The organism is Rothia sp. HMSC072B04, assembly GCF_001813725.1.
GTDB lineage: Bacteria > Actinomycetota > Actinomycetes > Actinomycetales > Micrococcaceae > Rothia > Rothia mucilaginosa.
Map to the genome: position 1 here is coordinate 111,714 of NZ_KV813811.1, position 57,671 is coordinate 169,384.

A 57,671-nucleotide genomic window follows, 5' to 3' on the forward strand; every position below is an offset into this window, starting at 1 on the left:
CTGCGTAGGCGCGGAGGAAATATGCGGCGCACCTACACCTGAGTAGGAACGAGGAGGAACACCGCCCCTCAAGCATTCCAAACCGCTTGGGGAAACTACGGTGCACCGCCCCTCAAGCGCCTCAGCGGGAGAAGCGTTTAGGCGGCAGCCTCGCAGAAAGTCACCGTCACCGAACCGTTACCGCGCTCGCGCATCCACTGCGGCGCGTTCTCAGCCGAAACAATCGCACCCTCGCTCACCGACGGTGCAATGTACGAGCCGCCCGCGCCACCTGCGCCGCCCTGCATCGTGTAGCCGATACCCTGACGCACGCCGGTCGGGCTGTTCAGCCACTTCTGAGTCAGCACAATCGAGGAGACAGACTGTGCCGCACCGGAACCGCCACCACCGTAGCCTGCACCGCCGCCACCGGACACCACGGACTGGTAGCCGTTGAAGTTCTGCGCGTACGCGCCCTCGTCGTTGTAGACGTCCAGGTCCCAGCTGCGGTCCTCGTAGGTACCCTTCTCGTGCACGCTGGCGGGGTTCTCATCCAGCTGGTAGGAGTATGCGCCTGCGCCGTCGCCGCCGTCGCCCGCGAAGCCGCTCGTGCCCGCGTTACCGGCGACGAACTGGCTGAATAGCACCTGGTTGTTGGTGGTTTCAAAGCCGATGATGGGGCCGCTTGCCGGCAGGGTGCCTGCCGCGCCACCTGCACCGCCCACGCCCGCTGCGCCACCGAAACCGGAGTTGTAGGTCAGGACCTTGGAGTGTTCAGCATTGTAGATTTCGTAGCCGGGGGTGCCGTTGGAGCCTGCCGCCGCGGAGGCGCTACCCGCCGCGTCGAACTGCGGGGATGCGTCCGAGCCGAGGGACGCCACACCGGCGTCGATCTGGCCGTTGAAGTTGGAGTACCAGGGGTCTGCGTAGGACACGCCGGAGGTGGTCATGCCCGCGCCGCCACCGCCGCCTGCTACAGCTACGACGACGCCGTCGATGAGCAGTGCGGAGGAGCCGCCGCCGGATGCAGCGTACGCCTGGGTCTTGGAGTTTGCCGGGTCCGCGTACTTGGCGTCGACCTGCGCGGTGATGGTGGCGGGGATGGTGTAGGCGGGTACGGAGCCGCCGTTGCCGTAGCCTTCACCACCGGCGGTGGGGGTGAGGGAGCCGTTACCAATGCCACCTGCCGCGGCGATAATCTGCACGGTGGAGCCGGGGGTGACGGGGATGATGCCGGTGACCTTCGCGCCGGAGCCGGCGGGGGTCATGCGGTTGTTGGTGCCGCCCGCGCCGCCGACCAGTTCAAAGCGGAGCTTGTAGACGTTGTTGGGCACGGCGAAGCTCTGAACGGTCTTGGCGCCTTCGTCGGTACCGGAGATGCTGTACGCCGGGTTGGGTGCCAGGATGCAGTCGTTGGTTGCGGCGACGGATGCCGCGTAGGAGGGGATGGTTGCGGAGGCGGCGACGACGGGTGCCGCCCAGGCTGCACCGGCGACGAGCTTGCGGCGGGTCAGGGATGTAGACATGGTATGCCCTTTATTCAGGTGGGGTGATGTGTTTGCGGTGCGGAAGCGGGAGCCTGCAGGCCTGCGCCCGGACGCCGAGGAAAAGCATACCTTGAACCTCAGCTTTAACATAAATCCCTAGCTCGAGCACAGTATGGGAGCTCTTGGGCATCTCGCGCCGCTCCCCTCCTGCGCTCCTGCAGGGGAACCCGCCACGCCCGGACGCTCCGCTTCTCCTTGCTTCGCTGCGGAGAGCGCCCGGGCGGGCACCCTGATGTCACTTTCGGAAGGTGCGGCGCGGGCACAATTTCAGCTCACCTGTCCGGCGGAGCCAGCAAAAGATTGAGAAGGTGACAGCCCCCTCCCCCTCCAGTTCGTTATACCGGTATCGCGCACCCAAGCCCTGCCCTTACTGAACCGGGGTCGAGTGTTTTACCTACGAGGCGGAGGGATGGTGTCCTCCGTCGTGACATCGGGGACGCGGAGCGGGGGCGAGCGTATTTTCCGGAAGCGCCCTCAGGGTGCCCGAAGCGAAGCGAGGGCGGGTCCCCTGCGACGGCGCGGAGGAAATATACGGAGCACCGCCTCCAGAATAAACACAAGTCAGCTGAGGAGCACCGCCCCTCTAACCAAAACCAAAAAAGTTAAACACAAAAGCCCTTAGCTCGAAAGCTAAGGGCTTTATCTGTGCGCGATACTGGGATCGAACCAGTGACCTCTTCCGTGTCAGGGAAGCGCGCTACCGCTGCGCCAATCGCGCTCACAAAACAGTTGTTTTGTTGCGAGGTGAGGACGGGATTCGAACCCGCGTACACGGCTTTGCAGGCCGCTGCCTAACCACTCGACCACCTCACCGCATACGCTCCACAAGGGAACGCGTTCGAACTCTTGGAGTCCTTACGAGCGGTTGACGAGACTTGAACTCGCGACATCCACCTTGGCAAGGTGGTGCTCTACCAACTGAGCTACAACCGCATATCAGCGTATTCAATTTGAATCATTCCGTTGGAGTTTTTCGCTCCGTCGTGCTGACAGGTAAATACTATACGGGGTTTTTGAGCGTTTGCCAAATCCCTTGTTAGACACCCGGTGTTCCGCGTGTTTCCGGGGTAAAACGGGGTATTTTGTCTCTTTTTTGGGACATGTTGGCAAAATTTATTTTCATGGTGCCGGTCACATTTTTGGGGTTTTGGGGTGGTTACTGTTCCCGTGAGGGCAGCGGCGGGCACACGATGTCCGCGAAACGTCCGCAAAATTTTTCGCAAGGACACGAAAAGGAGGGGCGGGGAACCATGTTCCCCGCCCCTCCCCTATGAAATTCGCATCAGAAATCCGCACCGACAAAAATGCCGGGCTCATGTTTTTCTGGAATCTTTTTATAGTTCTTCGAAGAAGAGGCGCTCGTAGACTTTGCGGGCGTTGCGAGTTTGGCGCAGATAGTCCTCTTCGAGGGCGCGTGCGCTACCGGCGGGGTATCCGCACCAGCGGGCGATTGCTTCCAGGTCGGCGCGTCCCGAGGGTAGGGTGTCGGACTGGCGCACGCCGCGCAGTACGTTGCCGCCGCGGATCTTCGTGGCGAGTAGCCAGGCGCCGCTGAGGATTTCAGCGTCCGCGGCTTCGACCAGCCCCGCCTCAACCGCGGCGTTCAGCGCCTTCAGGGTGGAGGTGGTGCGCAGCCCGGGCACGGCGTGCGCGTGGCGCAGCTGTACGAGCTGGACCAGCCATTCCACGTCGGAGAGTCCGCCGCGGCCGAGCTTGAGCTGGCGGGTGCGGTCGGCGCCGTGAGGCATGCGTTCGTTTTCCACGCGCGCTTTCATGCGGCGAATCTGCTGTACCTGTTCGGGTTCAAAAGCTGCCGGGTAGCGGTACGGGTCGATGAGCTCCACGAAAGCCTCGCCGAGCGCCTCGTCGCCCGCGATGGGGCGGGCGCGGGTGAGCGCCTGGAACTCCCAGGTTTCCGCCCAGCGTTCGTAGTAGGAGCGGTAGGAGTCCAGCGAGCGCACGATAGCGCCCTGCTTGCCTTCGGGGCGCAGGTCGGCGTCCACTTCGAGGGGCCGTTCGGCGCGAATGGCGGGCTTGACGGGCTGTTTGAGGAGCGCCAGGGTGCGGTTGACGATGCGTGCCGCCTGTTCCTGTGCGGCGTCTTCGTCGGCCCCGTCGAGGGGTTCGTGAACGAACATGACGTCCGCGTCGGAGCCGAAGCCGTTCTCGGCGCCGCCGAGGCGGCCCATGCCGATGACGGCGATGCGGGTGAGCAGCTTCTCCCCCGCTGTCGCCTCAGCTTCGGCGGGTTCGGCGCCTTCCGGTGCCGTTTGGAGTTCACGCAGGGCAATCTGCAGCGCCGCACCGATTGTGCACTCGTCGATGGCGGCAAGACCGGCGCAGGTGTCCTCAACGTCGACGATGCCCAGGGTCCAGCCCATGGCGGTGCGCAGGGTTTCGCGGCGGCGCAGGTAGCGCACGGCGCGCATCGCCTCGGCGGCGTCCGCATGGCGTGCCAGCAGGGAGGAAATCTCGGAAGCGAGCGCTTCCTCCCCCAGCGGTTTGAGGTCGGCGACCTTGTCCAGCCAGGCGATGGAGGCGGAGGCATCCTCGAGCAGGTCGGTCATGGGGCGCGAGCTGGAGAGTAGCTGGCTGAGGCGTTCGGCGGCTGCGGGTGAGTCGCGGAGCATGCGCAGGTACCAGCTGGTGCTGCCGAGCGATTCGGAGACGATACGGAATCCGAGCAGGCCGGCGTCCGCGTCCACGCCGCGAGCAAACCAGCCCAGTAGCACGGGCATGAGGTGCCGCTGAATGTCTGCACTGCGGGAAAGTCCCGTGGTGAGTGCCTTGATGTGGCGCATGGCGCCGCGCGGGTCGCGGTAGCCGAGGGCTGCGAGGCGGTCCTGTGCCGCCTGTTCGCTGAGCACCACTTCGTCGCGGCTGAGCGTGGAGACGGCGGCGAGTAGCGGACGGAAGAAGATCCGCTCGTGCAGTGAACGGACGTTCCGTTTAATTTTCTGCCATGCCTTGAGCATCTGCTCGGCGGAGAGCGTGCCGTTGCGTTCCGGGGAGAGGATTGAGCGGGCGAGGGCGCGCTGTTCGGCGTCCTTCTCGGGCATCAGGTGGGTGCGGCGCAGCTGCTGCAGTTGGATGCGGTGCTCGAGCACGCGCAGCTTCTTGTAGTCGCGGCTGAACGCTTCGGCGTCGGTGCGACTAATGTAGCTGACGGCGGTCAGCGCCGCGAGGGAATCCACGGTGGATTTGGTGCGTACGGCGGGGTCGGTTCGACCGTGCACAAGCTGTAGCAGCTGCACGGTGAACTCGATATCGCGCAGGCCACCCGGGCCCAGCTTAATCTGGCGGTCCACCTGGTGCGAGGGAATGTTGTCGGTCACGCGGGCGCGCATCGCCTGCACGGATTCCACGAAGGATTCACGGGCGGCGGACTCCCACACGAAGGGGTCGATTGCGCGGGCGTAGCGGGCGCCCAGCTGCGCCGAACCGGCGATGGGGCGCGCTTTGAGCAGCGCTTGGAACTCCCAGTTTTCCGCCCAGCGCTTGTAGTACTGAACGTAGGATTCGACGGTGCGAACGAGCGGGCCGTCCTTGCCCTCGGGGCGTAGGTTCGCGTCGACCTCCCAGAGGGCGGGTTCGGGTGCGGGGCCCATGATGGCACGGGTGAGGGCGTGCACGAGCTCCGTGCCGATGGTGGAACATTCGTTCTCGGTGAGCTTGAGCGGGGCGCTCTCCCCCTCTGCCCCGGCGTTGGGCACGGCGCCAGCGGCGGCGGGTTCCACGGGCGCAACCACGTACACCACGTCAACATCAGAGATGTAGTTCAGCTCGCGGGCACCGCACTTACCCATGCCGATAATCGCCAAGTCCAGGGCGTCTACGGCTTCACCTCGGCGAGGAGCCGCCAGGCCGGGGCCCAGCCCCTCCGCCACTTCGGTGCGGGCAATGGCGAGCGCACCCTCCAGCGCGGCGGCAGCCAAATCGGCGAGGTGACGACCGATGGTGGGCATCATTTCGACCGGGTCTTCGCAGCACACGTCGAGCAGGGCGATGCGGGCCAGGGCGGCGCGGTAGGCGACGCGCAGGGTCACGTAGCCGTCTTTGCCGGTCTGCTCGGCGGCAGCGCGCGGATGCTCCGCGTGGGGGTCGGCGCCGAGGGCGGTGAGGATGTCGCGGCGGTAGGGGGTGTCCAGCGGTGCGATGGGGGTCAGGAATTCCCCGTCGGTTTCCGGCAGAATCGACGCCGGGTGCTGGGAGCGGATCAGCGCGCTCTCAGCCGGGTACACCTGCGTGTCGAAGAGCGGGTCAATGTGTTCGGGGCGGCGGTAGAGAAAATCGCCAATCGCCTGGGATGCGCCGAGCAGGCGGTACATGCCAAATTCTTTGTCGCCGCGGTTGGCGCGCTCGGCGACCGCCGGGTGCTTCTCGATGAGGCGCACGAGGGCGGGCAGCGCAATATCCGGTGAGGGTGCGAGGCGCAGCCCGGCAAAGAGTGCATCCTGCGAGACGTGCTTCAGTTCGGGGGCGTTGAGCCAGCGTTCTGCCTTGGACGGGTCGTGGAAGCCGGTGGCAATCATGCGGGTGCGCAGGCGTAGCTGGGCTTTGCGTTCGGCTTCGGCGCGTTGCTCGTCGTCGAGTGCGTCGGGGGCGATGTCGGTGAGCGGTTTGGGTTCTTTGGCGGGGTCGATAATGCGGATGAGCCCGGTGGCCGGGTAGTGGGAGCTGTCAGTCATAGCGTGAGAACCGTGGGTAGAGAACTAGGTTAGAGAACTGTGGGTGGAGAGTAGATCCGGGGCGGAAAGTATAAATTTCGGCGGCTAAAAATCGGCGGTGAACGGCGCAGCCGATAGGTGCATTTGATAGACCTGTGGGCGGTACCCGCCGGCGTGTTACCGGTAGCGGGTACCGCCCTGAGGCTGTCAGCGGTTACTCATTTAGAGAATACCGAGGTTGTGCTTGAGCTCGTACGGGGTCACCTGAGCCTGGTAATGGTCCCAGTCGGCGCGCTTATTGCGCAGGAACTGCTCGAAGACCTGCTCGCCCAGAACCTCCGCCATGAACTCGGATTCTTCGGTGATATTGATAGCTTCACGCAGGGACGCGGGCAGCGGGTTGTAGCCCATGGCGCGGCGTTCAGCGTTGGTCATGGCGGCGAGGTCTTCGGTCACGGCGGGCATGAGCGGGTACTCGTTTTCGATACCCTTCAGACCGGCGGCGAGAATCACCGCGTAGGCGAGGTACGGGTTCGACGCCGAGTCCAGGCCACGGTACTCGATGCGTGCGGACTGCATCTTATCCGGCTTGTACAGGGGCACACGCACGAGGGCGGAGCGGTTGTTGTGGCCCCAGGAGACGTAGGAGGGTGCCTCGCCGCCGCCCCAGAGGCGCTTGTAGGAGTTGATGAACTGGTTGGTGACCGCGGTGAATTCGGGGGCGTGCTTGAGCACACCGGCGATGAAGTGGCGTGCGGTCTTGGACAGCTGGTATTCGGCACCGGCTTCGAAGAATGCGTTGGTGTCGCCTTCGAAGAGGGAGAAGTGGGTGTGCATGCCGCTGCCGGCGTACTTGGTGAAGGGCTTGGGCATGAAGGTTGCGTACATGCCGAGCGAGTAGGCGACTTCCTTGATGACGGTGCGGAAGGTCATGACGTTGTCGGCGGTCTGCAGGGCGTCGGCGTGGCGCAGGTCGATTTCGTTCTGTCCGGGGCCGGTTTCGTGGTGGCTGAATTCGACGGAGATGCCGACTTCTTCGAGCATGGTCACTGCCTTGCGGCGGAAGTCCTGCACGATGCCGCCGGGAGTGTGGTCGAAGTAGGATTCGTGGTCCACGGGCACGGGGAAGCCGTCGGCGCCGAGCTTGGAGGACTCCAGCAGGTAGAACTCGATTTCGGGCGAGGTGTAGCAGGTGAAGCCCATCTCGGCTGCCTTGTTGAGCACGCGCTTGAGCACGCCGCGAGTGTCGGAGGCGCTGATTTCGCCGTCGGGGGTGAGCACGTCACAGAACATGCGGGAGGTGTAGTCTTCCTCGCCGCGCCAGGGCAGGATCTGGAAGGTGGAGGGGTCCGGCTGCAACAGCATGTCAGATTCGTAGATGCGGGAGAAACCCTCAATCGAGGAGCCGTCAAAGCCTAGGCCCTCATCGAAGGCGCTTTCTACTTCAGCCGGTGCGAGCGCAACGGATTTGAGGGTGCCGACCACGTCGGTGAACCAGAGGCGGATGAAGCGGATGTCGCGCTCTTCGATGGTGCGCAGTACGAATTCCTGTTGGCGGTCCATGAGTTGCCCTCTCGGTGCGGGCGCGCATCCGCGTGGTACCCGTCTGTGGGTGGCGGAGGCGCGCTAAATTTGCTGCCGAGGTGAAGAAGACCCTGTTGCGGAAGGTCCTGCATGTCCCCTTGGGGTTCCAAGGGGGTTGCGGCGGGTTGCGTACCAGCGGTGCTGGCGCCTCCTTGCCCCGGCGTGTGTCCTGTTGTTATCTAGCCTATCGGGTTCTGCTGTGTGGCGGGTGGGTGGGAGGTTTCGTTTGTGTAAATTCTCTTTTCGTGTGCCGCGGTAGCTCAGATTCTGGGCGGTACCGGGGCCGCTCCCCCACTTTTCTGCGGTGCGGGTCTAGGCTTTGTTCAGATACCTGGCAGATGACGGTTCGCGGGGCGTGTTCGGGGGCGCCTTGCGATAATGGGGGTATGCTACATTCCGTTCTTCTCTCATCAGCTTCGCAGGCGCTGCCCGCACAGGTGGCGCCCGCACAGATTCCTCTAGCGGCAAGCACGCTGGTTGCTGCTGACCCCACCGGGCTTGAGTGGCTGCTACTTATTACCGCCCCCATTGTTTTCTTGGTGTTGTATCTGGTCTGTCTTTTTGCGGTTGCGGTCTTTGGCCCGACAGTCATGAAGAATAACAAGACCGGTGGTGCGACCTACCTGCTGGACCGTCCCTCCCGTGTGGCGTTTAGGGTTCGCACTTTGGCGTTGTGGGCTCTGGTTGGTGCGTTTGTGGAGTTCATTTGGACCGGTTATACGGGCCGTTTGGGGTCGAGCGCGGCTATTCCGATCATTATTTTTAGTTGGTCGTGGAAGTACACTTTCTTCTTCTTGCCGCTTCAGGTAATTCGTTCCTGGTATGTTCACGCAAGCCGCGGCAAGTATGATGCGCTGTCGGCTGAGGGTGCTCAGCGCCGTGAGAAACTGAACCGTAAGAGCGCTTACGAGGTGTCGAGGATGATGCAGCGTAACCCGCAGCAGTTCGCCATGAGCAAGGAACTGCACAATCTGGCGCGCGGTCAGAAGATTGCGGGTGTACGTCCGTTCCAGCACCTTGACGAGGCGGGCAAGAAGCGCCGCACGAATTATACGGTGGAGCTGGCTGTGGCGCTCATGCAGGCGCGTGCTATGAACCCCGGTAAGCTTCCTTCGGAGGCGTTCGGTGAGAGCATCCTGGGTATGGGTGTTGGTATTACGTCTGATCGCGCGGTGGAGCAGACCTGGTTGACTCTGTGCACGGAGCGTGTCAACGCGCCGGATGCGCCGAACTACCCGGATTCGCTGTACCCGGTGGCGGCTCGTTTTTCGCTGTTTACCACGATGTCGCTGTTGCAGCCGGTGATGGGCCGCCCCTATTCGCCGTTTACTGCGCCGGATGCGCGCCGTTTCGTGCCGCGTGATTTCTCGGCGGATACTGTGCTGTTGAAGACTGAGGAGCTGGGCAAGAAGGCTTTGACGCAGAGCGCTATTTTCCGTCAGATTCATGAGCGTCTTTTGCCGTTGCATCGGCAGCAGCCTCAGCTGGTGGATGGCCGCGCGCTGGCGTATTGCGGTGCCCTGCTGGTAAGCGTGGCGAAGGCGGAGGCGGAGAGCCAGCGTCTGACGAGCCAGATTCTGGCGACGGCTGCTTCGGAACGTGGCGTCCTGTCCTTTGGCGTGTTCTCGCAGATTTCTGAGGATTATCAGTGTGTTCAGCGTCTGCTGAATCTGATGGTGAAGGCGACCGCCGACATTGAGCGTTTCATTAACGCGGTGGAGGCGTTGGTGCAGATGCATTCTGGTCCGGTTCAGCCTTCCGGTATTGCGTACGAGAAGGTGCAGATGGAGTACATCGCTGCTCTTCTGGACGTTATTGTCTTCTCTTCGCACGCCCCGCTTGCCGGTTCTATTCAGGCGTCTTACGCCCTGCTGAAGGCAGACTATGAGGCGTTTACTTTCAACACCACCGATGAGTTGAGCCGCAGCTACTGGCTGCAGTACGCGAAGAACGCGGTGAACGCCTGCGATACGGGCCTGTCCCAGGGCTATGAGGGTTTCTTCGATAACGATGCGGCACTCCCTGCGTGGGAGTCCTACGCGGAGGACGTCGTGAAGGAAGTCTGCACCTATTCGATCATGCAGCTGTACTGGGATGCTCTGGTGCAGCAGGCGCTCATTCAGCGCGATTTGCCGCGCGAGTTTAGTGATGCTTCTTCCGCTATTCCGGAGCTGATGAATAAGAACGCCGCTGCGTCGTTCCCGACCTACTACATTAACCTCATCTGGAACTAGGTGTAGTTCCCCCGTGGTGAGCGGTGCGCCAGGTTGGAGCCGTGCAGGGTTAGAATAGTCAGCATGACTACTGAGCGTTCTTCCGAGATCTCTTCACCCTACGCGGCACAGCCTGCCGCTACCTCCGCGACTGCTTCTGCTCCCTCCGGCGTGCAGAAGCCTTTTGACCTTGATACCGTCAAGAAGGTGCGCACCGTTCACCTGGCGCAGGCTAAGGCGACCGGTCAGAAGTTCTCCATGCTGACCTGTTATGACGCTCTGACGGCGCAGATTTTTGATCGCGCCGGCATCGACATGCTGCTGGTGGGCGATTCAGCGGCGAATGTGGTGCTCGGCTACGAGTCCACCCTAACCATTACCCTGGATGAGATGATTCCGCTGGTTGCGGCGGTTTCTCGCGGTGCATCCCGCGCCATGGTGGTTGCTGATCTGCCGTTTGGTTCGTATGAGCAGTCCCCGCAGCAGGCGGTGGCGAGCGCCGTTCGCCTGATGAAGGAGGGCGGCGCGCACGCGGTCAAGATTGAGGCTGATGCGTCGATGGCTGAGTGGGTTCGTGCCCTGGTGCGTACCGGTATTCCGGTGGTGGCGCATGTTGGTTTCACCCCGCAGTCGGAGCATGCCCTGGGCGGTTTCCGTGTGCAGGGCCGCGGCGATGCGTCTGAGCGTGTTCGTGAGGATGCGGTGGCGCTGGCTGAGGCTGGTGCGTTCTGCGTGCTGATGGAGATGGTGACTACCCAGACTGCGCAGCTGGTGGATGAGGCTGTGGGCGCTGTGCCGACTATTGGTATTGGTGCCTCGAATGTGACGACCGGTCAGGTGCTGGTGTGGCAGGACATGATGGGTGTTCGTTCCGGTCGCGTGCCGCGTTTTGTGAAGCAGTTTGCGCAGGTCGGTCAGGTCATGGAGGACGCTGCGCGTGCTTATCGTGAGCAGGTTCGTTCGGGTGAGTTCCCGGCGGCTGAGCACACTTTTGAGTAGGCTTTAGGCTGAGAAGAAAAGCTTGAGAAGAAAGACCCCCGTATCCGGTGCTCCGGGTGCGGGGGTCTTTCTTCTCAGGCTGTATGTCTGTTGGGTGCCTTGCGCCTTGAGCGTGGCTGAGGGCGTTGGGCAAGGCTGAGGGTGCTCGTTTTTTAGAGCCAGCCGCTGTCCTTTTCCCAGGCGTCATTGCGTTCGCGGGCGCGGTCCATGGCGTGTGCCGCTTCCTCGTAGGTTTTGAAGGGGCCCCACAGGGAGGTGACGGCGCTCTGCTGGCCGCGTTCAACCTCGCCGGTTTTGAGGTTGTACCAGTACTCTTCGGGGTGCGGGCTGGTGGCTTCAGTCGCGGAGTTCAGGGTCTTTTCGACCGCCGATTCGATGGCTTCGCTCAGGCGGTGCTTGTGGTGGCTCATGGTTCTCCTTCGACGGTGAGGGGTTGGTGTTTCTAGCTTCTCACGCGCGTAGGTTCGTGGCAATGAGGCGGGTGGAGCTTCTCACGGCGTTTCCCCTCCACGGTCTTCCGCCCCGGTCTTCCGCCTCTGCCTTCCACTCCGGCTTTCCGCCCGCGCAGTTTTGCCGCTAGCGTGCATGAAATTTTATTCACAATCTGGAAAAAAGGTACGGCTTGTGTATCCGCCGCTTTTTAGCGCCTGAGCAAGGGACACAACCCGCCCGCGCCCGGTAAGATGAAACTATGTCTTCAACCAAAACGAATACTTCGCACAATCTTCCTGCAGAGCCCGGTCGAGCACCCGTGGGTTGTCTGACCCCCGGACGCATCACCCCCATGCGCCCGGTCCCCTCGCACATTGTTCGCCCCGAGTACGTGGGTAAGCCCACCGCCAACGAGGGTAACGACTCGAACATGTACACCCCCGAGGAAGTTGAGCGGGTTCGCGCAGCCGGCAAGATTGCGGCAGGCGCCATCGTTGAAGCATCCAAGATTTGTGTGCCCGGCACCACCACCGACGAGATTGACGTGCTGGTCCACGAGTACATTTGCGACCACGGCGCGTACCCCTCCACCGTGGATTACCGCGGCTACCCCAAGTCCGTGTGCACCTCCCTGAACGAGGTCATCTGCCACGGCATCCCGGACTCCACCGTGCTGGAGGACGGCGACATCCTCAACCTGGACGTCACCGCATACCTGGACGGTATGCACGGCGACACCAACAAGACCCTGCTCGTCGGCAACGTGGACGAAGAGTCCCGCCTGCTGGTTGAGCGCACCGAAGAGTCCCTGAACCGTGCGATTAAGGCTGTGAAGCCGGGCCGCCAGATCAACGTGATTGGTCGCGTCATTGAGAAGTATGCGGCACGTTTCGGTTACGGCGTGGTTCGCGACTACACCGGTCACGGTGTGGGTCGTGAGTTCCACTCGGGCCTCATCATCCCCCACTACGATGCGGCACCCGCCTACGACACCGAGATCCGTGAGGGCATGATTTTCACGATCGAGCCCATGCTGACCCTCGGCACCATCGAATGGGACCTGTGGGACGACGACTGGACCGTGGTCACCCGCGACCGCAAGCGCACCGCGCAGTTCGAGCACACCCTCGTGGTGACCGCTGACGGCGCGGACATCCTGACCTTGCCCTAAGCGCAGCCCTCTGGGTTTCCTACTTGTGCAGGTATTGTGCAGATACGAGCCCAGCACCTCACTTTTATATCAGTTCACCCACTAACAAACCCGCCCACTCCCTCAGTTACACGGCAGTAGGCGGGGCGAAAGAGAGAAAACCATGAGCGATTACGCAGAACCCGGCGTCATCACCGAACTGCCCGCCCCCACCCCCAAGGACCTGCAGATTGGTGTGGACATTGGAGGCACCGGCATTAAGGGCGGCATCGTTGACCTGCGCACCGGTAACCTCGTGTCCGACCGCTTCCGCATCGACACCCCCAAGCCCGCAACCCCCGCCGCTGTGGCTGAGGTTGTACGCCGTGTAGTGGACGAGCTGCAGGGCCGCGACCTGGCACCGGACCCCGAGTCCGCTGTCGGCATCGACTTCCCCGCAGTGGTGAAGAACGGCATGGTTTTCTCTGCTGCTAACGTGGACGACTCCTGGATTAACACCGACCTGGAGCAGGTCATGAGCGAGGCGCTGGACGGCCGCACCGTCTACGGCCTCAACGACGCTGACGCAGCGGGCCTGGCTGAGGCAACCTACGGTCAGGGCCGTAACCGTGACGGCCTGATCGCTGTCATCACCCTGGGCACCGGCATTGGCTCCGCCCTCATCAACGACGGTAAGCTGATCCCGAACACCGAGCTGGGTCACCTGGAGATCGACGGCCACAACGCCGAGTCTCAGGCTTCGGCCCGTGCCCGCGAGGTGCACGAGCTGTCCTGGAAGAAGTACGGCAAGCGCCTGTACCGCTACTTCGAGCACGTTCAGATGCTCTTCTCCCCCGACCTGTTCATCATTGGCGGCGGCATCTCCAAGAACCCGGAGAAGTTCATGCCCTACTTTGAGGATCAGATTCGTACCCCCATGGTCATGGCTGCCCTGCGTAACAACGCGGGTATTGTGGGTGCGGCACTGTGGGCTGGCGGCATGCTGCAGGAACGCAAGCGCCGCGGCGAAGCGTAAAGTGTAGCTACAGCTAAAGGGGCTGTTCCTGAGATAGATATCTCGGGAACAGCCCCTTTTTATATGCCGCCGCTCATGTAGCGGCGGCTGAGCTCATTAGCTACTGGGCTGGCCAGTTACTGGGCTAGCTAGTTACTGGGCGATGCGGTCCTCACGCAGACGCGCAATCGCCTCCTCAAAGTCTTCAAGGTTCTCAAACGCCTGGTACACGCTCGCAAAACGCAGGTAGGCGACCGCGTCCAGCTTCGACAGCGGCTCCAGGATGGTCAGACCCACCTCGTGCGCGTTAATCTCTGCCAAACCGCGGGCACGAATCAGCTCCTCAACCTCCTGGGCGAGCTTCGCCAAATCGTCCTCACCCACGGGGCGGCCCTGGCATGCCTTACGCACGCCCGCGGCAATCTTCGAACGGTCGAAGGGCTCGGTCACGCCGGAACGCTTAATCACCGAAATGGTGGTGGTTTCAACGGTCGTGAAGCGGCGAGCGCAGGAGGTGCACTGGCGGCGGCGGCGAATTGCGGCGCCGTCATCGGTGGTGCGGGAATCCACCACGCGCGAGTCGGTGTGCTTGCAATAGGGGCAGTACATTGTTTCTCCTTGGCTGGGCGCTAGCGCCCGCGTATACAGCGCTCAAGAATATTTATACCTATTCTACCGTGATATACAGCGGATACACCGTATGGTGTGAGTGAATATACGCTCAGGGTGGACTCTGCTATGCAGAATCCACCCTGTCATTCCCACCTTGCGGGGTTATATATGTTTAGCGTCGAATGCAGCTCGGACCGAAAATCGTCTTGATTTCACCGAAGAGGCTCGGGTTCGGTTCCACGCGCACGCTCGGGTCCAGCAGCACCAGCTGCTCCTTATCGCGGGTACGCACGAGCATGCGCACATCAGCGGTGCCCTTGTGGTCGCGCAGGGTCTCCTTCAGCTCCTTCAGATTCGCCTCGGTCACCAGGTACTCGGGCACCACAATGGTGATGGGTGCGGCGCGACCGTCATCGCTGATTTCCAGGATCTGCAGTTCCTGCGCGCTCATGTTCACGCTGCCGTCGTCACGGCGCTGCACGCGGCCACGAATCGAGCAGATGAGGTCGTCCGCCAGGGCGGCGCCCATCGTCTCGTAGGCGCGGGAGAAGAACATGACCGTAATGGTTGCGCCCGAGGGGTCTTCCAGCTCCACGGAGGCGTACTGGTTACCGCTGGACTTGGCGATACGGCGCGAAACGCCGGTGAGCATACCCGCAATGGTGACGGTTTCGCCGTCGCGCACGTGCGAGTCTTCGCCGATGATGTCGTGCACCGAATGGCTTGCGGCATCCGAGAGCGCACGTTCCAGGCCACGCAGCGGGTGGTCCGAAACGTACAGGCCCAGCATGTCACGCTCAAAGTTCAGCTTCTCACGGCGGTCCCACTCGGGCACGTCCGGGATGGTCACCGTCAGCTCATCACCCAGGGCGTCATCCATGCCGAGGGAACCGAAGAGGTCGAACTGACCCGCCGCCTCCTTACGCTTGACCGCCACGGCTGCGTCCACTGCCGCCTCGTGAATGAGGGACAGCGAACGGCGGGGGTGGCCCAGGTCGTCGAAAGCGCCCGCCTTAATGAGCGACTCGATGGTGCGCTTATTGCACACCTGCAGCGGCACCTTCTTCAGGAAGTCGTTGAAGGACTCGTAGCGGCCCTTCTCCTCGCGGGCGGCAATCATGCCTTCGACCACGTTCGCGCCCACGTTACGGATTGCGCCCATGCCGAAGCGGATGTCCTCACCCACGGGGGCGAAGGTCAGGGTGGACTCGTTCACGTCCGGCGCGAGCACGGTAATGCCCATGGCGCGGCACTCGTTCAGGTACAGCGCGAGCTTGTCCTTGTTATCGCCCACGCTGGTCAGCAGCGCAGCCATGTACTCCTGCGGGTAATGTGCCTTCAGGTACGCCGTCCAGTACGACACCAGACCGTACGCAGCCGTGTGCGCCTTGTTGAACGCGTAGTCAGAGAACGGCAGCAGAATATCCCAGAGCGCCTTAATAGCGCCCTCAGAGTAGCCGTTAGAAATCATGCCGTCGTGGAAGGTAGCGTACTGCTTATCCAGCTCCGCCTTCTTCTTCTTACCCATCGCACGGCGCAGAAGGTCTGCCTCACCCAGAGTGTAGTTCGCGACTTTCTGAGCAATCGCCATAACCTGCTCCTGATACACAATAAGGCCGTAGGTGGTGTCCAGAATATCCTTCAGCGGCTCTTCTAGCTCAGGGTGAATCGGCTCAATCTCCTGCTTACCGTTCTTACGCAGAGCGTAGTTGGTGTGCGAGTTCGCGCCCATCGGGCCGGGACGGTACAGCGCCAACACTGCCGAAATGTGCTCGAACTCCTCGGGCTCCATGAGCTTGAGCAGCGAGCGCATCGGGCCGCCATCGAGCTGGAACACGCCGAGGGTGTCACCGCGCGCCAGCAGACGGTACGATTCCGGATCGTCCAAAGACAGGGATTCCAGGTCCAGGTCGATGCCTCGGTTGACCTTAATGTTCTCCACCGCATCGGAGATGATGGTGAGGTTACGCAGACCCAGGAAGTCCATTTTGATCAGGCCCAGGCCCTCACAGGTGGGGTAATCAAACTGGGTAATGACCTGGCCGTCAGCCTCGCGGCGCATCACGGGAATCACATCCACCAGATTCTTGCTGGACATAATCACGCCCGCGGCGTGCACGCCCCACTGACGCTTCAGGCCCTCCAGGCCCTTCGCAGTCTCGAACACCTGGCCGTAAATCTTATCGACCGGGTCCTCAATGAGGGCGCGCAAATCTGCCGCCTCGGCGTAGCGCTTATCCTCTTCGTTGTACACGTTCGCCAGAGCAATGTTCTTGCCCATGACGTCCGGCGGCATCGCCTTGGTGAGGCGCTCGCCCACCGAGTACGGCTGGTCCATCACGCGGGAGGCGTCCTTGAGCGCCTGCTTCGCCTTAATGGTGCCGAAGGTGACGATCTGCGCGACCTTGTCCTCACCGTACTTATCAGTCACGTAGTCGATGACCTCGCCGCGGCGACGATCGTCGAAGTCCACATCGAAGTCGGGCATGGAGACACGGTCGGGGTTGAGGAATCGCTCGAAAATCAGGTCGTGGTCGAGCGGGTTCAGCTCGGTAATGCGCATCGCGTACGCCACCATCGAGCCTGCACCGGAGCCACGGCCGGGGCCCACGCGAATACCGTTGCGCTTAGCCCAGTTGATAAAGTCGGCGACCACGAGGAAGTAGCCGGGGAAGCCCATGGAGGTAATAACCCCCACCTCGTACTCCGCCTGCTTGCGCACAACATCAGGGATACCCTGCGGGAAGCGATAGTGCAGGCCCTTTTCAACTTCCTTCACGAACCAGGATTCCTCGTTTTCGCCCTCGGGCACGGGGAAGTTCGGCATGTAGTTTGCCTTGGTGTTGAACTCCACGTTGCAGCGTTCAGCGATTTCGAGGGTGTTCTCGCAGGCACCGGGAATGTCACCAAAAATGGAGTACATTTCCTCGGGCGAGCGCAGGTAGAAGTTATCCGCGTCGAACTTGAAGCGCTTGGGGTCGGTCAGGGTCGAGCCGGACTGCACGCACAGCAGCGCCGCGTGGGCGGTGTGGTCTTCCTGGCGGGTGTAGTGCAGGTCGTTGGTCGCCACGTAGGGCAGGTTCAGCTGCTTGGCGAGGCGGTGCAAATCCTCCTGCACGTTGCGTTCAATGTCGAGGCCGTGGTCCATGACCTCGCAGTAGAAGTTGTCCTTGCCGAAGATATCGCGGAAGTCGCTCGCCGCCTGAATTGCCTCGTCGAACTGGCCCAGGCGCAGGCGCGTCTGGATCTCGCCGGAGGGGCAACCGGTGGTAGCGATCAGGCCCTTCGAGTAGGTCTGCAGCACCTCACGATCCATGCGCGGCTTGTACAGCTGACCTTCCAGCGACGCAATCGAGGAGGCACGGAACAGGTTGTGCATGCCCTCGGTGGTCTCAGCCCACATGGTCATGTGGGTGTACGCGCCACCACCGGACACGTCGTCGCGGGAGCCGTCGCCCCAGCGCACACGCGAACGGTCGGTGCGGTGCGTGCCGGGGGTCAGGTACGCCTCCACACCAATGATGGGCTTGATGTCGTGCGCTTTAGCCTGGCGCCAGAAGTCGAAGGCACCAAAGAGGAAGCCGTGGTCACTGGTCGCCATGGACTTCATGCCGAGTTCTTTAGCGTGGGTGAACAGGTCACCCAGGCGCGCGGCACCGTCGAGCATGGAGTACTCGGTGTGCACGTGCAGGTGCGTAAATTCTTTGGTTGCCACGGGAATCTCCTGGAGGTGTGGGCTGGAGGATGGGCGGTGAATGTGAAGCTGTGTGCGACGGCCCGCGGGCGGCTCTACCTAGCTGGGCTGTCTAGCAGAGCCGAGCTGTCTAGCCGAGCTGAACCTTACCCTCACGCAGAGCGGTCAGCGCGTAGGACAGGTCGAGCGGGTACTCGCTGGTGAAGGTCACGCGCTCACCGGTGCCGGGGTGGTCGAAGCCCAGGCGGTGCGCGTGCAGCCACTGGCGAGTCAGACCCAGTTCGGCGCTAAAGCGCGGGTCAGCGCCGTAGGTCAGGTCACCGCAGCAGGGGTGGCGCAGCGCGGAGAAGTGCACACGAATCTGGTGAGTACGTCCGGTTTCCAGGTGCACCTCTACCAGGGATGCGGGACCGAACGCTTCGAGCACATCGTAGTGGGTGATGGAGTTGCGTCCGTCTTCGACCACGGCGAACTTCCATTCGTTGCCAGGGTGGCGGCCGATGGGCGCGTCGATGGTGCCGCGCAGAGGGTCGGGCAGGCCCTGCACGAGGGTGTGGTAGACCTTGTCCACGGTGCGTTCCTTGAAGGCTCGCTTGAGTTCGGTGTAGGCGCGTTCGCTGCGGGCTACGACCATCAGGCCGCTGGTGCCCACGTCCAGGCGGTGCACAATGCCCTGGCGTTCTGCCGCGCCGGAGGTAGCAACCGAAATGCCCTCGCCCATGAGCGCGGAGATGACGGTGGGGCCGTGCCAGCCGGGTGAGGGGTGTGCCGCCACGCCTGCGGGCTTGTCCACCACAACGATGTCGTCGTCCAGGTGCACGATGCGGAAGCCGTCCACCTTCTCGGGGCGGATGTCCGCCAGATCGCGCGGTGCGGGTGCATCCACGACGACCTCGTCCCCTGCGGACAGCTTGTAGGACTTGCCGATTTTCACGGTCTTGCCGTTGTTGGTCACGGTCACGTGGCCGTCACGAATCCACCCGGAGGTGCGGGTGCGCGGCGCATCGAGGGCACCGGCGAGCGCGGCGTCCAGGCGCATACCGGCGAGCGCGCCTTCAACGGTGAATTCGGCGCGGATGCGTGCCGTATCTTCGGCGGCGTTGGTGGTTTCGCTCATGCGGCTCTCCTTCGGGTGGTGTTTGCTTAGGTTTTCTGTGTGAGGGGTCGTCTGTGTGAGAATGGCTATAGGCACGTGTAATGGCGATGTAGCCGGGCAGGGAGCTACTTGGAGTTCTTCTCTGCCGCGTTCTTATCGCCAGCCGGGGCATCGCCATCAGGGGTTTCGTCAGCGGGCGCCTGCACACGGGTTCCGTTGAGGTTCAGGCCCTTGAAGTTCAGCAGAACGATGAACGCCATGCACACGCAGATTGCGGAGTCTGCAATATTGAAAATCGCGAAGTTCGGTACGGAAATAAAGTCGACCACGTGACCGGAACCGAAGCCGGGTTCACGGAAGAGACGGTCAAAAAGGTTGCCGCAGATACCGCCGAGCAGACCGCCCAGCGCGAGGGTCCAGGACAGGGCGCGGGTGCGGCGCAGCAGGTACAGCACCACGGCTGCGGCGGCAACCATGACGAGGGTGAAGACCCAGGTGACGTTCTCACCCATGCTGAATGCGGCACCGGAGTTACGGATCGAGTACCACCACAGCAGCCCGTCAATAACGGTGATGCGCTCCCCCAACTGCATCTGGGTGACGACCAGGTATTTGGTGCCCTGGTCGATAGCGAACACGACGGCGGCAAGCACGAGCGCGAGGATCCCCGCGGAGCGAGCCGAAAGGATGCGCACGCGGCGTCCGTCAGCCTTTGTAGCGGTGTGTGAGACTGAGGATTCAGCAGTCTTGGGGGTGTTGGTCATAGCTCTCCTCTAGTCTGTGCCGGTTGCTACGCGCCCGAACGCAAACCTGGTGCGGTACCGTTCGATAGTGCCCCTCTAGCTTAGCAAATCGGGGTAGTGCATCGAGTATTCGGCGGGTGCTCTCCCCCGCTTCTCATCCTGTGTTCTCAAGCCGGGCGGAGCAGGTATGAGAATACCGCCCGGTTCTCTCCATCTTCCCCGGTGAATAACGGTGGAAGAGAAAGAATCCGGGCGGCATACGCCTCAAAGCGTCGTTAGCTCATTCAAGCGAACTGATTTATGCGGAAGCCTCGATGGACTTGAGGTTCTTCAGCTCCTGAACCTGTGCATCCAGGTGCTGCAGCAGCTTGGAGCGGTAGCGGCTCTCGAAGCCGCGCAGAGCCTCAACAGCGATCTCCAGTTCTTCCTTCTCGTCGGTGAGGCGAGAGAGAACCTCTTCGCGCTGCTGCTGAGCTTCGCTCACCATAGCGTCTGCCTTCCTCTCTGCCTCTTCAATCAGTTCAGCCTTAGCCTTCTCGCCCTGTGCCACGTAGTCGTCGTGAACCTTCTGTGCCATAGCAAGCAGTGCTGCTGCATCCTGAGGTGCTGCTGCCGGCGCTGCCGAGGACTGTGCGGGTGCCACAGCCGCTGCGGGGGAATCGGGAGCGTTTGCAGAGAGCTGCTCGACCTGACGCTCCAGAGCGTCACGCTCGGAGTACAGTGCGCGCAGTTCGACAACGAGCTCGTCCAGGAAGTCGTCGACCTCGTTGCGGTCGTAACCGGACTCTTCGGTGACGATCTTGAAGCTCTTAGTGATCAGGTCTTCGGGGGTGATTGCCATGGGCTTCTCCTCTGGGTATCCCTACGGGGTTTGGTGGTGATGTTGAGTGCCGCGGATTCACCAGCCAGATAGGGCGTGGCCCCAATATTTTAGGGTCCCGATGATTCAGGGCATGGCTATGCCGCGATGCAGTCGTTGGCACCAATTCTACTATTCTTTGGTTTCTGTGCCCGGTTATACGTCGGTTGAATCGTAAAATATTCGCTCGGCGCAAGGGTGGGATTCACCACGCGCTGCGTTTATCCCTATCCCCGCCGTAATCAAGCTCGATATCTGCTCGCGGGTGCATTTCGCATGATTCGACGCCGGCTGTATTCGTCTCTCCCCCTCGCGGGAGGTTCTTCTCGGCCCAGAAATTGGGTACAGAAAACCCCGCCAGCACGTCATCCCATGTCAGGATGCCAAGCGCAAGCGGGGCTCTCATGCCTAGTTCTCGTATCTCTCCGATGGAGGGGCACGTTAGGACAGCTTCGCGGTAATCGTCGTCATGATGTTCAGCAGGAAAGACAGCAGAACAATCAGAATCAGAAAACCGGTATCCAACGCAACGTTACCCACACGCACCGGCGGAATCAGACGACGCAACAGGTTCATCGGCCAGTCCGTCACCGCGTACACGCCGCTAGCGAAGAGCAGAACGATGCCCTTCGGGCGCCATCCCGGAGCGAACATGCGTACCCAGTCAAAGAGCATGCGCAGCAGCATGGAGACGTAGAGAACGTACAGAATAATCGTAATGAGGGCGAAAATATAACCCATCTATCAGTCCTTAGCCCTGGTCGAAGGGGAATTCGCCGTCGGTCTCAAAGCCGGCGGGAACCTCGGAGTTAGCCACGCCCAGAACCTCCAGGTTGGAGGGGGTCAGCAGGAACACCTTAGCGGTGACGCGCTCAATGCGGCCCTCCAGTGCGAATGCCAGACCGGATGCGAAGTCCACCAGGCGCTTTGCGTCTGCGTCAGGCATTTCTTCCACGTTCATAATCACGGGAATGTTCTCGCGGAATGCCTCACCAATGATCTTTGCATCATTGTAGGAGCGGGGGTGGATAGTGGTGATACGACGCAATTCGTCCTCTTCTTCCTCGTAACCGTAGGTGTATCCGTTGGTTTCTTCGGGCTCGTAGCCCTGTTCGTAGTAGCCGTCGTTGGAGTACGTATCGGCGTACTGCTCGGTGTATTCGGTATTCGGCACCGGGGTGTCCTCCCAATTGTCTGCGCTGGCATCGTCCCAAGTCTGCTCGGTTTCTGCCAGATCAGCTGTGGTTTCAGGTGTATGAGCGGTGGCGTATGCCGCTGCATCTACGGTTGCTCGTCCGTCGGCAGATTCTTCTGCGTCCAGATACTCGGTTTCTGTACCGTCATCGTAGCTATCAGCCTGCAGGTACTCTTCCTGTTCAGTATAGGCGGGTTCGTCCTGCGGGTGGTAGGTTTCGCTCTGCGACTCGGCAACGCTGTACTGTGCCGAGCCGGGCAGTGCTGAGAGCCTGTTGGCGCTGTCGGTCTTCTGTGCTGTAGCAGCCTGCCCTGCGGAGGCGTTTGCCTCCCGGCGGGAATCAGCCTGCACAGCCTGCGGGGATTCTTCCGGCGTCGTCTCAGCGCCCTGGTATCGTTCCAGGCCGAGGAAACCCGCCAGACGGCTTTGTTTCGCCATGATTCTCTCGCTGTTCTTTCACGTTGGTGGTGTACAGGTTCTGCCGTAGTGCTTCATCAGAAGGTGCGTGCGTGACGGTACGTCATGCACCGGCATGTATATATTACCAGCGCCCACCCCGCGCGGGCGGTCAAGGGCACCGATGATTATGCCGCCGGTCCGCACCGAAAGCAGCTCAGCACTCGAAAGGGCAACGCACGGCGCGTAGCTTGGGCGAGGCTAGAGCGCCGGGCGCTTACCCATGATGTCGCTACCCACGCGCACACAGGTCGAGCCCCAACGCACCGCCGCTTCCAAATCCCCGCTCATGCCGGCAGAAATCTCGGTCGCGTGCGGCACCTGCTCACGCACAAGCGACGCCAGCCCGTAGAGCTTCTCAAACGCCGCATCCGGGTTCATGCCCAACGGCGCCACCGCCATCACGCCGCCACAGCGCAGATGCTCGTGATTCTCGATGCGTTCCACCAGCTCCAGCAGCTCGGATGCGCTCGTACCACCGCGCGCGCCCTCAGCGGCGTGGCCAGCCGTCGCCACCTCCGCCAGGGACACCTGCACCAGGCAGGTCAGCGCGCCCTGCTCCGCCGCTGCAGGTGCGGGCGCCTCCCCCGCCTCGAAGCGTGCCAGCTGGTTTGCGTACGCCTTCGCCAGCGCGTCCGCCAGGGAGGGGCGGTCCACCGAATGCACGCTGGAGGCGTACTTGACCACAGACTTCGCCTTGTTCGTCTGCAGCTGACCGATAAACGCCCAATGCGGGGGCTGCACCTCACGCTGGGCGCAGTAGGCGGCAAGCTCACGAGCCTTCCCGCTCGCCTCCTGGTCGCGGTTCTCACCGAAGAGGGTCACTCCCCCATCCAGCAGCGCCGCCGCGTCGGAGGCGGGGAAGAACTTCGTGACCGTCACCAGCTGCACCGGGGCGCTCGCCTCGGTACGCACGGCGCTGTGGTCCTGCTCCGCGGTGCGGATACGCTCAAGCACGCGGCGGTAGTTCTGCAGCAGCTGCTCGGCGCGTTCGGGAGTGTACTGCAGGTTCTCTTCTACGTTCATTTCAGACATCTTCTCTTCTTCAGCGGCTCATCTTTAGCGGTTCTATCTTTAGCAGCTCTAGGCGGCAGGCTCTGCCGCCTTCTCGATCCACACCAGACCTGCGATGCGGCCCGGCTTCTCACCGCGGTTCGTGAACCCGCGATGCGAATACACCTCGGGCTCCTCAAACGTGCACTGCGCACAGTCCATGCTCACCTGCACGCCCGCCTCCTCCAGCACGGCGCGAGCGCCGGCGGGCAGATCCAGGCCGGGGGTCTGCTGGCTGGTCACCGAATGCACCTGCGGAATCAGTTCGGTGGACTCGGTGCGCATCGCCTCGGGCACCTCGTAGCAGCTACCGCAGATACTCGGGCCCAGCCAGGCGGTAATTTTCTCCGCGCCGAGCTGACGCATCCGCTGCACGGTCTGCTGGAGCACGCCGTCAAGCAGGCCGCGGCGGCCCGCGTGAGCCACCGCCAGGATCGGCTGCCAGTTCTCGACCCGCTCGCCCACCAGGACCACGGGAATGCAATCAGCAACCATAATCGCCAGGGGCACGCCCTCACTACTAATCGCCGCATCGGCGACCGGGGAGTTCTCCAGCACCGCGCGGGCACGCTCAACCGTACGCTCCTGCGGGGCACCGGGTGCGTAGGATTCCACTTCATAATCTTCCGGGTAGGCAATCTGCACACCGTGCACCTGGTTCAGGTAGAAGAACGGCTCGGTACCCAGCGCCTCCTCCAGAGCGGCACGGTGGTTGAGGGTGCGCACCAGGGAGGCGTCCATACCGCCGCCGAGCTCATCGTCCACATGCAAGCCCAGGTTGCCCGCCGCGCGGGAGGTGAAACCCACCCGCACACGCCAGGGACCCAGGGTTCGGGTATCGGCAGAGGCAAGCAGCGAAGTTTTGGGGTTATCGCTCATCTTCTATTCCTTCATCAGATGTCAGCGGGTATAGCAAAGGGGAGCCGAGAACAGCACATTGTGCGTGTTTCTCAGCTCCCCTATAGCTTCATAAGACTCTCAGCCGTGCAACGCTTAGGCGTTCACAGCCGGGCAGACTACTTCAGGAAGTCAGGGACGTCCAGGGTGTCGCGGCGAGCCGGAGCTTCCTCCACAACCGGGGGAAGGTCAACGTCGAAGCCAGCAGCGCCGGTGGAAGCCGGAGCAGCAGCGGGTGCGTTGTAGCCGTAGCCGTTAGCAGCCGGAGCAGCCGCAGCGGTGGAACCGCCGAAGGATGCCTGGGTGCGCTGAGCCTGAGTAGCCGCAGCAGTGGAAGCGTTGGAGTTAGTCTCCGGGTTCACTGCGTCGAAGCCAGCAGCAATCACGGTCACGCGAGCCTCATCGCCCAGTGCGTCGTCAATAACCGCACCGAAGATGATGTTTGCGTCGGGGTGAGCAACTTCCTGAACCAGGCGTGCAGCCTCGTTGATCTCGAACAGACCCAGGTCGGAGCCACCCTGAATGGACAGCAGAACGCCGTGTGCACCGTCGATGGATGCTTCCAGCAGCGGCGATGCGATAGCCAGCTCAGCTGCCTTCACTGCGCGGTCCTCACCGGATGCCGAGCCGATACCCATCAGAGCCGAACCTGCACCCTGCATGACGGACTTAACGTCAGCGAAGTCAAGGTTGATCAGGCCGGGGGTGGTGATCAGGTCGGTAATGCCCTGCACACCGGAGAGCAGAACCTGGTCAGCGGACTTGAATGCGTCCAGCATGGAGACGTTACGGTCCGAAATCGACAGCAGTCGGTCGTTCGGAATAACGATCAGGGTATCAACCTCATCGCGCAGAGCCGCGATACCGGTCTCAGCCTGGTTAGAGCGGCGACGGCCTTCGAAGGTGAAGGGGCGGGTCACCACACCAATGGTCAGAGCGCCAAGGGAGCGGGCAATACGTGCCACGACGGGTGCGCCACCGGTACCGGTGCCACCGCCCTCACCTGCGGTCACAAAGACCATGTCTGCGCCCTTGAGGACTTCCTCAATTTCCTGCGCGTGATCCTCGGCTGCCTGACGGCCAACCTCGGGGTTTGCGCCCGCGCCAAGACCGCGGGTCAGCTCACGACCAACGTCCAGCTTAACGTCTGCATCGGACATCAGCAGAGCCTGAGCGTCAGTGTTGATAGCAATGAACTCAACGCCGCGCAGACCAACCTCAATCATGCGGTTGACTGCGTTGACGCCACCGCCGCCGATACCAACGACCTTGATGACTGCCAAGTAGTTCTGGGGAGTTCCAGCGTCCATGTATTCCTCGATTGTTCCGTGTTCCAGCTTCGGAAGACCCGCAGCTTAATCTAAGCCTGAAGGTTTCCTCTAAAGAATGACTTTATCTGCTAGGATACCAAACTGTTTTTGTCGGTTCCTAGTCACACAGCGCAATTACCCCCTCTTTTTGCGGATTTCACACAAAAAGGGAGGATAAAGCGCATGATTGGTTCCCCTAACGGGTCACCGGTACGCGCGGGGCAGACACGTCATAGACGGTCACCTTCTGCGTCTGTGCCTCGGAGGAGGTCTCCTCCTGAGCACGCTTAGCAATAGCCTGGCGCAGGGAGAGCAGGACCTTCGCCTTCAACTCGCTCTCTTCAGCGGTTCCCCACTGCACCGTAGTATTATCCCTCAAGGTTAGAGTGATACTTGAGGTTGACGTAGCGCCGGCTTCCTTAACCTGAGCTAGAAGTTCAGAGGGCATCGCCGAAAGCGCGGTAGAAATGGTGCGGAACTCAGCCGAAGTCTTCGGGTCATCACCGCTGAAACGAACCAGCGGCACCGATGTATCGGGCTGAGTCGCCGACTCCAGAAGGCTCACACCATCGCTATCAACAGTATGGTACGTATCGCCCTGCTTCACAACCGCAACCGCGGTACGCTCTTTCAGAGTCACCACCAGCTCATGCGGCGGACGGCTCTCCACCTGCACACTACGAATCACGTTATCCTGCCCGATCAGCTCACGCACCTTCTTCTCATCGATGCGAGTGAGCGGAACGCCGCGCAGAGGCTCAAGCTTCTGCTCCACCTGGGTGGTTTCCAGCAGGGACGCGCCGCGCACCGTAATCTTCTGAGTCGCCAACAGGGGCGAAAAGAAGACCAGCACCACATACAGCACCGCAATAATAGCCAGTGCCGAAGCGGTGTACAGCAGCTTACGGGCACGAGTCAGAGGCGCACGCTCCTTACGGGGGCGCTCCTCAGCACGCAGACCGTCCAAGCCCGGATCCTGACGCAGACGCTCACGCTGAGCCTGACGGCTCGCACGCTCGCGCTCCTTCTCAATCTCCGCTGCACGCTGCTGCTCACGCTCTGCACGCCAACGACCAAAACGGCTCGCGGGGCGAGGCTCTTCAACAGCCTTCTCCCCCGCCTTATCGGCGCTTTCTTCAGCCTTCTGAGAGGCAGACTCTTCGCAAGATTCAACAGAACCGGCAGAAGACTTCTGAACAGAACTCTTCTGCGTAGCCTTCTGATCGGCTACTTCCTTTTCTGCGCTCTTCACCGACTGCGAGGATGCAGTCTGAGCAGATGCACCCTTGGCGGATGAAGTCTTCGACGAAGAATCCTCAAACGCCTCAACATCAAACAGCTCGGGCGCGTGCTCAACCTCAGACACGGTACGACCGGTCATCAGCGCAGAACGCACCGAATCCTTCAAAGACTGCGCCGAAGAATGAACCGCCGCAGCGCTCTTGGAAGCCGAAGTATCAGCACCGTTCTGGCTATGCGATTTATGCACCACCGGCTTACGCGGCATGTGTCGAACGGAGCTCGAAGACTGAGTAGCGGAAGGCTGAGTAGCGGCAGACTGCGCACCAGAAGGCTGAGCAGAAGCCTCCGAGGATGCAATCTCGACAGGCTTCACGGCGTCCGCAGACTTCATAGCTTCCGAGGGCTTTGCAACCCCAGTAGCTTCTGCGCTCTTCACAACCTGAGGCTGGGTGGCCTGCAGCTGAGTCAGCTGAGACTGCGCAGATTCAGCCTGCACAGACTCAGATTTCTTAGCCTCAACCTGCGCATTCTCAGCTACCTGCTGGGCGCGCAAACGAGCACGCGAACGCGGAGCCTTCGGCGCGCGCGAGGAGGAATGCCCCTCCGAAGAGAGACCAGAACTCATCGGCACAGCCTAAGCCTCCGACTTCTTCGACTCGCCACCGTGACGGATTTCCAGGGACTCCAGCAGACGCGCGCCCAAAGCGGTCACATCGCCAGCACCAACGGTCATCACAATATCGCCAGCCTGAGCGCAGGTCACAATATCCTCAATAGCGTCCTCAGCGGTAGCGTAACGAACCTCAGAGAAACCAGCACCGGTAATCAGCTCACTGGTCACACCCTCAATCGGCAGCTCACGAGCCGGGTAAATATCCAGTACATGAGCACGATCAGCCATCGACAGGGCCTCAGCGAACTCCTTCGCGAACTCACGAGTACGCGAGAACAGGTGCGGCTGGAAAATCACGTACAGGTTATGGCCATCAGCCACGGTACGACCAGTCTGCAAAGCACGGAACACCTCGGTCGGGTGGTGCGCGTAGTCGTCAAAGACCTTCACGCCGGCAACCTCACCGCGCAGGGTGAAGCGGCGGTCAGCACCCACGAAATCAGCCAGCGCGCGAGCAATATCAGCAGCCTCGTAACCAGAAATCAGAGCCGAAGCAAAAGCCGCAGAAGCATTCAGCTGGTTGTGGATACCGGGCACCTTCAGAGCAATATCCTGCTCCCCCTCATAACGCAAGCCACGGCATTCAAACGACCACGACAGGTGCGACGACGAGGAAGAACCAGCGCTGGTAATCTCGCTAATGCGCAGGTCAGCATCCGCCGACTCACCGTAAGTCACCACGGGCACACCCTCCGCACGAGAACGAGCCGCCAAAGCCGCCGCGCCTGCATCATCAGCACAGGTCACCACAACACCGTTAGGAGCCAGCGAACCCACAAAACGGTTGAACGCCTCAAAGACACGCTCATCCGTCTCATAGAAATCCAGGTGGTCCGGCTCAACATTCGTCACCACAGCAATAGCCGGGCGGTAACGCACAAACGAGCCGTCCGACTCATCAGCCTCAGCCACAAAAATCGACTCCGGACCCTGAGCACCCAGGTGAGCGTTCGTACCGCGACCAGCAATCACAGTACCCACCGCAAACGACGGGTCAGCACCCAGCTGATCAAACATCACAGAAATCATGGAGCTGGTCGTGCTCTTACCGTGAGTACCGGCGACAGCAACCACCTGAGCCTCACCCATCACAGCGGCAAGCGCCTCAGAACGATGCAGCACACGCAGACCCTGCGCACGAGCGGCAACAAGCTCCGGGTTATCCTCACGAATCGCAGTAGAAATCACCACGGTATCAACGTCCACAATGTTCTCAGCCTGCTGAGGAACACCCACACGAGCACCCGCAGCACGCAAAGACTCAACAGTAGCCGACTCCGCACGATCAGAACCGCTCACCGTCACACCAGCCTGCAGCATCAGAGCGGCAATAGCACTCATACCAGCGCCACCAATACCGATGAAGTGCACACGGCCCAACTCGCTCATCTTCGCACGCTCAGGAAACGGCGGGTTCAGCGGTGCCGGCAACACCATCTCAAGATTCATCAATTCAGTCATTACTTCTCAGCTGCTTTCAATACTGCTTCAGCCATAACGCGTGCCGCGTCACGGATACCAAGTTCATACGCCGCAGCGCCCATGCGCTCCAGCTCCTCCGGGTTCGCCATAAGAGCCGGAATCTCACGGGCAAACCACTCACCGGTGACCTCTGCATCCTTCACCAGCAGAGCCGCAGACGCCTCCACCAGAGAACGAGCATTCAGAGCCTGCTCACCATTACCAATAGGAAGCGGCACAAAAATAGCGGGAACACCCACCGCAGCAACCTCACTGACGGTCGCCGCGCCCGAACGCACCAGCAGAAGATCAGCGGCAGCATACACATCCTGCATGCCGTTGCTGAACTCAATCTGGCGGTAATTCGGGGCGCTCAACAACTCGCCGTTCTCATCCAGAACAGCCTTACCCTTGCCGGTAATATGCAGAATCTGGAAGTCCCACTCCGCAAAGTGGTCACGGCACGCCGCCACCGCATTATTCAGGCTCAACGCACCCAGCGAACCGCCCGTCACAATCACGGTCGGCTTCTGCGGGTCCAGGCCCAGGTTACGGCGAGCCTTCGAACGGTGCGCATCACGGTTCAGGTAGGCAATCTCATCCTTCATCGGCATACCCACCAGGGTTGCACGCGGGAAAGGAGTATTAGGGAACGCCACACCGGTGAACTCCGCAAACGTACCACCAAGGCGGTTCGCCAAACCGGGCTTCGCATTCGCCTCATGAATCACCACGGGAATCTTAGCGCTCAACGCCGACAGGTACGCCGGCGGGCACACGTAGCCACCCACGCCAACAACCACGTCTGCATCTGCTTCTTTGAGGATGCGGCGGGTCTTCGACAGGCCACCAAAGAACTTAGCGGGGAAAGCCAAAGCGGCACGGTTAATGCTACGAGGGAACGCTGCACGAGGGATGAACTCAATATCGAAACCAGCTGCCGGAACCAGCTCGGCTTCCATCTTATCCGCAGTGCCCAGCATCAGAATCTTAGCGTTCGGTTCAAGATCACGAACCGCACGCGCAATCGCGAGCATCGGATTAATATGACCGGCGGTGCCACCACCGGCGAAGACTATAGAGGGCGCCTTCTTCGTCATAGGTCTTTCTCCCAACACATCGGTACAGCATCATTTTACGCTATCGCACCTGTTCAAAAGAGCGCCCCCGCCATTGAGCTACAACTCAACAGCGAGGGCTTTATCTTATATTCAGCACATATTCATCACGGGTAGAGGCACGAACCGCAGCTCACTCCCCCGAATGTCAGCCCCCGATATGCAGGCTTCACAGAGCGGGTTCCGCGGGGTTTAGCCCTGCTTGCGGGTGCCGCGCTGAGCCGAGTTCCGAGCCACGCCCTGAGCCGGACGCTGCGCCTGCTGAGCGCTGTTCTTCGGAGCGCCCTTTGGCTGAGTACCCTTTGCCTGAGTACCCTGTCGCGGCGCTGCCTGACGTTGAGCGCCCTGTCGAGGATTGCCCTGTCGCTGGGCACGACGCTGACGGTCCTCAGGATGCAGCGGCTGCAGACCCGCAGGTAGCGAACCCGACGGACGGTGCTGTGCGCTACGGGGCTGAGTAGCACGAGGCTGCTGCACTCGCCTCTGAGCAGTAGGCTGCTGAGCGGCGCGCTGCTGTACAGCTTGCTTCGGAGCCGCGGGCTTCTGACCTGCGGGCTTCGCAGCGGTAGCCTTCTGAGCGGGGCGAGTCTGCTGACCGGTACGAGGCTGAGCGGGAGCCTTCTGCGGAGCTGCCTTCTTCGGTGCAGGCTTCTGCGGGGCAGGTTTCTGCGAGGCCTTCTGTTTCTGAGCTTCAGCCTTCTGCGAGGCCTTCTGCTCCGCCTTCACACGGGCAGCTTCCTCACGAGCCAGACGCGCCTCCTCACGAGCACGACGCGCCTCTTCTCGAGCCTGCGCCGCCTCCTGGCGAGCCTGTTCCTCCTCACGACGAACCTGCTCCCGAGCCTGGCGCTCCTGCTCCTTCTGCTGCTCACGAGCCATACGAGACAACTCACGCTGCTGATCCGGCGCAAAACCCAACCAGCGGCGCAACGTGCTCTCCGGACCAAAAACAGCCTTCAAAGGATTATGTTCCTTCAACAGGTGACCACCGGCAGCCGCACGAGCAGCCTCTTCCTGATTCAGCACATCCTGCAACGGCGTACGACGCTGCCATTCAGCATTCGCACGACGAACCTCACGCGCGCTCTGGGTCTCAATATTCGACGGTTTCGTCGCGCCACGCAACGGAGTCTGCCGCGCAAACGCCAACAACAAACCCGCCGCAAACAACGAGGACAACAGCGACGAACCACCATAGGAGACAAACGGCAAAGGCACGCCAATCACCGGCAAAATACGGGACACCATGCCCATATTGATAATCGCCTGAGAGGTCAACCAAATCATGATGCCGCCCGTCGCCAAACGCACCAGCGGATCAGTAGTGCGAAGCATAATACGGACCGCGCAATACACCAGGCCCACATACAGCAGCAGAACCGCCAGCGTACCCAGCAGACCCAGCTCTTCACCAATAATGGCGAAAATATAGTCGTTATGCGCCTCAGCCAGGTAGTTGTACTTCTGGCGCGACTGGCCCAGACCAACACCCAAGAAGCCACCGGTCGTCAGCGCCACCTCACCAGAATTCGCCTGGTCACAGTTAGCGTTCGTGCACGAGCCCCAAATACCGAAAATACGAGCCACACGGTTCGCGCTACTGAGCACACCCACCAGCGCCAACGCCGCAAACGCGCCGCCAATCTTCAGTAGCGAGCTGCGAGAAGCACCCGCCAGCCACATCATGCCCACAAAGATGAAGCCATACACCATGGCGGTACCCATATCGCCACCGAGCATAATCAGCAGCACCAGGGCACCCACACCATAAATCGAGGGGAACAGCGTGCGCCAAATACTGCGAGAAATATCGCCGTGGCGGCTATACACCCATGCCAGCCACATAATAATCGCCAGCTTCGAAAACTCCGACGGCTGAATCTGCACCGGGCCAAGCTTCAACCAGTTACGGTTACCGTTCACCTCAACGCCGACAACCACCACAGCAAGCTGCATGACCAAAGCGGTAGCCAGCATCGCATACACCACAAACTTCTTGTGGTAAACGCCCACCGGAATACGCGTAATACCCGCCATCGCAAGCACGCCAAGGACCAAGAACATGATCTGAGACGAAACCTGCGAGAACGGCGACTGGCCCTGCGAAATCATCGTGACGCTCGAAGCCGACAACACCATAATGCAGCCAAAAATAGCCAGACCCAGGGTCGTCACCAACAGCATCACCGGCACATCCCACAGGTCAGCCTTCAAACCACGACGGTACAGCCTACCGGCACGAGCACGGAACGGCGCTGAGAAATCCTCCAAACCGGCTCGCAAAGACGCCCAACGACCACTCGCGGTCGAACGCGCTGAAGAAGCCGAACGCTCCGAAGATGCGCTGGTACTCACATGCCCTCCTATAGGCCTCAACTGCCACGGATCCGTCGTGGCGAATACACGAAAAAGGTTCAGGGGTGGGACACCGTTACCATCCCACCCCCGAGAAGAACCTGCAGAAAGCACCCCGGTTACCCGAGACGCCCCTGCAGGTAACGTCCTAAGAGTCTGCCAGCTGGGCGGCAACAGCGTTCGCAAACGCATCACCGCGCACCGCATAATTCTTGAACTGGTCCATCGACGCAGACGCGGGAGCCATCAGCACGGTATCCCCCGGATGCGCCAGCTCAGCAGCCTTCGCAACGGCCGCGTTCATCACGGCGATGCCGTCCGAAGAATCAGCCACAGCGGCGGTCATATTGTAGGTCGGAACCTGCGGAGCGTGGTTAGCCAATGCCGACTTCAACGCCGCAGTATCGGTACCGATAATCAGCACAGCGTTCAGGCGCTTAGCGTGAGCAGCAATCAGCTCATCGTACTCAACGCCCTTCGACAGACCGCCAGCAATCCACACCAGTGAGGGGTAACCGCTCATCGAAGCATTCGCGGCGTGAGGATTCGTAGCCTTCGAATCGTTCACCCACATGATGTCGTTTGCGTAACCCACCAGCTGGTTACGGTGCGCACCGGTCTTGAAGGAACGCAGGCCAGCGCCCACAGCCTTCGGGTCAATATCAGCCGCACGGCACAGAGCCGCAGCCGCCAAAGCGTTCTCTACGGTGTGCTTCGCAGGCATCTTACCGGGAGCCGGAGCCAAATCCTCCAGAACCGCCAGCTCATACGCCTCGTTGTAACGGTTCTTCAAGAAGGCGCGGTCCACCATGATGTCCTCAGCCAGGCCGAGCATCGACACGGCGGGCATCTCAGTGGAGCTGAAGCCAATCGCGCGAGCGCCCTCAATAACGTCCGCGTTCTCAACCATGCGCAGGGTGTCCACATGGTCGGTGTTGAAGATGCAGGCAACCTGAGTGTGCTCGTACACGCGAGCCTTATCAGCCTTGTAACGCTCGAACGAACCGTGCCAGTCCACGTGGTCCTCAGCAATGTTCAGAACCACCGAAGCGTACGGGGACAACGAATGGGTCCAGTGCAGCTGGAAGCTGGACAGCTCCACCGCGAAGAACTCATAGGGCTCATCATCGGCAATGGCGTACACAATCGGCATGCCCACGTTGCCTACCTGAATAGCCTTCTTGCCGGCAGCCTTCAGGACGGAATCGACCATACCCACGGTAGTGGTCTTACCATTCGTACCGGTCAGGCACAGCCACTTGGGGGTCGGCAGGCCACTACGCTCGTTTAAACGCCATGCCAGCTCAACATCGCCCCAAATCTGGATACGACGCTCATAAGCGTCCAGCATGACCGGGTGGTCGGGACGCACGCCCGGAGAGGTAACCACAAGCTCGGGTTCCTGACCATCCACCGGGGGCAGTGCGCGCATGTGCTCGGGACCAAACAGGCCCTCAACGTTGCCGTAGGCGTTAGCGTACAGGTCGATGCGCTCACGCTTCTCCGGGGTATCTGCCCCGTCGATGACAACAATCTTCGCACCCAGCTGAGCGAGCACATCGGTCACAGCGTCTCCGCTGGTACCCATGCCCACCACGACCACACGCAGGTTAGCCCAGGGGGCGCCCCAGTGAGTCAGCTCCGCGAGGCGCTCGTTCTCATACACCGGGTTCACCGCAATAGCGGCGGCGTTCGCTTCAATGCGAGCTGTATCCGGCTGTTCATTAGTTGACATTAGTGAATCACTCCAGAAGTCTGCGAGAACCAGTCACCGAAGAACAGCGCCAGGGCAACGAGCACGCAGAGGGCGTTAACAACCCAGAGGCGGAACACGGAGTTCACTTCGCCGCTGCTGACGGTACCGGGGGCAATGCCTCGCTTATCAATTGAGTACTTGCCGTTGACGCCGACCTTCTCCATGTGATGGTGGAAGGGGGTCATACGGAAGTAACGGTGCGCATGCAGGGGCTTCTCCCCCGCTGCGACCGAACGCTTACGGCTGGTCTTGAACACGAACTTCTGCACGATCACAGAGAACACTTCCAGCACGGGAATCAGAGCGATGACCAGCAGAAGCAGCTCGGTGCGGGTAAACAGCGCGAAGGCAACCATTGCGCCGCCGAGCGCCAGAGAACCGGAGTCGCCCATGAAGATCTGTGCCTTCGACACGTTCCACCAGAGGAAGCCAGCCAGCGAACCCACCAGGGAAGCAGCAATCAGCGCCAGCGAGCCGGGGTCGCGCACATCGTAGCAGGCAGTGCCAGCGCCAGCGGAGCAGGCGTGCACGTACTGCCAGATGCTGATGGTCAGGTAGCCGGAGAAGATGGTCATCATGATGCCGCCAGCCAGGCCGTCCAGACCATCGGTGAAGTTCACCGCGTTCGTACCGGACAGGGAGATGAGGGTAATCCAACCAACCAACAGGATGGAGCCGAAGACCGCGCCCGCCGCGAACAGGTCAATGGGCAGGTCACGTACGAAAGAGATAGCGGTCGACGCCGGACGTGCACCCGACTCATTCGGAAACTGGAACGCCAGGTACGCAAAGGGCAGGGTAACACCCAGAAGACCAATGGTCTTCTGCTTCTCGGTCAGACCCTCGTTGCCCTTATTGCGGAACTTCATGATGTCGTCCGCCGCGCCCACACCGAGCATGCCCAGGGTGAAGGCGATGGTCAGCCACGCGGTAGCAGTCGGTACCGGCGCGGTACCGAAGAGCAGGGCGCTCACCGCCAGGGTCAAGAAGTAGGCGAGAATCGCCGCGGGGATGAAAATCAGACCCGCCATGGTGGGGGTGCCCGCCTTATGCTGGTGGGCTGCAGGGCCTTCCTCACGGATGAGCTGGCCAAGCTTCAGAGACTTCATCTTCTTGATGAACACCGGCAGCGCGGTGAGGGAGATGAGGAATCCGAAGATTCCAGCAATCAGCACGGTAATCATAAAGCGCTACCCTTCGTTCGTGGTCTGTTCGGTCAAAGTACGGTCGCCCTTAGCGGTGCCGTCCAGGTGAACGGCAAGGTGGTCGCTCAAATCGGTGGTTTCAACAAAGTCACCGGCAGAAAGCCAGGTCGGTGCCTGCTCTTTCTCAACGCCAAAGGTGTACTCGGCGAAAGCAACCTGGTCACCCAGAATGCCCAGCTTCGCGCCGTTCGAGGACTTGAAGAGCACAATGTCGCCGGGGCGAACCTCGGCACGCAGAATCTGCTCTGCCTCTTCCGGGGTCTTCACCCAGGTCGCCTCATTACCCCAGGAGCCTTCCAGGTGAGCCGCGTTGTAGGTGGGCTTCGTCTCGTCGCCCACAGCAATCAGCTTGGAAATGTTCATGCGCACCACGAGGCGGCCGATGCGGTCGTGCTCCTCCACGGAGGCGTCGCCGAGCTCCAGCATGGCGCCCAGAACAGCCCAGGTGCGGTGGGGCTGGCCGGTCGCCGGGTCAACGGTGCGGCCCAGCTGCGCCAGGGTGCGCAGTGCCGCAGCCATCGACTCGGGGTTCGCGTTGTACGCGTCGTTAATGACGGTCACGCCGTCGGCACGGTCGGTGCGCGCCATACGCCACTTCGAAGCTGCCGCTGCCTTATTGAGCGCGCGAGCAATCTTCTCACCCGAAATACCGCTGTTGTAGGCGACAGTCGCCGCAGCCAGCAGGTTGTGCACGTGGTGCTCACCAATCAGCTGCGAGGAAATCTCGTACTCGCTACCGTCAGGCAGGCGCAGAGTGAACTCGGGGCAACCGGCATCGGTGGTGCGCAGATTCAGCGCCGCCACGTAACGCTCGTAGGGCTGACCGTTCGCGTCGGTCTTCTCACCCACGCCGAAGTAAGTAATGGGGGCAACCGAACGCGACGCCATGCGCAGCACGCGCTCATCGTCAGCGTTCAGAGCCAGGGAACCGGTCGGCTGAACGCCCTCAGCCAGCTCACCCTTGGTGCGCTCAATATTGTCCACGCCGCCGAACTCGCCAGCGTGCGCGGTACCAACCTTCAGGATTGCACCGTGATCGGGGTGCGCAATATTCGCCAGGTACTCGATGTTGCCCACGTGGTCGGCACCCATCTCAATGACCAGGTAGCGGGTGGACTCATCCGCACGGAAAACGGTCAGGGGCACGCCCACCTCACTGTTATAGGAACCGACCGGTGCAACGGTCGGGCCCTCCGGGGTGAAAATGGCGGCAAGAAGGTCCTTGGTGGTGGTCTTACCGGCAGAACCGGTAATGCCGATAACGGTCAGCTCGCCCTGAGCGCGCATCTGCTCAATGGAATAGCGCGCCAAATCGCCCATCGCCAGCACCACATCGGGCACCTGGATGCTCGGGTAGGGCACGCCCTGCTCATCGAGTACTTCACGCTCGACCAGAGCCAGGGTCGCGCCCCGCTCAAACGCCATGGGGATGAACCTGTGACCGTCAGTGACCGCACCGGGCTTCGCCACGAACAGGGTACCGGTCTGCACCTCGCGGGAGTCGGTGGTGGCGAAGTCTGCGTACACCTGCTCCTCACGGCCCTCCAGGCCGATAGCGGTGCCGCCGGTTGCCTCAATAATCTGGGCGGCGCTGAGCTTAATCATTCTTCACCATACCTTCAGCGGTCTTAGAGTCACTTTCATCGAGCATGCGCTGGTAATCAGGCAGAATCTCGAAACCGTGCGCACGCAGGGCACGGGCGGTTTCAACGCGGTCGTCCAGGGCGATATCCACGCCGTCAACATCCTGTTCGGTTTCGTGGCCGCGGCCAGCAATCAGGATGGCGTCATGCTCGCCCGCCAGGGCAATTGCCGCATCAATAGCGGCGGCACGCGGAGAAATATTCAGAATCTGGGTGGCTCGGCGGTTCTCAGCCTTCTGCGCGCCCTCCTCAACGGCGGCACGAATCGGCTCGGGCGCCTCACCGTGCGGATCGTCATCAGTAACAACCACAATATCTGCGTACTGTGCCGCAATCTCACCCATAATCGGGCGCTTCAGCTGGTCACGCTCACCGGTCGCGCCGAAAACAATCATGACCTTACCCTCACCGGGGCGATCCATCGCCTCCAGGGCACGAGTCAGGCCGTCAGGGTTGTGGGCAAAGTCCACAATCGCGTGCGGAGCCAAAGAAATCAGCTGCATACGACCCGGAACCACCGGAGTCAGAGCCGAACCGGATGCCAGCTCGGGCAGCAGACGCTCACGCTCAGCGGAATCAGTGTCCAGGTACGCCATGAGAGCCGCCAACGCGGCATTCGAAACGTTAAAGTCAGCAGGCAGACCGGTGTAGCATTCAACGCTCTCACCGGTGCCATTAGCCACGTGGAAGCGGTGGCCCAGACCCTCACGCTGAACCTTCACCACAGCCCAGTCGCGGGCACCAAACTCTGCGGGCACCTCAGCCAGACCGGCACCGCGCGCAGTCACCAGACGGTGCACCTGCTGCGCACCCATCTGCTCGCAAGCGGCGGAGAACATCTTCTCGCCCCACTCGTCATCAGCAGTAATCACAGCCAGCTCGGCGCGCTCGGGGGTAAACAGCTGAGCCTTCGAGTCGAAGTAGTGCTCCATAGTGCCGTGCAGATCCAGGTGGTCCTGGGTCAGGTTCGTGAAGCCAGCAACCGCATACTTCACGCCGTCCACACGGTGGTAATCAATCGCGTGCGAAGACACCTCCATCGCCGCGCAACGCACCTGATGCTGACCCATAATCGTCAGCAGAGAATGCACGTGAGGAGACTCCGGGGTGGTCATCTTCGAAGGAACCGACACACCATCAATCAGAATCTGAATAGTGCCAATCAGACCGGTCTTCACACCCAGGCCGGTGCGGAACACCGACTCCAGCATGTAGGTGGAGGTGGTCTTACCGTTCGTACCGGTCACCGCGTAACGGTGGGTGGCGGGGAACGAAACCGAACCATAAATCAGCGCAGCCAACGGACCAACGTACTCGCGCAGGTTCTCAGTCACCAGGAGCGGCACCGGCGCCTCACCCAGCAACTGCGCACCGGCAGCATCCGTCAAAATAGCGGAAGCGCCCAGCTTCAACGCGGCCTCAGCAAACTGCGCGCCGTGCACCTTCGCACCGGGCAGAGCCACGTACAGGTCCTGCGGGCGCACGCCTCGGGAGTCCATGCTGATACCGGTAACCTCAACAGATTCACCGGACTCAGAGCCCTGAACGCCGCTAGCCGGCTGGGCACTCACCTGAGCACCCAATCCCTGCAGATGTTCGCGAAGGTGCGCCAAACTCACCGGGCGCACAGAATTCGGGCGCAGAGTCTGAGCGTCGCCGCCCAGCAGGTTCTGGCCGGGTGCGTGAGATGCGGTATCCATCGTCCTTCTTTCCTCTCCGCTGTCCGAAGCGGTGAGCTCTGTATGGTCAATGCGCTCAAGGCACACAGGGTCATTCAATATTCTACGGGCTTTAGGCTTCGACAGGTGTTCAGTCCCGGGGCTTCTTCATCACGAATCAGCTACCGGGAACCTCTCCCCCGCTCGCCTTTAGCTCGTCTTATTGGGGCTATCCTCAGCAAAAAGCGGAATCAACTCCGGTTCACCGGTAGAACGCGGCACATTATAGGTGTGCAGGGTCTTCTCCATAATCTTGGAGAACTCAGCCGTCGTACCGTTCGCACCCACGCTACCCTCAGGACGCTGCATGGTCACCGCCACCAAGAACTGCGGGTTCTCAATCGGCGCCACACCAATAAAGGACGTCGTGTTGCCGTCGTAGCCGCCCTTCTCACTCGGAGTTTCCGCAGTACCGGTCTTACCGCCCACGCGGTAGCCGGTCACCTTCGCCGGACGGGCGTGGCCTTGCTCCACCACATTCTCCATGAGAGTCAGGCAGGAAGCGGCAGTCTCCTCGCTGACCATGCGTTCGCCAGGCTCTACGGCACGCTTATGTTCGGTACCGTCGGCGTCAATGATCGCGTCCACAATGCGCGGCTTCAGACGAACGCCCTTATTGCCCAGCGCCTGGAAAATCATGGCGGTCTGCAGCGGAGTCTGCGCAACACCCTGACCGAACAGCACAGTGTACTGCTGACGGCCATCCCAATCACGCCAATCAGCGATTATACCCTGCTCCTCACCGGTCAGCTCAATGCCGGTAAACTCGCCGACGCCGTACTTCTTCAACCAGTTGTAGCGCTCTTCCTTGCTGAGCTTCTGACCGACCAGCACCGTACCGGTGTTCATCGAGTCATGAATAATGCCCGAGAAAGTACGCCGCTGCGCCCCGTGCTCAAACGCATCCTTGAAAGTCTGGCCGTCAATCGTGAGGGTCGCGGGCACGTCATACACGCTCGTCGGGGTGGTCAGGCCCTGCTCAATCAGCGCCGAAGCAGTTAGCATCTTCTCGGTCGAACCGGGCTCCACGCTCTGCGAAATAGCGCGCGGGGTCATGTCCGCCGCGTCCTCAATGGTTGCCGCGCCCGGGTCCATCGTGGAGGAATCAGCAAGAGCCAAAATGGAGCCGTCACGCACATCCATAACAATGGCGGTACACCATTCAGCTTTCAGCTCCTCGGCGCGGGCACGCACCACCTGCTGCGCAAAATACTGCACATCACGGTTAATGGTTAGGCGAATATTCTTACCGTCCACCGCCAGGCGCTGCTCTTCCTTCGCTACGGGGATACGCACGCCATCAGCGCTAATCTCGTAGGTGCGCTCACCGGGGGTACCGGCAAGCTCCTTCTCAAAGACACGCTCAATGCCCACGGAGTAGTTACGGGACACCGTACCGCCCGTACCGTTGCCGTCTGCCTCTTCAACAATGTTGTACTTACCGACCACGGAACCGCCCACACTACCGTTGGGGTACAGGCGCTGAGAGAACGCCTCACCGTAGATGAAGGGCGCACCCAGGGCATCAATCTTATTGAAAATTTCCGGGGTGATATTTGCTTTGATCACCGAGTACTTTGAGGTGCCGTCCAGCTTGGACTTGATGAACTCGTCGGTAATGCCCGGGTCAACGGTCTTGAGAATATCGACCATCTCGTACACCAGCTGGTTGGGGGTGACCTCAACCTTCTGGGTGCGATCCTCGTTGTAGCGTTTGAAGGTCGCCACGGCGCTCTGGTCAGCAGTCAGGTTATAACGCTGCACAGTACGCGCCATGACGTTGCCGTTGATATCGAGAATCTGACCGCGCACAGCAGGCAGCACCTGGGAGCGCAAACGCTTCTGACGGGACGCATTCGCCACCGCACCGGGATCAAAGCCCTGGCGGATAAACAGATTCGCACCAATGACGCCCAGAGCACAGGTGGCAGCGGCGCCGGCGACAAAGCCACGGCGGGTCAGGTCCGGCTGACCGGATGCCGATTCGTTCGCGTTCTTACGCGCGTCGGAGCTCATGCGGTGGTCCTTTCGCTGGTCTGGTCTATCGGTGATGCTACGCATCCTGTGGTCAATGTTGTTTATCGTGCGGGCTGGCTTGCCGCGGGGCTAGCGGCAGGGCTGGACTGCTGAGCGGCGCTCGGGGCGGCGGAAGCAGCCGGGCTAGCAGGCGCGCTCGGTGCAGGGTTGGCCTGCTGAGCGGGGTTGGCCTGCTGGGCGGGGTTAGCCTGCTGCGCGGGGCTTGCCGAGGCGCTTGCAGATGCCTTTGCCGTAGCGCTCGCCTGGCTGTGTCGCTGCTGAACAGACTTGTCAGCATCCACAATGCCCTTGGCGTAGCTTTCTTCCGAACCCGCTGCCGGCGGCGAAATCAGGTTCTCCTGCTTGGATCCTTCAATACCGGTGGGGCTTGCAGCCGGGGCGGGGGTGCCCTCAATCGTGGAAGTCTGCAGGTTCAGGGTCGCCTGCGAAGAGCTCACAAACATGCCCAGGGTACTGGCGCGTATCGCCAAATCCTGCGGGGCTTCCTTGAAACCAATCTCCTGCTGCAGCGCCTGGTTCTCCTGCACGAGGCGCTGTTCCTGCGCGCGCAAATCCACCATGTCGTACTGTCGGGTCACAATCAGCACGTTAAGCAGCAGAATAAAAATCAGGGTCAGCGGAATTGCCGCAAAAACAGCGAGCATGGTGGGCGGGCTGAGCTTACGGGCTCGGCGGCGCACAGTGGACAGCGGGTTACGCTGCTTGGGCTTCGTTTCGCGTGCTTCTTCGGTGCGTGCTGCCGCACGGACGCTCGAGGGAACACGGCTCGCGTTCGTTGAGGTGCGCTTACCACCGTGAGATGCGGCGGTGCTGGCGGGACGAACCACCGGCTGGGTTGCGGTGACCGGCTCCAGACGCGCGGTGCGGGTGCGACCGGAGTGAGCTCGGGTGGAGGCGCGGCTCGCCCCGGTGGAGCCACCTGTAGAGGATGCACGGGTAGAGCCAACGGCGCCGGGGGTACCGGCGGCAGGGCGCGAGGAACCGGCGCGTCGACTCCGCGGTGCGCCCTGGGTGCGGGTGGGGCGCTGGGATGCGTGCTGGGTGCTCACTCTTCTTCGCTTTCTGTCTTCTACTTGGCGGGGATGCGGATCTTCTCGGCTGCGCGCAGCTTGGCGCTGGCGGCGCGGGAGTTCTGTTCGATTTCCTCGTCGGTAGGCGGTTCGGCGCCACGGGTAATGATTTGGACGGTGGGCTTGTGTTCTTCAAGCTCCACGGGGAATCCCTTGGGCGCCTTGGAGGTTGCCTCTGCGGTCAGTGCCCTCTTGACGATTTTGTCTTCGAGGCTGTGGTAGCTCATGGCGACGAATCGGCCGCCGAGGTTGAGCGCCTCCAGGGCTGCCGGTACGGCGCGTTCGAGGGCTTCCAGCTCGTGGTTCACTTCGATGCGCAACGCCTGGAAGGTGCGCTTGGCGGGGTGGCCGCCGGTGCGCTGTGCGGCGACGGGCACTGCCTTCTGGATAATGCGCACGAGCTCGCCGGTGGTTTCCAGGGGCGCGTTGGCGCGGGCAGTGCAGATGGCACGGGCAATACGCGAGGCGAACTTCTCTTCGCCCCAGTTGCGGATAATGCGGCGCAGCTGGTCTTCGCTGTATTCGTTGACGACGATGCGGGCGGTGAGCTCATCTTCCGAGTTCATGCGCATGTCCAGGGGTGCGTCGTAGGAGTATGCGAAGCCGCGGGTGCGTTCGTCCAGCTGCATGGAGGAAACGCCCAGGTCCATCAGGATGCCGTCGATGCCCTGCACGCCGGCGGTTTCCATGGCGCGGTCAATTTCGTCGTAGACGGCGTGAACGGGAACAAAACGGTCACCGAAACGTGCCAGACGCTCACCGGCGATGGCGTGCGCCTGCAGGTCACGGTCAATACCAATCAGCACAAGGTTTTCGAAGCGCTCAAGCAGCGCCTCAGAGTGGCCACCCATGCCGAGAGTACCGTCAATCACGTAGGCGGTACCGCGCTCCTCAACGGCGCGCTCAATGCCGGGTGCCAGCAGGTTAATGCAGCGGTCCAGCATGACGGGCACGTGGCGTTCGCTGGCTTCACGCTGGGAGAGGTTCTCAATGGATGCGCCGGTCACCTTAGCGGCAGTACCGGATGCGGTCGTACCGGTTTCGGGGGCGTGGTCTACGCTCATGGGTGCTCCTGTGAGAGTTTGTCCTGCGGGGTGGCTTACGGAAGAGTGGTGCGGTGGTGATAGAGAGATGCCGGGCGGTAGCCGTCGCGCCGGCGAGGTGCCGACTAGAGCAGCGGGCTGAACGGGTCCTCGTCGAGGGAAGCGAATTCAGCTTCGGTGCGGGCGAGGTATTCCTCCCAGGCGGCTGCATCCCAGATTTCTGCGCGGGTTCCGGATCCGATGACGACAAGGTTGTCGCTCAGCCCTGCGTATTGGCGCAGTATCGGCGGGATGGTGATGCGTCCCTGCTTGTCAGGCAGTTCGTCTGAGGCTCCTGAGAGGAAGACTCGCAGGAAGTCTCGGGCGGCTCGTCCGGGCAGGGGCGCGGTGCGCATCCGCTCGTGGATGCGTTCAAATTCTGCGGCGGGGAAAACGTACAGGCATCGTTCTTGACCGCGGGTCAGAACGAGGCCTGCAGAGAGTTCCTCACGGAATTTGGCGGGAAGGATGATGCGTCCTTTGGCGTCCATTCGTGGTGAGTAGGTACCTAAGAACATTCACTTCACCTCCCCGATGTGTGCCGTTGTACTAAAGTCTGCGGGAGCGTGATTGCTCCATATTCCTGTAGGTGCCGACGGCGGGGCATGCCGGGCGGTCACCTCCGCCGTTTGCTTGAGGGCACGGCGATAGGACTGACTTTCAGCTTTCCCCTCCACTTTACCCCACTTTCCACCACCTACCCCACCCTACAGAGTATCTTTTAGTGTTTTTATGCTCTCTTCTGCATTTTTAACGCTGGCACACAGCTTCTACACAGCTTCGGGTCACACTCGCTCAACACCTCGCCCTCATCATGCTTGCCACACACTGACTCAACTACAGACTCAATGGCTACAGACCCAATGGCGGGGTCGATTGCGGCAATCAGCATGCTCAGCCCACCAGCCTCTAAAGCACCCGTCTATCACTAGTTCGGGCATAGAAAAAGCGGAAGGCAAGAGAATTCTTACCTTCCGCTTGTGAAGTTTAGATGGCTCAGAGAGCACAGACACTCAGCCTCGAGACAACGCTACGCAGTATTGGCTACACGCATCAGATACGCAGTATTAGAACTGACCGTTATTGCGTTCGTCCCAGCGGTCCTCCAGACGGTTCATGAAGGAGGAACGCTCCTTCTGCTCACGCTGACGCACACGCGCTGCACCCTCTGCCTTACCGCCCAGGAAGGAATCCACGGGGGTCTTCTTGCTGGTGGTTGCGAAGTACACGCCACCTGCCGCGAAGAGGAAGCCGAATACACCCAGCCAAATCATATTGGACGCGACCGCACCAATAATGATACCCAGGCCAATGAGGACGAAGAGAATACCGAGAGCCAGGTGGCGAGCGCTAAAGACCGGCGCGGTGTTGCCGGTCGAAGACATGGAGGAGGCAAAGTGCGGGTCCTCATTGCTCATGAGTTCTTCGAGCTGGTCCAGAACCTTCTGTTCACGCTCGGACAGTGCCATCGTTTTCTCCTTTGAGGTGTCGCTACTCAAGATGACGTCGGTATCAGCCGGGTTAGCTAGTGCATCAGCTGGCGCAGTGGGCGCTTCTTCCCATTGCATGTTTCCGGTCGTATGCTTCCCATCGTACCGCGCGGGACGGGGTTGGCGCATTCTTTTTCGGGCAGAAGCTCTTTATGACCTCTTTTCGTCAATGCCCTTTTCATCAATGCTCTTCTCGGGTGCGGTAACTCCGGAGGCAGGTTTGAGGCTTTCTTGCGAGTACTTGCGGTGAATCGCGTCCATGACGTGCTCCACTTCGGACCATCTGCCACTCTTCACGAGGCGAGCACCGGATCCCGAATGAGCACCAGATCCCGAGCGGGCGCCGTTCTCCGGGCCATTGCCCACTCCCCCGCCACCGCCTCGTTGTGCTGAGGCAGTTCTGGCGGAGGTGGTTCTTGCGGACCGTGAGTTTGCCCCGTTCTCGATGGAGTCGAAGAGGGTTTGCTGCACCCCGTCTTCGGCGCGGGCGAGTTTTTCGGCGCGCACGCCAATGAGCCGCAGGGCGCGTGGCGCCTCCTGACCCACCAGAATTTCATCGGCTCGCAGGGCTTCCAACGCCAGGGAGGCGATCTGCATGCCAGAGTCCACGGGCACATTTATGGGGATAGCGCGGGTGTGCGTTTCGAAGGTGCTGTAGCGGATTTTGAGGCTGAGCCCTCCGGCGAGTTTCCCCGCGAATCGCAGGCGCTTTCCCAGTTTGAGACTCAGCTCCCGAATAGCAGCGCTCACCTCATGGGCATCGGTCGTATCCGTCTCGAAGGTGTGCTCGCCACCCATGCTTTTCTCTTCGCGTTCGGTGATCACGGGGCGTTCATCAATACCGCGCGCCATGGCCCAGAGGTGCTCCCCCTGGGCGGTGCCGAAGCGTTCTTTGAGCCAGTCCAAGCTCATGGACCTCATCTGGGCGATGGTGTGAATACCGTATCTGGAGAGCTGCTCGGTGCTTTTCGCACCCACGCCCCACAGGTCAGAGACTTTTCTAGGGTCGAGGAATTCTTGAACGCGCTCGGGTGGAATGACCCACAGCCCGTTCGGCTTACTGCCGGTGGATGCCATTTTGGCGAGTAGCTTATTGGGTGCAACCCCCGCGGAGGAGGGCAGGGAGAGCTCCTGCGCGATGCGGTCGCGAGCGCGCTGCGCCAGGGCGACGGGATCTTGGCCGTGCAGGTAGGCGCCGGTCAGGTCCACGAAGGCTTCGTCCACGCTAACCTGCTCGACGTAGGGGCTCAAATCGTGAAGGATTGCCATGACGGCGCGGGAGTAGTGCCGGTAGTCGCCGCGCAGCGGCAGGACGGTGGCGTTGGGGCTGAGGTTCCGGGCGCGACTGAGCGGCATGCCGGAGCGTACCCCGTGGGCGCGCGCCTCGTAGGAGGCGGAGCAGACCACAGAGCGGGGACCGAGGGGCGCCACGATAATGGGTTCGCCGCGCAGGGCGGGGTTTTCGAGGAGTTCGACGTTGACGAAGAAGGCGTCCATGTCCAGGTGCATAATGACGCGGCCGTTCCTAGCGCCGCCGTTCTTGCCGGTTCGCTTCTGCCCCATGTCGCCTCCTCTCATAGCTTCTACTCCCGCCTACCGAAAATATAGCACATTTCTACGAACAATAGGGGCAATATATCGTAAACGTGTTCGCAAATACGTTCTCTTGGGCTTTTCTCCACTAAGCTAGAAGAAGTGCACACCGCACGGCATCAGGACCGTACATAGCGACCATCAGCGAGGATAGTATGACTCCCCCTTCTCCTTCCGGAGCACCCACTCCCCAGGCGACCGAGAGCCTCACCGTAGCAGCCCCGAAGATCCCGGCGGATTCTGCGCACCTCGCCGAGCGTATTGCTGAAGAGCAGCGAGCCTACCTGCACGCTTTTGACACTCTCATGGCTGAGTTTTTTACCCGCCAGCGCGAGCTACTCGAGGGCATTTCTTCTGAGACTCTACCCCTGCTGGAGGCTATTGAATCCCTCTCCACCGGCGGCAAGCGCCTGCGTGCCCTGCTGAGCTACTGGGGTTGGCGAGGTGCGGGCGGCGCACCCGTAACCGAGAACCGCGCATCCTGGTCTATTGTGAAGGCCGGCATGGCGGTGGAGCTGTTCCAGACCTCCGCACTGATTCACGACGACATTATCGACCGCTCCGATACCCGCCGCGGCGCTCCCTCCGTGCACAAGCGTTTCGAGGCGGCGCACGAGCAGAATGGTTGGCGCGGTGATGCTTTCAACTACGGTCTGACCGGCGGTATTCTTGCCGGCGATCTGACCCTGGCGTGGTCTGCCGAGGTTTTCGCGTCCCTGGGTGAGGGAGCGATTTATGGCGCCCCTGCACGCACTATTTTTGACCGGATGCGCACCGAAGTTCTGGCGGGTCAGTACCTGGACGTCTACTCCGAGGTTCTCGAAACCGAGGACGCTCAGGCGGCTCTGCAGCGTGCCCTGAACGTGATTCGTTTCAAGTCCGCCAAGTACTCGTGCGAGCACCCCTTCACGATTGGTGGTGCTCTGGCTCTGCAGGCTGCCGCGCTGGAGAGCGGTGCATGTGCCGTGAGCGAGCAGCACCCGGTACTTGCCGGTTACCGTGCGTTCGGCCTGCCGCTGGGTGAGGGCTTCCAGCTGCGTGATGACGAGCTGGGCGTCTTCGGCCAGCCCGAGGTGACCGGTAAGCCCGCTGGCGATGACCTGCGTGAGGGTAAGCGTACCGTGCTGGTGGCGCTCACCTCCGCCGTCCTCGACGAGAAGGACGCGGCGCTTCTGCACAATAGCTTAGGCAACCCCGAGCTGAGTGATGAGCAGGTGGAGCGCATCCGCGAGCTGATGGTTTCTTCGGGCGCTTTCGCCAAGCATGAGCAGCTGATTGAACAGAAGTCTCAGGCTGTGTTTGAGGCGCTGGAGGCGATGAACCTGGACGAGCTGGCGCATGCGGCACTGACCGATATTGTGGGTCGTGCTCTGCGCCGCAAGGCATAGATGCGCTGCGTCGCAAGGCGTAGAGGTCCAACACAGGTATAAACGTTAAATAGGTTGAGGCGGCATACCGAAGTATGCCGCCTCAACGTATTTAGCTATAGTTCTGAGCCGCTATTACCGAGCCAGATTACCAAGCCAGTGCCTGCGCACGGCGACGGATCTCAGTCTTACGACCGTCAATCAGTGCGTCGATGGGACGGCCGGGCAGGGACTCGTCGCTGGTGTACAGCCACACGATAGCTTCTTCATCGCTGAAGCCGGAATCCTTCAGGACAGCGAGGGTGCCCTTGAGGGATTCGAGTACTCGCGAACCGTTCATGAACAGTGCGGGTACCTTACGCACGTTGGTTTCCGGGTCGCGCAGAGCGATGAGCGTACCGTCAGAAATCAGGTTGTGAACGCGGGTCACCTTCAGGTCGAGTGCCTGCGCAATTTCGGGGATAGTTACCCAATCGCCGACGAGGGCGAAGGTCTGAGCAATATTTTCGTTAGTCACCTTTTAAGAGTGCCAGAGCTGGCACGTATTTACCACTTTTGACCCGCCGCAGGTTCGCTGCCCCTCCCGGATTCTTTCGTTCTTGTGCCCTGCCCGTTGTTCTTGCGTTGGAGTCGGGTCCACCGGCACTTTGTAAGAATTCGCTGAGTGTTCACCTGCCCGGCGCCCTTTGGCATCGCTTCTGCCCAGGTGGGCGGGCTAAAATGTTGAGACGTATGAATACTCCCAGCCCACGCCGGATTTCTCCTGTGAACCCTCGTTCTTCTGCAAATACTCCTGTTCCTCCCGCCACCCGTCCCGCTGCCCCGGATACCGCTATTGGTTCTTCGCAGTGGCTCAGTGGCGCCATTATTGAGGGTCACTACCAGGTGGGTTCGCTTATTGGCCGCGGCGGCATGAGCGAGGTGTATTATGCGCTGGACCTGTGGTCGAATAACCCGGTTGCGCTCAAGGTTCTCTCCCCCGCTCTGGCTGAGGATGCAGCGAACCGTCAGAAGTTCCACCGTGAGGAGCGCTCGATGCGCCAGGTAGGTGGCGGCGGGCATACGGTGGGTGTGATTTCATCGGGTACCGAATATTTTTCGGGTCAGATGGTCATGTATATCGTGCTCGAGTACGTGCACGGTTGTACGCTGAGCCAGCTGCTACGTGTGCGTAATGCCCTCTCGCTGGGTGAGGCTCTGGATATCCTCATTCCGGTCGTGGAGGCGCTCTCGGAGGTTCATGCGAACCGCTACCTGCACGGCGATATTAAGCCGGGCAATATTCTTCTCGACGCTAACGGCCAGGTGAAGCTCACAGACTTCGGTCTCTCCCGCCGTGACGATCAGGTGGATGCGGGCGCCCCCATGGGCACCCCCGCCTACGTAGCGCCGGAGGTTCTTGATCCGAAGGTGAAGGTCGGAGCTCAAGCTGATATTTTTGCGCTCGGCGTGATGATGTACCGCATGCTTTCAGGTCGTCTGCCCTTTGTTGGTCTGGAGAATGACCAGCAGGTGCTCTACCACAACGCGAATATTGAGATGCCCGCGCTGACCGATGTCGCACCGGGTGCGGACCGCGATATTGCGGGGCTGATTTCGTGGTGTACCCGCAAGCAGCCTCACGCCCGCCCAGAGGATGCGACCGAGCTGTTCACGGCTCTGCTGGAGATTTCTGAGTCGTTGGGTGAGTCTGAGCGTGCTTGGCGCGCCCCCTCGTGCCCGGAACCGGAGCTTCCCCTTTGGGAGGCCGTCGCCGATATTGCGGAGCGTAGCGGCGCCGCGCAGATGGTGCGTAACACCCCGATTAGCGCGTTTAGCGATGCCCGCGATCTGCTCGCCTACGATGTGTACTCCCCCGACAGCCTCGTGTACGATGCCTCGGCAGCGAGTCAGGGCGTGCACCTTGCCGACGTGGATGCTGAGGACTCCGTGCTCAACCGCCAGGGCATTCCGCCTCTGGTGAGTTCTGCCTCCGATAATGACGATTCTGACACTGATCAGGAGAAGGAAGGCTCAAAGGGCAAATCCGGCAAGCATGGTCTGGGTTCGTTCATGGGCCGCCGTACCGCCGCGGCGAAGGGCCCGCTGACTCAGTCCGTTGGCATTGGCCCGCAGACGGAGCAAGAGTTCATCTCAGCTAACGGCGAGTACGCCCCAATCCATGCGGAGCGTTCGTTGAGCCCCTCCGGCACACGTCGTTCGAAGTCTAAGGGACCGGCGAGCGCGTCGGAGGCTTCACCGGCAGAGGAGACCGCTTCTTCTCAGGAATCCGAGCAGTCTTCGCAGAAGGATCCTCGCCTGCCCGCCAAGCAGTTTAGGACCCCGCCCTCGGGTATGGCGGTGGGCGGTTGGGCTCTGGCGCTGATTCTGCTGGGCATGGGTTCGAGCTTCACCGGCTGGTGGCTTGCAACCTCGCTCGTGCAGTCGCAGTGGTGGCGCAATATTGAAGCGTTCCTGACCTTCTAGTAGCACGCCTTACCGAACGCCCCGTCCTCGCCTGTACCGCGCGCAGGTTAAACGATAATGCCCGGGTCTTCGCTCATAGGGAGTGAAGACCCGGGCATTTGTTTTTGCTATTCCCCGCCGACTAGTACCCACTGGCTAGTACCCGCTGACTAGTACGGCGAGGCGTATGAACGTTTTATGCGCGGTTCTTGAGGTACTCGGAGACCAGGAACGCGATTTCCAGGGACTGCGAGTGGTTCAGACGCGGGTCGCACAGGGACTCGTAGCGGTCAGCCAGTGCTGCCTCGTCGATAGCGTCGGAGCCGCCCAGGCACTCGGTCACGTCGTCGCCGGTCATCTCCACGTGAATACCGCCGGGGAACGAGCCCAGAGCCTCGTGCACCTCGAAGAAGCCGCGAACCTCGTCGAGCACATCGTCGAAGCGGCGGGTCTTGTAGCCGGAGGGCACGGAGATGGTGTTGCCGTGCATCGGGTCGGTCACCCACACGACCTTCGCGCCCTCGGCCTGCACGCCTTCAACGATGGAGGGCAGCTTCTCGCGAATGTTCTTCGCGCCCATGCGGGTGATGAAGGTCAGGCGGCCGGGCTCGCGGTTCGGGTCGAGCTTGTCAATCAGTGCGAGTGCGTCCTCGGTGGTGGTGGTCGGGCCGAGCTTCACGCCGATGGGGTTGCGGACCTTGGAGAGGAAGTCCACGTGGGCGTCATCGATGCCGCGGGTGCGCTCACCAATCCACAGGAAGTGTGCGGAGGTGTCGTAGGGCAGGTGGGTGCGCGAATCGATGCGGGTCAGGGCGCGCTCGTAGTCCAGAACTAGTGCCTCGTGGCCGACGTACATGTCGGTGGTCTTGAGGGCCTCGAAGTTCACACCGCATGCTTCCATGAATTTGAGGGCGCGGCCGATTTCGTTAGCGGTCTTCTCGTAGCGCTCGTGGGCGGGGTTAGAGGTGAAGCCTCGGTTCCACTGGTGCACGGCGCGCAGGTCGGCGAAGCCGCCCTTGGTGAAGGCGCGCACCAGGTTCAGGGTGGATGCGCTGGTGTGGTAGCCGCGCAGCATGCGCTTGGGGTCGTGTACGCGGGCTTCGGGAGTGAAGTCGAAACCGTTGACGGTCTCGCCGCGGAAGGAGGGCAGTGTGACGTCGCCGCGGGTTTCCATGTCTGCGGAGCGCGGCTTGGAGAACTGGCCCGCCATGCGGCCCATCTTCACCACGGGCATGGACGCACCGTAGGTGAGCACTGCAGACATCTGTAGGATGGTCTTGACGCGGCCGGAAATCTTGTCGGCGGTTGCGCCCGCGAAGGTTTCTGCACAGTCGCCGCCCTGCAGGAGGAATGCGCGGCCTTCGGCAACCTCGCCAAGTGCCTGACGCATAGCGTCGACCTCACCGGCGAAGACGAGCGGGGGCACCGAGTTCAGCTCGGCGATGGTGCTTTCAAAATCTTCGTGCTCGCTCCAGGTGGGCTGCTGGTCAATGTGCAGCTCGCGCCAGGTGTCCAGGCCGTGGTCGGGGGCCTGCGAGGTGCTGAGGTTTTGGTTGCTCATCTTCACTCCATCGGGATGGTCTTGTGCGTTTTCTGATTCAGCCCTGGTTCGGGTGCCCGGTGCGCAGTGTTCGGCGTGCGTGCACGTGGTTCTCAGGGATGAATAGACTAATTGTACTCTTGCTTGCTTCAACACCTAACCCTGTAGTCAGGTACATCTCACATGTTTAGATGGCGCCACCCGGTATCGGCGATAAGCGGGTTGATGAGTGCCGTTGCAGAAGGGCATACGAAAGGGCGGGATGCGGCGTCTACCGCATCCCGCCCTCTGGCGTATGTGTGCACCCGGGGTGCTGTCTCAGGGTGCTGTCTCAATGTTTAGTGCTGCAGGTGCGCGACAGCTTCGTCAGCGCTCATGTTCTTATCAGCCATGAGCTTCTTGACGCGGTCGGCATACACGTCCACGTATTCCTGGCCGCTCAGGGCACGGATTTCGGAGCCGATACGGTCGGCGATTTCACGCTGAACGCGGTGACTCAGGTCTGAGCCGTCGGTGTATTCCTCGAAGGTGAGAGGCTTGCCGATAATGGTGCGCACCTGGATGGGCTTGCCGTCGTGGCGCAGACGGATACGGTTTGAGCCGGAGGGCTGAATCAGGTCGGTACCGATCTGTCCGACGGGCACTACGGGCACGCCTGCTTCAACTGCGAGGCGGGCGACACCGACCTTGGGACGGTAGCCGCGTCCGTCGGGGCTACGGGTGCCTTCGGGGTAGATGCCAATCACGCCGCCGTCCTTGAGGACCTGCGCACCGGCGTTGAGGGATTCCTGGCTCTTCTGGCCGCCGGAGCGGTCCATGGGAAGCTGGCCAACGCCTCGGAAGAACGCCGCCATGGCGCGGCCCTTCACGCCGGGGGTGGTGAAGTAGTCGCTCTTGGCGAGGAAGTTCACGGTGCGCGGCATGGCGAGAGGAATAAAAATGGAGTCGCAGAACGCCAGGTGGTTGCTGGCGACGATGTAGGGTCCCTCGGGCAGGTTCTCCAGGCCAACCACGTCGTGGTGGTACAGTCCCTGCAACAGGGGGGAGCCAAGAACCTTGAGCGTTGAATAGAGGGCGGTGTTAGACATTGGGGTCTCCTCTCTGAATGTTCCCGGCTCAATTCTAGCGTGTCTGGAGAGGCGCGAGGGAACGCGCGATAATTAAAGAAAAGAGAACGATTTTTCTGCGCACCGGTGTATTCGGGTGCGCTGGAGGCGATATACCGGCATCGGCGCTGTATCTGTTGCGCCCCACCGGGGTACGCTATAGAGCCTGCACCTGCGTTCATATTCTCGCAGGTTGGCGAAGGAGGACCATGAGCATTTTTGATAACTCGTTGGAGCCGCTCAAGCGGATGCGCCGCAAGGCTCGCGAGCGCAGGCTTTTAGCAACCCAAAATGTCAAGGACTCCCTGGCGCGTCGCCTCGAGGGCGACCAGGAAGCGTTCGATCACTCCCCCGTTTCTTTTAGTCCTGACCCGGCGCAGCATTCTGTGGGTATTTTGCTGGTGCACGGTTTTACGGGTTCACCGCATAGCATGCGCCCGTTGGCTCAGCATTTTATGGAGCTCGGGTATGCGGTGGAGATGCCGTTGCTGACCGGTCACGGTACTCATTGGAAAGATTTGCGCGATAGCACCTATGAGCAGTGGCTAGCTTCTGCCGAGCAGGGGTACCGTCGCCTAGCCGATCAGGGTCTGCGTGTGGTGGTCGTTGGTATGTCGATGGGCGGCACGGTGGCGACCCATCTGTCGGCGCGCCTGCCGGTGGCGGGTACGGTACTCATCAACCCCTACATGGTGGATGTGAACCCGATGATGCGTCACGCCGGTAAGGTGTCGAAGGTTCTGCCGGTGCTCAAGGCGATCGGGTCTGATATTGCGGTTCCGGGTGTGAGCGAGGGCGCGTATTCTATCGTTCCAACGGCAGCAGTGCATCAGCTACATCTTTTGGGTGCTGAGACTCGTGCTCTGATCCCGCAGTTGAAGTCGCCGGTTCTGTATTTGCGTTCACTGGGCGATCATACTGTGTCGGATAGCTCCCATAAATATTTTCTCGAACATTGTTCAGTTCCTGTAGAATTTAGGTGGCTGACCCGCAGCTACCATGTGGCAACGCTCGACTACGACGCCGAGTATCTTCTCTCTACTGTTCAAGCTTTTGTCGCATCACTAAACCACTAAATTCTGACAGTTCCGCCCGCTGCACACCGGCGAATGCATCACCCGCCGCGGTGGACAGAACACTCAGAAAGCCATCACGGCACCTCGAGAAATCGAGGACAGCCCGCGGCACCGGATTCGCCACGGGCTCACGCCCTGATTTGAAAGGCGCATTATGAAAGTCTTCTCCACTCCCGCTGAGGTTCTTGTCGACCCCTCGCTGAACCTGACAAGCATTGTTGAGCGCCACCGAGCCGATAGCTCCAACCCGGTGCTGTACCGCCGTCAGATGTCGCCGGGTAACTGGCAGCCGGTTCGAGCCCAGCAGTTCCACCAGATGGTGACCGACCTGGCTAAGGGCATGATTGCTGCGGGTATCCGCCCGGGTGACCGTGTGGGCATTATGAGCCGCACCCGCTTCGAGTGGACCGTCATTGACTTCGCCATCTGGTATGCCGGTGCTGTCTCCGTGCCGGTATATGAGACGAACGCTGCCGCCCAGGCTGCATGGGCGCTGTCCCATTCTGAGGCTGTCGCCATCTTCGTCGAGGATGAGAAGCTCCTGAATCGTGTGGCTGAGGCTGAAGAATACGCCGCTTCCACTTCTGAACCGTACCAGCTCAAGCACCGCTGGGTCATTGAGAACGGCGACCTTGATGCCCTCAGCGCTCGCGCGTCCGAGGTGAGCGATGAGCAGCTGGAGCAGGTACGTTCCGCTGCCGGCTGTGATGACATCGCGACCATTGTGTATACCTCCGGCACGACCGGCCGCCCCAAGGGTTGCGCGCTGACTCACGGCCACTTCCTAAACCTGAGTGTCAACACCAAAATGGTCGAACCCGAGATTGCGAACTCCCGCAACTCCTCCATTCTTTTCTTGCCGCTGGCGCACGTTCTGGCGCGTCTGATTCAGGTGCTGGCACTGGATGCCGGTCTGGTCATCGGTCACTCCCCCAATATTAAGAACCTGGCTGCTGACTTGGATAGCTTCAAGCCGACCATGCTGCTGGTGGTGCCCCGCGTCTTTGAGAAGGTGTACGAGGGCGCCATGGCGAAGGCGGCTAAGGGCGGCAAGTTCAATAAGTCGCTCTTTGAGCGTTCCACCGATATTGCGGTGCGCTGGTCACAGGCGAAGGTTGAGGGCCGTGTCCCGCTGAAGCTGGCGGCGCAGTACGCTCTCTACGACAAGCTGGTCTACTCGAAGCTGCGTGCGGCTCTGGGCGGCGAGCTGCGCTACGCGGTCTCCGGCGGCGGTCCCCTCGGCGAGCGCCTGGCGCACTTCTTCCACGCGGTGGGTGTGCAGGTGGTTGAGGGTTACGGCCTGACCGAGACCTGCGCCCCGATTGCGGCTGGCCGCATCAACCCGTACCAGATTGGCATGATTGGCCCGCTCATCCCCGGTTCCGAAGGCTATATTGCTGAGGACGGCGAGCTTCTGGTTCGTGGCGTGGGCGTGATTAGCAGCTACTACAAGAACCCCGAAGAGGACGCTCAGGCGTTCACTGAGGACGGCTGGTTCCGTACCGGTGACCTGGCTCATTTCGATGAGCGCGGCTACCTGAAGATTGTGGGCCGCAAGAAGGAAATCATTGTCACCGCCGGCGGTAAGAACGTGATTCCGGGTATTGCGGAGACTCATCTTCGTACCTCTCCCCTGGTTTCTCAGGCGATGCTGGTAGGCGATGAGAAGCCGTTCGTTGCGGCTCTGGTGACCCTGGATCCGGATACCCTGCCCGAGCAGTTGGAGCACTTGGGTCTGCCGCGTTCGCTCTCCATCCCGGAGGCTGCTGTTCACCCGGCGGTTCGTGCTGCAGTTCAGAAGCTCGTGGACGAGGCGAACCAGTTGGTTTCCCGCGCTGAGGGTATTCGCGAGTTCCGCATTATGAACCGCGATCTGACCGAGGCGGACGGCTATCTGACTCCCTCGCAGAAGTTGCGCCGCGCGAAGATTCTGCAGGACTTCTCCTCCTACGTGGATGAGATGTACGGCAAGGTTTCCGATAGCACGTCGGATTCTTTGGCTCGCCTGCAGGAGTACGCGGCGGAGCAGTCTGAGAAGTTCGCTGAACTGCGTGAGCAGGCGGCAGAGCGTCTGCACGAGTACGCGGACCACCAGGCGGAGCGTCTTGCCGAGCTGCGTGAGCAGGCGGCTGAGAAGTTTGAGGAGCTGCGTGAACAGACCGCCGAGATGATGCAGAAGCCTCAGGAAGAGGAGGCTGAAGAGGTAAAAAAGGCTGAGAAGTCTTCCGCTAATGCTCCCGCTGAGAAGCCCGCGCAGACTGAGAAGAAGACTGTTGCAGAGCAGAACCCGCAGAAGTCTGACAGCGACAAGGCATAACCGGCTCTGGCCACCAATAACGAGAGGAGGGGGTCGTACCGCTTAGGTACGATCCCCTCCTCTCTGTTTGTTCGCTAGAAACCTCGATTTTCGGACGTTATCTAGCCGTCGTTAGATGGCGGGTTCTTAGTTTGCGGGCTCGTCGAATTCCAGACCGAGCAGCGCGTTCTCAACGATTTCGGTCAGTGCCGGGTGAATCCAGTACTGGCCGCGTGCGAGGGTGCGCGCATCCATGCCGAAGCTCATTGCCTGCAGGAGCGGCTGGATGAGCACGGAGGACTCTTCACCGACCAGGTGTGCACCGAGCAGCTCACCGTTGTCCTTACGGGCAATGAGCTTGCACAGGCCAATCTTGTCTTCCATTGCCCAGCCGTAGGCGGTGTCGCCAAAGTTCTGTGCCTTGACGGTAATCTCAAAGCCTTCACGTTCAGCCGCCTGGCGCGCCTGCTCTTCGGTCATGCCGACCACAGCAATCTGCGGGTTGCTGAAGACGGCAGCCGGTACGTAGCGGTGGTCGCTGGCACGCAGGTCCTCGGGGTGGCTGAGGTTGTGCTGCACAACGCGTGCCTCGTGGTTTGCCACGTGCTTGAGCTGGTAGCGGCTGGACACGTCGCCGAGGGCGTAGACGCCGGGTACGGGCGCGCCGTTGTAGAGCACGCGCTGGTACTTATCGACGCTGAGCTGACCGCCGTCCTGCACGTCGAAGTAGTTCTTCGCGTTGAGGGTGTCGGTGTTGGGGCGGCGGCCGGTTGCCACGAGCACAGCGTCTGCCGGGATTTCGAGCAGTTCTTCACCGTTCTCGGTGGTGCGCTTCGCTACGACGGTTACGCTGCCGTCGGCGTTCTCACGGATTTCGGAGAGGGACGCATCCTTGACGATGTTCCACTGCTTGCTTGCGGCTTCTTCGAAGCGTGCCACGACCTCTTCATCCACGCCGCGCAGCAGGCGGGAGGAGCGGTTCAGCTGGGTTACTTCGGTGCCGAATGCGGAGAAAACGTGGGAGAATTCTGCCGCAATCACGCCGCCACCGATGACGACCATGCGGGCGGGCAGCTCGTCCAGGCGCATGACGTTGTCGTTAGTGTAGACCTTAGAGGAGTCGATACCGGGCACGGGAGGCAGCACGGCGCGCGAACCTGCCGCAATGACAATCTGGCGGCCCTGCAGGCGGGTGCCGTCGGTCAACTCAACGGTGTGGGAGCCGACGAAGCGCGCGTACTGGTCGTAGAAATCGACGTTGGGCAGACCGGCACGCCATTCGCGGCCGCCTTCAACAATCTGGTCAATGCGAGAGGCAAAGATGCGGTCACGAATCTGTGCCCAGTGCACGGCGTCTACGTGTGCGTCGACGCCCAGGTGCTTGACCTCGCGGGTCTTCTGCGCGATAGTCGCCGGGTAGACGTACATCTTGGTGGGGATGCAGCCAACGTTCAGGCAGGTGCCACCGAAGATACCGCCGTCGATGAGGGCGACCTTCTTGTCATCCCATTCGGGGCCGATGAGGGTGTTGCCGGATCCGGAGCCGATGACGATGAGGTCGTACTGTGCTACGCCGTCAATGCGTTCTACGTTCTCGATGCTCATGTGGTCCTCTCGTTGTTGGTGTTGAGGCTGGGCTCGTTCCCAGCGTGCCCCTCGATGGCGGGGTTATTTCTGTTACTGCCACTATAACGCGTGGAGGCTACCGGCTATTCCCACTATCTAGTGTCAATGTTGACGGATATACGAAAGTGCGCCGTCCCAAAGAACACAGCACTGAGAACACAGGGCTGAGAACACAGGGGTTCTTTGAGAAGACGCACTCAAGCATTGAAACTATTTGAGCCTGCGGATTGGTGACGCACAGGTATCTGCGTTTAGATGTCTGCGATTAGAAATCAGCCATGAGCCCAGCCAG

Annotated in this window: 40 protein-coding genes, 3 tRNA genes and 1 pseudogene (1 of these 44 only partly in view); 8 read left to right on the forward strand and 36 right to left on the reverse strand. The window is 61.1% G+C overall.

Translation table 11 applies throughout. The features are described from left to right. Nucleotides 1-137: 137 nt before the first annotated feature. The 6 genes from HMPREF2928_RS07075 to glnA all read right to left on the reverse strand — a co-directional run bounded on the left by HMPREF2928_RS07075 (nt 138) and on the right by glnA (nt 7,756). Complete coding sequence (locus HMPREF2928_RS07075) at nt 138-1,505, reverse strand: hypothetical protein (RefSeq protein WP_070687974.1); 1,368 nt, start codon at nt 1,503-1,505, stop codon at nt 138-140. A 667-nt stretch (nt 1,506-2,172) separates the two neighbouring features. Then, a tRNA-Val gene (locus HMPREF2928_RS07080) sits at nt 2,173-2,244 on the reverse strand. Nucleotides 2,245-2,268: 24 nt separating this feature from the next. Continuing rightward, a tRNA-Cys gene (locus HMPREF2928_RS07085) sits at nt 2,269-2,339 on the reverse strand. A gap of 47 nt (nt 2,340-2,386) precedes the next feature. After that, nucleotides 2,387-2,459: transfer RNA gene (locus tag HMPREF2928_RS07090), tRNA-Gly, on the reverse strand. Nucleotides 2,460-2,860: 401 nt separating this feature from the next. Then, on the reverse strand, nt 2,861-6,214 hold the full coding sequence (locus HMPREF2928_RS07095) for a bifunctional [glutamine synthetase] adenylyltransferase/[glutamine synthetase]-adenylyl-L-tyrosine phosphorylase (protein ID WP_210399880.1): 3,354 nt from the start codon (nt 6,212-6,214) through the stop codon (nt 2,861-2,863). A 201-nt stretch (nt 6,215-6,415) separates the two neighbouring features. Beyond that, nucleotides 6,416-7,756 carry a type I glutamate--ammonia ligase gene (gene glnA, locus HMPREF2928_RS07100; protein ID WP_070687976.1) on the reverse strand — a complete coding sequence of 447 codons (1,341 nt, stop codon included), beginning with the start codon at nt 7,754-7,756 and terminating at the stop codon, nt 6,416-6,418. Nucleotides 7,757-8,163: 407 nt separating this feature from the next. On the opposite strand from glnA, the gene HMPREF2928_RS07105 reads away from it, so the two are divergent. Beyond that, nucleotides 8,164-10,011, forward strand: a complete 1,848-nt coding sequence (locus tag HMPREF2928_RS07105) for a geranylgeranyl pyrophosphate synthase (RefSeq protein ID WP_070687978.1) — start codon at nt 8,164-8,166, stop codon at nt 10,009-10,011. Nucleotides 10,012-10,074: 63 nt separating this feature from the next. Continuing rightward, complete coding sequence (panB, locus tag HMPREF2928_RS07110) at nt 10,075-10,989, forward strand: 3-methyl-2-oxobutanoate hydroxymethyltransferase (RefSeq protein ID WP_070687980.1); 915 nt, start codon at nt 10,075-10,077, stop codon at nt 10,987-10,989. 152 nt (nt 10,990-11,141) lie between these two features. Here the strand turns inward: panB and HMPREF2928_RS07115 are convergent, their stop codons facing one another. Further along, complete coding sequence (locus HMPREF2928_RS07115) at nt 11,142-11,399, reverse strand: hypothetical protein (protein WP_083311398.1); 258 nt, start codon at nt 11,397-11,399, stop codon at nt 11,142-11,144. Between the two features lie 281 nt (nt 11,400-11,680). On the opposite strand from HMPREF2928_RS07115, the gene map reads away from it, so the two are divergent. Continuing rightward, nucleotides 11,681-12,592, forward strand: coding sequence for a type I methionyl aminopeptidase (gene map / locus HMPREF2928_RS07120; protein WP_005506520.1), 912 nt, complete (start codon nt 11,681-11,683; stop codon nt 12,590-12,592). 142 nt (nt 12,593-12,734) lie between these two features. Next, nucleotides 12,735-13,586, forward strand: a complete 852-nt coding sequence (gene ppgK, locus HMPREF2928_RS07125; protein ID WP_070687982.1) for a polyphosphate--glucose phosphotransferase — start codon at nt 12,735-12,737, stop codon at nt 13,584-13,586. A gap of 132 nt (nt 13,587-13,718) precedes the next feature. Here the strand turns inward: ppgK and nrdR are convergent, their stop codons facing one another. From nrdR to dinB, 24 genes and pseudogenes are all read right to left on the reverse strand, one after another. Further along, a complete protein-coding gene (nrdR, locus tag HMPREF2928_RS07130) occupies nt 13,719-14,174 on the reverse strand; it encodes a transcriptional regulator NrdR (protein WP_005506525.1) in 456 nt (151 codons plus the stop codon). A gap of 175 nt (nt 14,175-14,349) precedes the next feature. Continuing rightward, nucleotides 14,350-17,892 carry a DNA polymerase III subunit alpha gene (gene dnaE / locus HMPREF2928_RS07135; RefSeq protein WP_070687984.1) on the reverse strand — a complete coding sequence of 1,181 codons (3,543 nt, stop codon included), beginning with the start codon at nt 17,890-17,892 and terminating at the stop codon, nt 14,350-14,352. Between the two features lie 109 nt (nt 17,893-18,001). Then, nucleotides 18,002-18,988, reverse strand: coding sequence for an RluA family pseudouridine synthase (locus HMPREF2928_RS07140; protein WP_005507767.1), 987 nt, complete (start codon nt 18,986-18,988; stop codon nt 18,002-18,004). Nucleotides 18,989-19,092: 104 nt separating this feature from the next. After that, nucleotides 19,093-19,731: a signal peptidase II gene (lspA, locus tag HMPREF2928_RS07145; protein WP_141754963.1), complete on the reverse strand. Its 639-nt coding sequence runs from the start codon at nt 19,729-19,731 to the stop codon at nt 19,093-19,095. Between the two features lie 277 nt (nt 19,732-20,008). Then, nucleotides 20,009-20,551, reverse strand: coding sequence for a DivIVA domain-containing protein (locus HMPREF2928_RS07150; RefSeq protein WP_049352995.1), 543 nt, complete (start codon nt 20,549-20,551; stop codon nt 20,009-20,011). A 459-nt stretch (nt 20,552-21,010) separates the two neighbouring features. Then, complete coding sequence (locus HMPREF2928_RS07160) at nt 21,011-21,310, reverse strand: YggT family protein (RefSeq protein WP_005507764.1); 300 nt, start codon at nt 21,308-21,310, stop codon at nt 21,011-21,013. Nucleotides 21,311-21,320: 10 nt separating this feature from the next. After that, nucleotides 21,321-21,632: pseudogene (locus HMPREF2928_RS09285) on the reverse strand (cell division protein SepF); the annotation flags it as partial. 789 nt (nt 21,633-22,421) lie between these two features. Next, on the reverse strand, nt 22,422-23,255 hold the full coding sequence (locus HMPREF2928_RS07170; RefSeq protein ID WP_049340722.1) for a YggS family pyridoxal phosphate-dependent enzyme: 834 nt from the start codon (nt 23,253-23,255) through the stop codon (nt 22,422-22,424). 48 nt (nt 23,256-23,303) lie between these two features. Beyond that, entirely contained in the window at nt 23,304-24,152 is an 849-nt protein-coding gene (locus HMPREF2928_RS07175; RefSeq protein WP_070687990.1) for a purine nucleoside phosphorylase YfiH/LACC1 family protein, read from the reverse strand. Nucleotides 24,153-24,289: 137 nt separating this feature from the next. Continuing rightward, nucleotides 24,290-25,480, reverse strand: coding sequence for a cell division protein FtsZ (ftsZ, locus tag HMPREF2928_RS07180; RefSeq protein ID WP_005507755.1), 1,191 nt, complete (start codon nt 25,478-25,480; stop codon nt 24,290-24,292). A 196-nt stretch (nt 25,481-25,676) separates the two neighbouring features. Beyond that, nucleotides 25,677-27,347, reverse strand: a complete 1,671-nt coding sequence (locus HMPREF2928_RS07185; RefSeq protein WP_246823582.1) for a cell division protein FtsQ/DivIB — start codon at nt 27,345-27,347, stop codon at nt 25,677-25,679. A 9-nt stretch (nt 27,348-27,356) separates the two neighbouring features. Then, nucleotides 27,357-28,856, reverse strand: a complete 1,500-nt coding sequence (gene murC, locus HMPREF2928_RS07190; RefSeq protein ID WP_070687994.1) for a UDP-N-acetylmuramate--L-alanine ligase — start codon at nt 28,854-28,856, stop codon at nt 27,357-27,359. Further along, nucleotides 28,856-29,956, reverse strand: a complete 1,101-nt coding sequence (gene murG, locus HMPREF2928_RS07195) for an undecaprenyldiphospho-muramoylpentapeptide beta-N-acetylglucosaminyltransferase (protein ID WP_049345226.1) — start codon at nt 29,954-29,956, stop codon at nt 28,856-28,858. Before murG ends, murC begins: the two co-directional genes overlap by 1 nt. A gap of 210 nt (nt 29,957-30,166) precedes the next feature. After that, nucleotides 30,167-32,329: an FtsW/RodA/SpoVE family cell cycle protein gene (locus tag HMPREF2928_RS07200; RefSeq protein ID WP_070687996.1), complete on the reverse strand. Its 2,163-nt coding sequence runs from the start codon at nt 32,327-32,329 to the stop codon at nt 30,167-30,169. Between the two features lie 148 nt (nt 32,330-32,477). Beyond that, the gene (gene murD / locus HMPREF2928_RS07205; RefSeq protein ID WP_070687998.1) at nt 32,478-34,064 is read right to left on the reverse strand and encodes a UDP-N-acetylmuramoyl-L-alanine--D-glutamate ligase; all 1,587 of its coding nucleotides are present in this window, start codon (nt 34,062-34,064) and stop codon (nt 32,478-32,480) included. After that, nucleotides 34,064-35,269: a phospho-N-acetylmuramoyl-pentapeptide-transferase gene (gene mraY, locus HMPREF2928_RS07210; protein WP_005507747.1), complete on the reverse strand. Its 1,206-nt coding sequence runs from the start codon at nt 35,267-35,269 to the stop codon at nt 34,064-34,066. Before mraY ends, murD begins: the two co-directional genes overlap by 1 nt. A 6-nt stretch (nt 35,270-35,275) precedes the next feature. Beyond that, the gene (gene murF, locus HMPREF2928_RS07215) at nt 35,276-36,895 is read right to left on the reverse strand and encodes a UDP-N-acetylmuramoyl-tripeptide--D-alanyl-D-alanine ligase (RefSeq protein WP_070688000.1); all 1,620 of its coding nucleotides are present in this window, start codon (nt 36,893-36,895) and stop codon (nt 35,276-35,278) included. Then, nucleotides 36,888-38,633: a Mur ligase family protein gene (locus HMPREF2928_RS07220; protein WP_070688003.1), complete on the reverse strand. Its 1,746-nt coding sequence runs from the start codon at nt 38,631-38,633 to the stop codon at nt 36,888-36,890. The genes murF and HMPREF2928_RS07220 overlap by 8 nt, the downstream gene beginning before the upstream one ends. 168 nt (nt 38,634-38,801) lie before the next feature. After that, nucleotides 38,802-40,667: a peptidoglycan D,D-transpeptidase FtsI family protein gene (locus tag HMPREF2928_RS07225; protein WP_049345236.1), complete on the reverse strand. Its 1,866-nt coding sequence runs from the start codon at nt 40,665-40,667 to the stop codon at nt 38,802-38,804. A gap of 62 nt (nt 40,668-40,729) precedes the next feature. Then, the gene (locus tag HMPREF2928_RS07230) at nt 40,730-41,737 is read right to left on the reverse strand and encodes a cell division protein FtsL (protein ID WP_070688004.1); all 1,008 of its coding nucleotides are present in this window, start codon (nt 41,735-41,737) and stop codon (nt 40,730-40,732) included. A 20-nt stretch (nt 41,738-41,757) separates the two neighbouring features. Next, nucleotides 41,758-42,822 (reverse strand): 16S rRNA (cytosine(1402)-N(4))-methyltransferase RsmH, encoded by a 1,065-nt coding sequence (rsmH, locus tag HMPREF2928_RS07235; RefSeq protein ID WP_070688006.1) that lies wholly within the window; start codon nt 42,820-42,822, stop codon nt 41,758-41,760. A gap of 104 nt (nt 42,823-42,926) precedes the next feature. Then, nucleotides 42,927-43,358, reverse strand: coding sequence for a division/cell wall cluster transcriptional repressor MraZ (mraZ, locus tag HMPREF2928_RS07240; RefSeq protein WP_070688007.1), 432 nt, complete (start codon nt 43,356-43,358; stop codon nt 42,927-42,929). Between the two features lie 549 nt (nt 43,359-43,907). Next, on the reverse strand, nt 43,908-44,309 hold the full coding sequence (locus HMPREF2928_RS07245; protein WP_005506566.1) for a DUF3040 domain-containing protein: 402 nt from the start codon (nt 44,307-44,309) through the stop codon (nt 43,908-43,910). A 171-nt stretch (nt 44,310-44,480) separates the two neighbouring features. After that, a complete protein-coding gene (gene dinB / locus HMPREF2928_RS07250) occupies nt 44,481-45,893 on the reverse strand; it encodes a DNA polymerase IV (RefSeq protein WP_070688009.1) in 1,413 nt (470 codons plus the stop codon). 185 nt (nt 45,894-46,078) lie between these two features. Between dinB and HMPREF2928_RS07255 the strand changes: the two genes are divergently transcribed. Continuing rightward, on the forward strand, nt 46,079-47,311 hold the full coding sequence (locus HMPREF2928_RS07255; protein WP_070688011.1) for a polyprenyl synthetase family protein: 1,233 nt from the start codon (nt 46,079-46,081) through the stop codon (nt 47,309-47,311). A 127-nt stretch (nt 47,312-47,438) separates the two neighbouring features. On the opposite strand, the gene HMPREF2928_RS07260 is transcribed toward HMPREF2928_RS07255, so the two are convergent. Then, nucleotides 47,439-47,807, reverse strand: a complete 369-nt coding sequence (locus HMPREF2928_RS07260; protein ID WP_005506572.1) for an Rv2175c family DNA-binding protein — start codon at nt 47,805-47,807, stop codon at nt 47,439-47,441. A gap of 248 nt (nt 47,808-48,055) precedes the next feature. Here HMPREF2928_RS07260 and HMPREF2928_RS07265 point away from each other — a divergent pair, with 248 nt between their 5' ends. Further along, entirely contained in the window at nt 48,056-49,756 is a 1,701-nt protein-coding gene (locus HMPREF2928_RS07265) for a serine/threonine protein kinase (RefSeq protein ID WP_239663433.1), read from the forward strand. A 175-nt stretch (nt 49,757-49,931) separates the two neighbouring features. Here HMPREF2928_RS07265 and HMPREF2928_RS07270 read toward each other — a convergent pair whose 3' ends face one another. Beyond that, on the reverse strand, nt 49,932-51,296 hold the full coding sequence (locus HMPREF2928_RS07270; RefSeq protein ID WP_070688013.1) for a class II 3-deoxy-7-phosphoheptulonate synthase: 1,365 nt from the start codon (nt 51,294-51,296) through the stop codon (nt 49,932-49,934). Nucleotides 51,297-51,613: 317 nt separating this feature from the next. Continuing rightward, complete coding sequence (locus HMPREF2928_RS07275; protein WP_070688015.1) at nt 51,614-52,363, reverse strand: lysophospholipid acyltransferase family protein; 750 nt, start codon at nt 52,361-52,363, stop codon at nt 51,614-51,616. A gap of 227 nt (nt 52,364-52,590) precedes the next feature. Here HMPREF2928_RS07275 and HMPREF2928_RS07280 point away from each other — a divergent pair, with 227 nt between their 5' ends. Together HMPREF2928_RS07280 and HMPREF2928_RS07285 are read left to right on the forward strand one after the other, a co-directional pair. Then, nucleotides 52,591-53,457: an alpha/beta hydrolase gene (locus HMPREF2928_RS07280; RefSeq protein ID WP_070641979.1), complete on the forward strand. Its 867-nt coding sequence runs from the start codon at nt 52,591-52,593 to the stop codon at nt 53,455-53,457. 154 nt (nt 53,458-53,611) lie between these two features. Next, nucleotides 53,612-55,774 (forward strand): AMP-dependent synthetase/ligase, encoded by a 2,163-nt coding sequence (locus HMPREF2928_RS07285; protein WP_070688016.1) that lies wholly within the window; start codon nt 53,612-53,614, stop codon nt 55,772-55,774. Between the two features lie 126 nt (nt 55,775-55,900). Here HMPREF2928_RS07285 and HMPREF2928_RS07290 read toward each other — a convergent pair whose 3' ends face one another. After that, complete coding sequence (locus HMPREF2928_RS07290; protein WP_070688018.1) at nt 55,901-57,358, reverse strand: mycothione reductase; 1,458 nt, start codon at nt 57,356-57,358, stop codon at nt 55,901-55,903. Between the two features lie 286 nt (nt 57,359-57,644). Beyond that, nucleotides 57,645-57,671 carry the 3' end of a ParA family protein gene (locus HMPREF2928_RS07295; RefSeq protein ID WP_070688019.1) on the reverse strand. It continues 786 nt past the right edge of the window, so 27 of the gene's 813 nt are visible here — the last part of the coding sequence; its start codon lies off the right edge, out of view; it ends in the stop codon at nt 57,645-57,647.

Bases quoted from the DNA above. Each gene is read 5' to 3' on its own strand.
- HMPREF2928_RS07075 (WP_070687974.1), bottom strand. From the start codon at position 1,505: ATGTCTACATCCCTGACCCGCCGCAAGCTCGTCGCCGGTGCAGCCTGG.
- HMPREF2928_RS07095 (WP_210399880.1), bottom strand. From the start codon at position 6,214: ATGACTGACAGCTCCCACTACCCGGCCACCGGGCTCATCCGCATTATC.
- glnA (WP_070687976.1), bottom strand. From the start codon at position 7,756: ATGGACCGCCAACAGGAATTCGTACTGCGCACCATCGAAGAGCGCGAC.
- HMPREF2928_RS07105 (WP_070687978.1), top strand. From the start codon at position 8,164: ATGCTACATTCCGTTCTTCTCTCATCAGCTTCGCAGGCGCTGCCCGCA.
- panB (WP_070687980.1), top strand. From the start codon at position 10,075: ATGACTACTGAGCGTTCTTCCGAGATCTCTTCACCCTACGCGGCACAG.
- HMPREF2928_RS07115 (WP_083311398.1), bottom strand. From the start codon at position 11,399: ATGAGCCACCACAAGCACCGCCTGAGCGAAGCCATCGAATCGGCGGTC.
- map (WP_005506520.1), top strand. From the start codon at position 11,681: ATGTCTTCAACCAAAACGAATACTTCGCACAATCTTCCTGCAGAGCCC.
- ppgK (WP_070687982.1), top strand. From the start codon at position 12,735: ATGAGCGATTACGCAGAACCCGGCGTCATCACCGAACTGCCCGCCCCC.
- nrdR (WP_005506525.1), bottom strand. From the start codon at position 14,174: ATGTACTGCCCCTATTGCAAGCACACCGACTCGCGCGTGGTGGATTCC.
- HMPREF2928_RS07140 (WP_005507767.1), bottom strand. From the start codon at position 18,988: ATGAGCGAAACCACCAACGCCGCCGAAGATACGGCACGCATCCGCGCC.
- lspA (WP_141754963.1), bottom strand. From the start codon at position 19,731: ATGACCAACACCCCCAAGACTGCTGAATCCTCAGTCTCACACACCGCT.
- HMPREF2928_RS07150 (WP_049352995.1), bottom strand. From the start codon at position 20,551: ATGGCAATCACCCCCGAAGACCTGATCACTAAGAGCTTCAAGATCGTC.
- HMPREF2928_RS07160 (WP_005507764.1), bottom strand. From the start codon at position 21,310: ATGGGTTATATTTTCGCCCTCATTACGATTATTCTGTACGTTCTCTAC.
- HMPREF2928_RS07170 (WP_049340722.1), bottom strand. From the start codon at position 23,255: ATGTCTGAAATGAACGTAGAAGAGAACCTGCAGTACACTCCCGAACGC.
- HMPREF2928_RS07175 (WP_070687990.1), bottom strand. From the start codon at position 24,152: ATGAGCGATAACCCCAAAACTTCGCTGCTTGCCTCTGCCGATACCCGA.
- ftsZ (WP_005507755.1), bottom strand. From the start codon at position 25,480: ATGGACGCTGGAACTCCCCAGAACTACTTGGCAGTCATCAAGGTCGTT.
- HMPREF2928_RS07185 (WP_246823582.1), bottom strand. From the start codon at position 27,347: ATGAGTTCTGGTCTCTCTTCGGAGGGGCATTCCTCCTCGCGCGCGCCG.
- murC (WP_070687994.1), bottom strand. From the start codon at position 28,856: ATGACTGAATTGATGAATCTTGAGATGGTGTTGCCGGCACCGCTGAAC.
- murG (WP_049345226.1), bottom strand. From the start codon at position 29,956: ATGACGAAGAAGGCGCCCTCTATAGTCTTCGCCGGTGGTGGCACCGCC.
- murD (WP_070687998.1), bottom strand. From the start codon at position 34,064: ATGTCAACTAATGAACAGCCGGATACAGCTCGCATTGAAGCGAACGCC.
- mraY (WP_005507747.1), bottom strand. From the start codon at position 35,269: ATGATTACCGTGCTGATTGCTGGAATCTTCGGATTCCTCATCTCCCTC.
- murF (WP_070688000.1), bottom strand. From the start codon at position 36,895: ATGATTAAGCTCAGCGCCGCCCAGATTATTGAGGCAACCGGCGGCACC.
- HMPREF2928_RS07220 (WP_070688003.1), bottom strand. From the start codon at position 38,633: ATGGATACCGCATCTCACGCACCCGGCCAGAACCTGCTGGGCGGCGAC.
- HMPREF2928_RS07225 (WP_049345236.1), bottom strand. From the start codon at position 40,667: ATGAGCTCCGACGCGCGTAAGAACGCGAACGAATCGGCATCCGGTCAG.
- rsmH (WP_070688006.1), bottom strand. From the start codon at position 42,822: ATGAGCGTAGACCACGCCCCCGAAACCGGTACGACCGCATCCGGTACT.
- mraZ (WP_070688007.1), bottom strand. From the start codon at position 43,358: ATGTTCTTAGGTACCTACTCACCACGAATGGACGCCAAAGGACGCATC.
- HMPREF2928_RS07245 (WP_005506566.1), bottom strand. From the start codon at position 44,309: ATGGCACTGTCCGAGCGTGAACAGAAGGTTCTGGACCAGCTCGAAGAA.
- dinB (WP_070688009.1), bottom strand. From the start codon at position 45,893: ATGGGGCAGAAGCGAACCGGCAAGAACGGCGGCGCTAGGAACGGCCGC.
- HMPREF2928_RS07255 (WP_070688011.1), top strand. From the start codon at position 46,079: ATGACTCCCCCTTCTCCTTCCGGAGCACCCACTCCCCAGGCGACCGAG.
- HMPREF2928_RS07270 (WP_070688013.1), bottom strand. From the start codon at position 51,296: ATGAGCAACCAAAACCTCAGCACCTCGCAGGCCCCCGACCACGGCCTG.
- HMPREF2928_RS07275 (WP_070688015.1), bottom strand. From the start codon at position 52,363: ATGTCTAACACCGCCCTCTATTCAACGCTCAAGGTTCTTGGCTCCCCC.
- HMPREF2928_RS07280 (WP_070641979.1), top strand. From the start codon at position 52,591: ATGAGCATTTTTGATAACTCGTTGGAGCCGCTCAAGCGGATGCGCCGC.
- HMPREF2928_RS07285 (WP_070688016.1), top strand. From the start codon at position 53,612: ATGAAAGTCTTCTCCACTCCCGCTGAGGTTCTTGTCGACCCCTCGCTG.
- HMPREF2928_RS07290 (WP_070688018.1), bottom strand. From the start codon at position 57,358: ATGAGCATCGAGAACGTAGAACGCATTGACGGCGTAGCACAGTACGAC.